Origin of the sequence: Psychrobacter sp. FDAARGOS_221, assembly GCF_002313155.2 — a bacterium.
GTDB lineage: Bacteria > Pseudomonadota > Gammaproteobacteria > Pseudomonadales > Moraxellaceae > Psychrobacter.
Genome location: NZ_NWFK02000001.1, coordinates 1,960,832 through 2,018,502 on the forward strand (window position 1 = coordinate 1,960,832; position 57,671 = coordinate 2,018,502).

Below are 57,671 nucleotides of genomic sequence, written 5' to 3' on the forward strand. Positions count from 1 at the left end.
ACAAGAAGAGTACTTTATTCTTAGGCCGCGGTGTGCAGTATCCTATCGCATTAGAGGGTGCATTAAAGCTTAAAGAAATCTCTTATATTCATGCTGAAGGCTATGCAGCCGGCGAGCTCAAGCATGGTCCATTGGCATTAGTTGATAAAGACATGCCGATTGTGGTGCTTGCGCCAAAAGACAGCATGCTTGATAAATTAAAAGCCAATATGCAAGAAGTGCATGCGCGCCACGGAGAGTTGTTTGTGTTTGCGAGTGATTCAAGCGAGCTTGTGAGCGATGACAGACTGCATGTGATTAATGTACCGGATGTTAATGAGCACTTAGCACCGATTGTTTATAGCATCCCAGTGCAGTTCCTGTCATATCACGTGGCAGTCATGCGTGGTACCGATGTCGATCAGCCACGTAACCTTGCTAAGAGTGTGACAGTAGAGTAATAGGCTGTTAAAAACGAGCTATCAGAAAGCCCCTGCTGAAATCCAGCAGGGGCTTTTTTAGTCTAACTGACGTTGCTCAAAGCAATCAATTCACTAGATTAAATCTTTAAGCAAAAAGTAAAAGCCAATGAGGGTTAATAATATCGCAAAGCATCTTTTTAATAGGGCTGGCGATAAGATATGAGCCACTTTTGCGCCGAGCTTGGCGGTAATGAAGCTCATGCTACTAATACCTAAAAATGCGTAAATATGAACAAAGCCAATAGTGTTAGGAACATCCAACTGTTGCTGCATACCAAATATCATAAAGCCCAATGCGCCAAATATAGCAATCGGTAAACCGCAAGCAGCAGAGGTGCCGACCGCCTTTTGCATCACCACACCATAGTGAGTTAGGTAAGGCACGGTTAAGCTACCGCCGCCGATACCAAAAATAGCAGACGCAATACCAATCACCCCGCCAGCAGCCAATTGCTTTGGTGTTGATGGTAAGACAACAGCCGCTGGATCAGTGTCGTTTAACGCAGTAGTACTGGTACTGGTCGCTTGCGCATTGGCAACAGGTGCTGACTTTTTGCTTTTACGAAACATACGAAAAGCGACCCACAGCAAGAATATACCAACGATCAGCTGCAGATGCTCGCCAGATATTTTGCCGGCGACTCCAGCACCAAAGAAGCAACCAAGCGCCATGCCCGGTGCTAAGTGTTTAAACACAGGCCATATTACCGAGCCTTTTTTATTGTGAGCCATTAACGAGCTAATAGAGGTCACAATAATGGTCGCCAATGACGTACCCAACGCCAAATGCATAATTGAATCAGCTGGATAACCCATTTGGGTAAAGACGATAAACAGTAGGGGTACGATGATGGTTCCGCCGCCCACGCCAAAAAGACCAGCAGCAAATCCTGCTAGTGCACCGATTATAAAAAATATGATTAGTTCCACGGGATAGTTGCTTCTCAGTTAATGGGGTTGTCAGTCTGGGCCAGTATAGTTGCTATTAGCCCACGTGATGATACGCTCGATTAAAGTAAATCAAACTTTGTATGTCCACGTTTGATGGCTGTAACGACTCAAGCGGTTTTGGTTTTGGTGTGCTGGGCGCATTTTCTTGTTTGATAGCGACCACTCGGCACATAAATACACTATGGGTGCCTACCGTTTGAGTACTTTCTATTTCACAATCAAAGCTAACCAACGCCTCTTCTAATATGGGCGATCCGGTTTCAAGCTTAGTCCAGCTGCCATGTTCGAAGCGCTGCTCTGAGTCTAGCGGAGAGGCAAAAGCATTGGATATATGCTCTTGATGTGCGCCCAGTACATTGACGCTCAATGTCTTATTCTCTACAAAGTTGGCATGCGAGCGCGTGGCCTGATTCATACACACCAGTAAAGTGGGCGGCGTGTCAGTCACACTGCACACAGCAGATGCGGTAAACCCATAACGACCAGCGGCACCTTCGGTGGTTACCACATTGACGGCTGTGGCCAGCAAAGACATTCCGTTTCTAAAGTCGGTTGCTTCAATCATGACATATATCCTAAATTTTAAATCTCTAAGTACTGCTATAGTTTAACTCATTGCCACAGTTTATAAATGCAATAAGCCCTAACTTATTAATGATAGGCTCTACCATAATAGGGTGTTAGGGCCTAATACTATAGTAGTTTGGTATGAGGTCAACTGTTATAGTCAGCAACGTCTAAATTGGATGCGGCATTGTGCCTGCTATTTTGCCAATGACAGCGCTTAATCCCTGACTGGCTGACTATAATTAGATTGGTTTAAAACAGCTCAAATTTAAGTATAAAACCATCCATACCAATATTAGAGTTAGGCGCTTAGCTCATCACGAATGATTTTGGATCCTGCGCTCAATGCTTGAAGCTTATTACGGGCAACCTCACGTGATAAAGGCGTCATGCCACAGTTGGTTGATGGATACAGCTTATCAGCATCAACAAATTGCAATGCTTTGCGCAGTACATCGGCCACTTGTTCAGGAGTTTCGATGGTATTGGTTGCCACATCAATAGCACCAACCATCACTTTTTTGCCGCGAATCAGTTCGATTAAATCCATTGGCACACGTGAGTTAATGCATTCAAGTGAGACAATATCAATTTGTGACTGTTGTAGCTTTGGGAACACCTCTTCGTATTGACGCCACTCTGAGCCCAACGTCTTTTTCCAATCGGTATTGGCTTTGATACCATAACCATAGCAAATATGTACCGCAGTTTCACAGGTCAATCCTTCGATGGCACGTTCTAAAGCCGCAATACCCCAGTCATTGACTTCGTCAAAGAACACATTAAACGCCGGTTCGTCAAACTGAATAATATCAACACCTGCGGCTTGTAGGTCTTTGGCCTCTTGATTTAATATTTTGGCAAATTCCCAAGCCAGTTTTTCACGGCTCTTATAATGGCCATCATAGAGGGTATCGACCATGGTCATCGGGCCGGGTAGTGCCCACTTGATAGGCTGATCGGTTTGCGAGCGCAAAAAGGTAGCATCATCAACGAATACTGGCTTTTGACGACTAACAGCGCCAACAACAGACGGGACACTGGCTTCGTAACGATCACGAATCTTAACGGTCTCACGCTTTTCAAAGTCGACGCCTTCTAAGTGTTCAATAAAGGTGGTCACAAAGTGCTGGCGGGTCTGTTCGCCATCGCTAACAATATCAATGCCAGCGTTAATTTGTTCTTGCAGCGACACACGTAGCGCATCTTGCTTGGCTTCAGTTAATTGCTCACCTTCAAGCTTCCAAGGTGACCAAAGTTTTTCTGGCTCTGCCAACCAACTCGGTTTCGGTAAGCTGCCTGCAGTCGATGTGGGTAATAATAAGCTCATGCTGATGCTCTTCTCTTATTGTTATGTGAATAATTAATGCTATGAATAATTTTCCTGTTTAGACGACTTTTTCTTAGGCGGCTCTTTTTTAAGCGACTTTCTTATTGGTCGTTTCAGTTTTATTGCCTTTATCAGTAGTCACAGTGACGGGCTCAATGGTCGCTGCCCAGTCGTTTAGGGTTTGCTGATATGGCTCAATAAAGGTCTGTTGCGTAAATTTACCTTGTTTCACTGCCAATTGACTGCGCTCTTCACGGTCATACACCACTTGAGTCAGCGAGTAATCTTGGTATTTCAAGCTTGGCTGATAGACTTCAGCAGCAGCTGAGTTGGCATTATAGATTTCAGGGCGATAAATCTTCTGGAAGGTCTCCATGGTACTGATGGCACTGATTAGCTCCAAGTCACTGTAGTCAGCCAATAGGTCGCCGGCGAAATAAAACGCCAACGGGGCAACACTGCCTTCAGGCATAAAGTAACGCACGGTTAAGCCCATTTTGTGGAAGTAATCATCAGTTAGTGAGTACTCATCCTGCTTGTACTCAACACCTAATATTGGATGGCGGTTGGCAGTACGGTAATAGGTCTTACTGGTTGACACACTCAAGCAAATCACCGGTTGCTTATTGAAATTAGCTTTATAAGCGTCAGAGTTTAATAAGTGCTGAAACAGCTTGCCATGCAACACACCGAAGCTTGCTGGCGGCGGCGTATTTGGATTTTTTTCAAAATGCTCCAATAGCACCACACTAAAGTCATAGTCACGGACATAAGATGAAAAGCTATTGCCGATGATACCGTCAAGACGCTCATTGGTTTTGTGGTCGACAATGGTGGTTTGTAGCATCTCAATGGCGGGGAAGGGGTCACCGTTGCCTTCAACATCTAAGTTGGCAGAAATAATGTCCACTTCGACCGAATAGCGGTCTGCCTTTGGGTTGTCCCAGTGCGCCAACGCATTAAAGCGGTTATTAATCATGGTTAACGCTCTGCGTAAGTTATCCTCACGGCTTTCACCACGGGCTAAATTGGCAAAGTTAGTGGTCAGACGTGTGCTGTCTGCTGGCTTATAATTTTCATCAAAACGAATCTTTGAAATAGAATAATTAAATGGCTTGCTCATGATAACCCTCTGCTTTAATAGTAAAAATCTGCTGTTCGATTTAATGTAAGTTTGAATTTAATAAATGGTCTGATTGAGTAGCGTGTTTGGTTTAACAGTCAGTGCACTGTTGGTATGCAGCAAATCATACCCAAAGCACGACATGAATAAAAACGATATAAACTTGAAAAAAGATGAATTTAATTCATGTAAAGGGTCGTGTAGAATATTAAGCAGTGTTTAAATGCTAATCAAAGACAAGGCGGCAGGGCGGTTATTGAATAATGAATTAAATCAAATAATTAATGGCAATAGCATGAAGGGCAACACTTTGAGAGAAAGGCTAAATTGCTAAAAATCGGCTATAGCAGAGGATAAAAGAGCGGAATACGGTAGGCAAAATAGTTAACAACAGATACGGTTATAACCACACCATTTTTACTGTAAATCTAATGCAAATGAGATGGGCTCATCTTGATATTAAAAAAAATCAGCATATATAAAGGTTATATATGCTGATAAGTAGAATTTTAAAACGATAGCTAACTGTTTGATTATTGCGCTTTTGGTACCGCTTGGAAGTGAGACACTTGATTGTCATTGGTAATTACTAACATAGGCACTTTATTGGTGCTTTGGCTTAGAGTGTATTTACCAACTACTGCTTTCATGGCGGCTGCGTCAAACTGAGCTTCTGGATCAGGACACGCCATCATGGTGCTCATCACATTGCCTAATGTTACGCTGTCATTTTCGATGCGATAGTTGGCAGACATGTTATTACAGGTATTCATAAAGCTAACCATATTATTGCCATCGGCTTGCATAAAGTTAAGGGTCAATGGCTTGGCAGGATCGATAAATAGGGCATTTACTTTTTCGCCACTGTTCATCTTGGCATCTACTAATTGCCAGTTATAAGCTTGAAGGACGGTGTTATCCATTGGATAAGTGGTAATTTTTGGGTGTGATACTGAGGTAGTTGTGGTGGTTTGACAACCTGCTGCAAGTGCCGCTACAGTAAGGGTTGCGGTTAACATTAATGGATTAAGAATTTTCATGACATCTCCTAATAAGGTAAAAAGGGAATTAAAAATATATTTTATAATATAGTATTATATCAGCCCGTATCGCTAAAATCGTACCAACTTTCTGATAATAGAAAGCTGAATGTGGGTACCAATAGCCTAATACCGGCATAGAAAGCTTAATATGGGATTATTTTTGTTGCTCAGTAGCGTATAATAGCGCCATATGTCTTTTAGTATATGACGATGGTCGAATAAGTCTATGGCCTAATTGACGTTAAAATATTGTCCAAATGTAAAAATTTAGGTTTAAAATACCGTCCATTTAAAAAACAGTCCCTTTAAAACCGGCCATTTTGAAATACGAACACGCTAAAATATCAACCAAATTTATAGTCTAAGTTTGTCAATGTTATGTTTGTCGGCGTTATAGCGATGACAAATATTTGTTTACTTTATTTTTTCATTCATCCCTTCAATTGAAATAGGAAATACTATGAGCTATCAACAGCAGTTACAACGCATCAAAAATGACATCGGCTTTATCGCAGCTTTAGACCAAAGTGGCGGCAGTACACCAAAAGCATTGCGCATGTATGGTGTAGAGGAAAGCGAGTATTCAAACGATGACGAAATGTTTGCCAAAGTTCATGAAATGCGCACGCGTATCATGACTTGCGACACATTTGATAGTGGCCGTGTACTAGGCGCTATTTTGTTTGAGGATACTATGGACCGTGAAGTGAACGGTAAGCCAACCGCTAACTATCTTTGGGAAGATAAAAACATCGTTCCATTCTTAAAAGTTGATAAAGGCTTAGCTGATCAGGTAGATGGCGTTCAGATGATGAAGCCTATGCCAGGTTTAGCGGCACTACTTGAGAAAGCGAAAAACTATCCAATCTTTGGTACTAAAATGCGCTCAGTCATTCATGAAGCGAGCCAAAGCGGTATCGAAGCTGTCGTACAACAGCAGTTCGATGTGGCTAAGCAGATTTTGTCAGAAGGCTTTATGCCAATCGTTGAGCCTGAAGTAAACATCGAAAGCAAAGACAAGCTTGAGTGCGAAGTACTACTAAAAGAAGAGCTTCTACGTAACTTGGACAGCTTAGATGACGATCATCAAGTGATGTTAAAGCTAACATTGCCTGAAGAACAAGGCTTCTACAAAGAAGTAATCGAGCATCCACGTGTGCTTAAAGTAGTTGCTCTATCAGGCGGTTACAGCCGTGAAGAGTCATGTGAGCGTCTAAAACAGAACCCAGGTATTATTGCTAGCTTCTCGCGCGCATTCACTGAAGGTCTGTCTAAGAGCCAAACTGATGAAGAGTTCTCAGCGACCATCGATGCGTCAATTGATAAAATCTACACAGCCTCTAAAGTATAAGCCAGTTATCTAGTTAGGTTTATATTAGCCTAACTAAATATCAGGTCTAACAAAAAAGCTTGAACCCCTAGGGATTCAAGCTTTTTTTATTGGTTACAATTAGGCTGGGCTAATTAAAACTTAGTTTCAAACACAATAGCCGCACCTTGGTCGTCATAGTTATCACGCCACTCACCACGGTAATTGGCCGAAATAGTGGTATTAGTGGTCGGCTTAAATGCCAAACCAATACCTGCAATACCAATGGCTTCTTTGCTCTTTTGACCTTGAGTCATAAACTTATTAGAGCCCACTTCAACGAAGCTTGCCGTAATGTCTGAGTAGCGATCGCCATTTTCAATCGCACCAGCCAGCTGACCAGTCACAGAGAAGGTCGGCGTTAACGCTTGATCAAAGCGAACACCAGCGGTCCAACGTACTGAGTCATAAGTGTTAGAATCAACCGCTAGGTTATATGCCCCGGCACCTGTCTCACGATAGCTGTCACTCTTAGCACGTGCATAGTTAACGCTCGCAAAAGGAGAGACATTGCGGTCAGCGCTGCCAATTCTATGCGCCACACCCAAGCCTGCTTGCAAGGTATCGACATCATAATCAGACTTAGCAACGGCTGAGGTAATGCTTGAGATATGACGCTCACCTTTGACATTAGACTGACCAGCACCGGCATGGAAGTTAACTGAAGTGGCATCACTTGCCGCATAGTTACCATAACCTAATACCTGCCAGTTTTTCGCTTTCAGTTCATGCTTTAGGGCATGACCGTCGGTATCAGCGTCACTTTCGATGTAAGAGACAGCTAGGCCAAGGTTCAAATCAGGGTTTACTGACGTATCCAAACCAACGATGGCACCGTAGTTTTCTGAATTATAACCAGTGACATAACCATCAGCATCGTGAGTCATATCACTACCAATAGCTTTGGCCCATAAGTTATGCTCAGGGGTAGTTTGGCTATGCTCTTCAATCGCACGACTGGTCGCATAGTTGGTATCTGTGATTAAGCGGTTAGCACCACCCATAAATAGCGGTTGTAGCTGTGCAGTAGCAGCAGCGACCTGTGCTTGGTCTAAACCATCCATATCTGAGATAAGCTGCTTCGCCAGTGGGTTCGCTGATGTTGTTGTATCTAACTGATCATCAATAGCCTGGTCTAAAACAGTTGCTAAGCCAAAAGCAGAATAATTATTTATAGAACTTACAGCATCATACACAATCGTGTAATCGCTACCTGGTTCTGGCGTTGGCTTAGGAGTTGGTTCTGGCGTTGGCTTAGGAGTTGGTTCTGGCGTTGGCTTAGGAGTTGGTTCTGGCGTTGGCTTAGGAGTTGGTTCTGGCGTTGGCTTAGGAGTTGGTTCTGGCGTAGGCACAGGAGTTGGCTCTGGCGTAGGCTCAGGGGTTGGCTCTGGCATAGGCTCAGGGGTTGGTTCTGGCATAGGCTCAGGGGTTGGCTCTGGCGTAGGCTCAGGGGTTGGCTCTGGCGTAGGCTCAGGGGTTGGCTCTGGCATAGGCTCAGGGGTTGGTTCTGGCATAGGCTCAGGGGTTGGCTCTGGCATAGGCTCAGGGGTTGGTTCTGGCGTAGGCTCAGGGGTTGGCTCTGGCATAGGCTCAGGGGTTGGTTCTGGCGTAGGCTCAGGGATTGGTTCTGGTGTCGGCTCAGGAGTTGGTTCTGGCGTAGGCACAGGAGTTGGCTCAGGTGTAGGCTCCGGAGTCGGCGCTACCATACGTAAATGAACTGCATTAGCATCGCTATAATCCGCTTCAAAATCTACCAGTAGATTATTATCCGTTACTGATGCAAACTCACCGTTTAGTTTGGTTGCTGAAACAACATTTTTATATTCAGAATTTGTGGTGACTTCCTCTAAATAGCTGTACGCAAAGACTTTAAGGTTACCTTTAGTAATATCAAGATTGCCATTTACTTGTATTTGACCATATTCATTACTATCTACATGGCCGTCTTCATTAACATCGAGTAGACCAATAACTAAGCTTTCACCTTCTGGTACAGAGTAGTTACCATTTAGCTTTAAAACGCCTCCTATTGAACCCCAGTCTCCTACCCATTGTTTGTTATCAGTAGTTAGTTCTAGGCTTCCTACACCAGTCTTGATAAACCCACCAATATCATAGTCATCTGTAAGATTAAGATCGAAGCTACCAGCATTGCCGGTAATAACTGCCTTGGGGTCTACTACAACTGAGATGGGCTTCGCAGCAGCATCACTGTATCGCGGTATCTCAGTGGCGATAAAAGCGCCTTTAGTACCAATATTAATTATATTTTTATTAGTGAAGTTATCGAATAGAAACTCTTTATCAGACTGTATATCTATTCCACCACCGTTGATATAGATTTCAGATTTAATTGAGTCAGGGTTACGTCCAAGATATTTTGTTTCTAACTCGCCAACGTCATTTACATGTAATACGCCCGAGCCTGTATTTCCAACTATCATCTTGGGAGTAACAAAAGTGCTATCTGATAATGTGAACTCACCTTTTGCCTCAGCACTATCAAGACCATACCCACCAATATAGGTAGCATAACGAGCTTGAGTCAAACCGCCATGGTAGGGCGTATTCTCAACAACTATATTGCCTTCACCCTGTTTGCCAACTATCAAGTTATCAGTTTCAATATATCTATGACCAGAGACGGTTATATTACCGACGCCTGATTTTTTGTTACCCAGTATCGTATCGTTTATAACGTATAGCCCATGATACGGACGCTGCTGATCAGGGTCTTCAATTTGAATCATTGAGAGACTACCATTGCTAGTATCTCCAATGATGACATTGTTTTGGGCACTAACACCACTGGTAGTATCGTCAAGAAGAATAACCTGACTATTATTATCAATAATCAAATCATTTGATGACATTAAACTCTCACCGTCACCTAGCTTAATAACTTCGCCTTGATTGATTACTAAATCATCAGGCGTTGTCGCCGCAACTGCCATAGTTGAAGCGACAACACTGAGCATAGCAATAGATAGAGTTGTTAAGTGTAAATGAGGCTTCTTAGTAGAGGTCGCTGACTTGCCTGAAGACTTGCCACGAGATTTAGCAATCTCGGACACACATTGATAAACGCCTAAAGCGCGATTGAAAACAACACGGTATACATGGTTCATAAGGTAGGACTCGAATAAATATCGTTAAAGTCATTAAACGGTTACAGTGTCAAATTCGTTAAGCCTACCTCGGTAGTCATTGTATTTGATTGCCACGTAACAGCCGTAAAGCACTTTAATCGTAGTTTAAATTAAAATGAAGTAAATAAAAAAAGTCTAACTCCATATAGAACTTAGTGGATTGATAAATAATACGTTAAAAAATTTATATTGAATAGAGTGTTAATTAGATTTATTTAATCCATAAACAAGCAGTTGTTGAATAGTTATCACTTTAAAACAGTAGCTAGTTTGCCATTAATAGTGGCTCAAGGCTTAAAGTTTTAGCAGGGTAGGCCATACTTATAAAAGAAGGTCAGACACTGATGAGTATCTGACCTCTGTATAATATGTTTGATGTTTAGTTTGACGTCATATCGATTGCTCGCAGACGCTATTAAACTTCTTTATACAACTGGCGACCTTCACTGTTATATTTCTCGCTCATCTGTTCCATGCCTTTTTGTACTTCCTCAAAGCTGGCTTCACCGACTTGACCAACAAGCTCAGTGTCTACCTCTTTGATTAGATGCACGTCATCAGATAGTTCGCCACTACTTGGCGTGACCTCGGCACCGGTAGGTAGGCCTGCTGCATACTCACGTACGTTTTGAGTGATTTTCATTGAGCAGAACTTAGGGCCACACATAGAGCAGAAGTGGGCAGACTTGTGTGCATCTTTAGGCAGCGTTTCATCATGATATTCACGAGCCGTATCAGGGTCTAACGCTAAGTTAAACTGATCGTCCCAGCGGAATTCAAAACGGGCTTTTGATAATGCATTGTCACGAGCCTGCGCACCAGGGTGGCCTTTGGCAAGGTCAGCAGCATGAGCCGCAATCTTGTAAGTGATGATGCCGTCTTTCACGTCTTTTTTGTTCGGTAAGCCCAAATGCTCTTTTGGCGTTACGTAGCACAGCATCGCCGTACCGTACCAACCAATCATCGCTGCACCAATAGCACTGGTAATATGGTCATAACCAGGGGCAATATCAGTGGTTAATGGGCCAAGCGTATAGAAAGGTGCTTCGTGGCACATCTCAAGTTGTAGGTCCATATTCTCTTTAATACGGTTCATTGCCACGTGACCTGGGCCTTCAATCATCACCTGCACGTCGTGCTTCCACGCCACTTGAGTCAGCTCGCCTAAAGTACGCAGTTCACCAAATTGCGCCTCATCATTGGCATCTTGCAGACAGCCTGGACGTAAGCCATCACCTAAACTAAAGGCCACGTCATACTGCTTCATGATTTCACAGATTTCTTCAAAATGGGTATATAAGAAGCTTTCTTTATGATGCGCTAGACACCACTGAGCCATGATAGAGCCGCCGCGAGAGACAATACCGGTTAGACGTTTGGCGGTTAATGGCACATAGCGTAATAGGACGCCAGCATGAATGGTGAAGTAGTCCACGCCTTGTTCGGCTTGCTCAATCAAGGTATCGCGGAAAATCTCCCAGGTTAAGTCTTCTGCCACGCCATCGACTTTCTCTAGTGCTTGATAGATAGGTACGGTACCGATTGGCACTGGCGAGTTACGGATAATCCATTCACGAGTTTCGTGAATATTCTTACCGGTTGATAGATCCATGATGGTATCGGCACCCCAACGTGTAGCCCATGTCATTTTCGACACTTCTTCATCAATGCTTGAGCCCAGTGCGGAGTTACCGATATTGGCGTTAATTTTCACCAGGAAATTACGACCGATAATCATCGGCTCAGATTCAGGGTGATTGATGTTATTTGGGATAATGGCACGGCCGGCCGCCACTTCATCACGTACGAACTCAGGGGTGATAATTTTTGGGGTATTGGCACCGAAACTTTCGCCGGCATGTTGACGCATATCGGTCAGTTCATGCTGCTTTTGAGTTTCACGAATGGCGATGTATTCCATTTCAGGCGTGATAATACCTTGGCGTGCATAATGCATTTGGGTGACATTCTTGCCTGCTTTGGCACGACGCGGTTTATCGATATGGGCGAAGCGAATGTTAGCAGTCTTAATGTCACGCGCACGCTCGTTACCGTAGTTGCTTGATAAGCCGTCTAGGATTTCGGTATCGCCACGCTCTTCAATCCACTTTTCACGCAGCTTGGGCAGACCTTTGGTTAAGTCGATATCAACATTAGGGTCGGTATACACGCCTGAGGTGTCATAGACATAAAAAGGTGGGTTCTTTTCACCATTTTCTAAACCAAAGCCGCCAGTTGGGGTATCGGTTAAGGTGATTTCACGCATTGGTACTTGAATGTCAGGACGTGAGCCTTCGATATATACTTTGCGTGAAGCGGGCAGGCTACGGGTTAAGTCGCGGGCTTCTTCGTCAAAGCGCTCATCTTTGGCGTTGCGGTGGGCAGGGGTTTTGATGCTATTTTCTGCATTACTCATGGAGATATCCTTATTTTTACCAATGGCATGTTGCCGTAGTGACTTTTAGGGTTAATAACTAAAAACGGAAAGTAAAATAAAGACTCAGGAGGTAGCGTTGAAGGGTCTAACTCAATCATCACAAAGCAATTTAATAGTTATTAAATTAAGGCCAAAGGCTTAGCTTTAGTAGCTGTCGGCCTTTGCTTATCTGATGTCACTGTTCGTTTACTGGTTGTTGGCCAGTGACGAGCGATGAGCAGTTGACGACAGACAGCCTTTTATTGTTTGTGATTAATAGGCTAATGTGTGACTTTCCTACGGCGGTATTAACCGCATCAGGTTCAACGGGTGATGTCTCAGCAAACGCTTTGTTAAATAATAGCAGTGACACTACTGGCTAACAGATGGTCTGCACCCCGAGTCTTAGTAATTTTTATTTTAAAAGCTTTGGTGGTTATGCTTTTAATAATATCGATATCTTATCAAACTTTGAGTTTAATAACAGTCTTGCTTTGCATTTAAATGTTTAATGCGCTGTTTTTATCTTGTTCATGTCATTTTTAATTTTGCATATAGCCAGCTTTAACGCATAAAAAACGCCAATGGAATCTCCATTGGCGTTTTTTTGAATCAGCTTGTCACTTAAGGCTTATTGCTTACGGTATTTACCATCGCCTTTGCTTAACACTTCAACCGTCACTTTACATAGGTTGCAGTTGATCATTTGGTTGGCTTTTTTCGATAAATCGATAACACGACCCGGTGTAAATGGTCCGCGGTCGTTAATTTTAACAACCACTGACTTTTTGTTATTCAAATTGGTTACTTTTACTTTAGAACCAAACGGCAGTGATTTGTGAGCCGCTGTCAAAGCGTACATGTTGTAAATCGCGCCAGAAGCCGTTCTTTTACCATGAAACCCTGGACCGTACCAAGAGGCCATACCTGCATTGGCAGGTACCGTCAACATAAGGGCTGACAGAAGTGTAAATGGCATAAAAAGTTTTTTCATAGGGGATACCTGTAATTTAATAAATGGTTGGGACAGGGAGCTCCATAAGATTTCGTGGTTGCTGGCTGGTGTTAGGTGTTAACCGTTAACACAGCTAATGTGGTTGAACACAGCTAAGCTGCTTGCCGCAAAATCAAATGGTCTGTACCAAATCATCGAAGCGGTAGTCTACAGGCGCTAAGTTTAGAGTATCTTTCTAATAGGTAAGCGAAATGTAAAGAATACTTAATCTGCAAATAGATTGTATCTGCCAATAACGGTCGCTTGAGTCATCTGTAAAGTTAGTTAATAAACGACTTACTAAAGTTACTTATTTCTTACAAAAAAAGTTTATTTCATCAAACTGTCATATTTAAACGTCAAAATGGCGACATTCCAATAGAGGGGTAGGTCATCCAACGATGTCTAGGCATAAGCCTGATGTTGAGCCTACATCCTCTCTTTTATATAGATAATTAAAGTTAATAACTCTTTAGGAGAGACCATGCGTTATTCATTACTAGCTGTTGCAGTTGCCGCCATACTGGGTTTGACTGCCTGTGATAATAAGACAGATGATACCGCCGCAACTGAAGGCACAACAGAAGATACAGCAGTAACGACCACAGCTGGCGAATCAGCAGCGGGTAACTCAGAACAGTACACCAATATTGATGGTGTAGAAATGAACATCAGTGGTGCTGGCGCATCATTCCCAGCTCCTATTTACCAAAAATGGTCAGCTGACTTCCAAGGCGCAACCAAGGGTCAAGTTAACTATAACTCTATCGGTTCTTCTGGCGGCGTAAAGCAGATCAAAGCAAACACAGTTGACTTTGGTGCATCAGATAAGCCACTTAAGCCTGAAGAGCTACAAGAAGCTGGTCTTATCCAGTTCCCAACCGTTATCGGCGGCGTTGTACCTATCGTTAACATCGAAGGTATCAAGCCAGGTCAATTGGTATTAAGCGGTGAAGTATTGGCTGATATCTACCTAGGTAAAATTACCAAGTGGAATGACCCAGCAATCACCGCATTAAACGAAGGCGTTGAGCTTCCTGATGCCAACATCACTACCGTTCACCGTTCAGACGGTTCTGGTACCACGTTTAACTTCACTTATTATCTAAATGAAGTATCAAGCGACTGGGCTAACATCGGCGTTGACAAAAGTGTTGAATGGCCAACTGACCAAACCGGTACAGGTATTGGCGGTAAAGGTAACGAAGGCGTTGCTGGTATGGTAACTCAAGCACCTAACTCAATCGGTTATGTTGAATATGCTTACGCTAAGCAAAACAACATGTCGCATACGTCTATGATCAACGCTGCGGGCAACCGTGTTGAGCCATCTGCTGAATCATTCGCAGCTTCTGGTAACGTTGACTGGTCAAGCGCTGAAGGCTTCTACAAAGTTATCGCTAACTCAGACACTGCTGAAGCATGGCCAATCGCTGCAGCAACTTTCATCTTAGTGCACAAGCAGCCTAAGAACCCTGAGAAAGTAGCTGGCGTATTAAACTTCTTTAACTGGGCATACAACGAAGGTGATCAAGCAGCATTAGACCTTGACTATGTTCCATTCCCAGACGAAGCGGTTGCTTTATTCAAAGAAGAGTGGAAGCAAGTGGTTGGTTCTGACGGTCAACCAGTATATACCCCTAAATAATAGTCATTAACTTGTCACTGTTAATGAACGTTAAAACAAATGGCAAGTAAATGACATCTCATTTACTTGCTTTTTACTACTTAAATTTCGATTTATAAATTTTAAGAAAGTTAAATTTTAAATTATGTTGGGGTTACCATGTCTGACTTACACGCTCAGCTAGCAAAGCAGCGAAGAAATGACGTCTTATTTGTTAATTTGACCAAGTTCTTTGCCTTATTAGTTCTGGTTTCTTTAGGCGGAATCATGCTGTCGCTAATCATCGGAGCATGGCCAAGCATTAAAGAATTTGGTTTTGGTTTTTATACCAGTTCAAATTGGAGTACCGTCAATGATGAATACGGTGCTTTAGCCCCGATTTACGGCACCATTGTGACGTCTGTTATCGCTATTTTAATTGCAGTGCCGGTGAGTTTCGGTATTGCCATTTTCTTGACCGAGCTTTGTCCTAAGGCATTGCGTCGTCCATTGGGTATGGCGATTGAATTATTGGCCGGTATTCCTTCTATTATTTATGGCATGTGGGGCTTTTTCGTACTGGCGCCATTATTTGCTAAATATGTTCAACCTTTCATCATTGATACCTTTGGACCTATTCCTGTTATCGGTAGCTTTTTTGGCGGACCGCCACTGGGTATTGGTGTTTTCACAGCCTCATTAATTCTAGCCATCATGATTATTCCCTTTATTGCCGCAACCATGCGCGATGTGTTCTCAGTGGTTCCAGAGCTGTTAAAAGAATCCGCTTATGGCGCAGGGGCAACCACTTGGGAAGTGATGTACAAAATTATCCTACCTTATACCAAAGCAGGTGTTGTTGGCGGCATTATCCTTGGTTTAGGCCGTGCATTGGGTGAAACCATGGCGGTGACCTTCTTAGTCGGTAATACTTATAACATCAACTCTAACTTATTCGGCTCAGGGGTAACCATTACCTCATCGATCGCCAATGAGTTTGCTGAAGCGTCTAGTGAAATGCATGTCGCTACGTTGTTACATTTAGGCTTAATTCTATTTGTTATTACCTTTGTGGTTTTATCAATCTCTAAGATTATGTTGTCACGCATTGATAAAAAAGCAGGTAACTAGTTTTAGCGCACTTAGCCGTTAACTTAAGCAGAATAAAAGCAGCTGCATATAACTAGCAGACAAATAGATATTCAGGATATTTGGCAGGAAACATTATGACAATCAATTCAAGTGCAACACCCGTAGCAAGCACCAGTAACTCAGTAAGATTTGAGCAGCGCATGAATAAGTCGTTGTACTCAAAGCGCAAGTTTTACAACGTGCTGGGCCTTATCTTTGCCGTTTTAGCCATGGGTTTTGGTTTAGTGTGGTTGGGTTGGATTTTATTTGATCTACTGCGTAAAGGGATGGAAGCCATGCTAACCATGCCTATCTTTACCGTAGATACGCCGCCGCCAAATACCATGGGTGGTTTACGAAATGCGATTGTGGGTTCAATTATGATTGCCGGTACCGGTCTATTTATCGGTGCGCCAATTGGTTTGATGGCAGGTGTGTATCTGGCTGAGTTCTCACAAGGCTCATGGTTGGGTAAAGCAACACGTTTCCTTAACGATATCTTGCTGTCTGCACCGTCGATTGTTATTGGTCTGTTCGTGTTCACATTGATGGTTAATAACCGCAGCTTCTCAGGTTGGGCAGGCGCTATTGCACTGGCACTGATTATTATTCCTGTTGTGGTGCGTAGTACCGAAACCATGTTGAATCTAGTGCCTAACCAATTACGCGAAGCATCTTATGCACTAGGCGCGCCGAAGTGGAAAGTAGTGACGTCAGTGACCATGAGCGCGGCCAAATCTGGTTTGATTACCGGTGTTCTTCTAGGCTTTGCCCGTATCACAGGTGAGACTGCACCATTACTATTCACGGCACTAAATAACCGATTCTTTAGCTGGGACATGGGCAGTGCCATGGCCAACTTACCAATGACCATTTATCAGTTTGCTGCTGCGCCAGATGATACTCAAAATATGATTGCATGGGGCGGTGCACTGTTAATTACCTTCTCTGTATTAGGTCTTAACATCATTGCACGTATTGTTGGACGCGAGAAAAAATAACGCCAGTCCATCAGGTAATACAGATTGTATTCACACCACAATCAGTCATTTATTAATCATATTTAAGTCATTAAACACATTTAGTTCTTCAAGTTATAAAGGGTACTGACATGAGCGATACACTAGTGAAAAAAGTTCAAACACCAAGAGCGGAAGCAAATACCAATATGCTAGAGCAACCGATGCAAACAGGCACTCAGCAACAGCAGCCTGATACGGCAAGCTTTACCAAACAAACCATCTCTGATCTGCCGGACAACATGCCAGCAGCGAAGCTACAAATTCGCAATCTAGATTTCTTCTATGGTGATTTTAAAGCCCTAAAAGACATTAATATTGATATCCCTGAGAATAAAGTGACTGCATTTATCGGTCCATCCGGTTGTGGTAAGTCGACTTTATTACGTACCTTTAACCGTATGTATGACCTATATCCAGGCATGCATGCTGAAGGTAAAATTATCCTAGACGGCAAGAACATCTTAGATAAAGATGTCGATGTAAACTTGCTACGTGCTCGCGTTGGTATGGTCTTCCAAAAGCCAACCCCGTTCCCAATGTCTATCTATGACAACGTGGCATTTGGTGTGCGCCTGTACGAAAAGCTAAGCAAAGCCGATCTTGATGAGCGTGTTGAATGGGCGCTTAAAAAGTCAGCGTTATGGCCAGAAGTAAAAGACAAGCTAAAAGCATCAGGCCTGTCATTATCAGGTGGTCAGCAGCAGCGTCTATGTATCGCTCGCGGCGTGGCAACCAAGCCTGAAGTTCTATTACTAGATGAGCCAACTTCTGCACTTGACCCTATTTCAACCGGTGCGATTGAAGACCTTATCGAAGATTTAAAACACGATTACACCATCGCCATTGTGACCCACAACATGCAACAGGCGGCTCGTGTTTCTGACTATACCTGCTACATGTATCTTGGCGATATGGTTGAGATGGGTGAAACTAATCAGGTATTCACTAACCCTGCACAAAAAGCCACTGAAGACTATATCACTGGTCGCTACGGCTAGACTGTTTGATGTTATGACGTGCTAAGTGGTTAGCATCATCGAATAGACAATCGTAAGTTGTGTCGCTTAGTGCTGACTTAGTGCTAAGCGACAGCGAGTCAATAAAAAAAGAATCAACATAATAATAACCAGACCAACCTGAACTTGCTTTTGCAGGGAATAAAACAATTTAGGATTTTGTGATGCCAACAACTGAAAAGCATATTTCAAAAAGTTTTGATGAAGACTTACAACAGAGTAAGGATCTTTTTTTGACCATGGGCCGAATGGCAGCGGAGCAGGTCACTCTTGCGACACATGCCTTGGTTGATGGTAATGTCGAAAGAGCAACACAAGTTATCGAAGATGACGAACAGATCAATCAGATGGAAATTAAAATTGATGAAAAAGTCATCTTGTTGGTTGCCAAGCGTCAGCCAGCGGCCAATGATTTACGTCTGGTCATCGCCTTAAGTAAGGGTGTGGTTGATCTAGAGCGTGTTGGTGATGAGGCCAGCAAAATTGCGCGTATGGCGTGTCGATTGCATAAAGAGGGCGCTTCACCACGCGGTTATTCAGAAGTTCAGAACCTATCAAATCAAGTTAGAGTAATGTTGCTTGATGCTTTGGATGCCTTTAATCGCATGGATCCAGAGCAGGCGTTCGGCGTATTGCAAAGTGATGAGACCGTCAATGAAGAGTATCAATCGGCGAGTCGCTCACTGATGACTTATGTGATGGAAGACAGCCGTCATGTGTCTAAGGTGATTAATATCTTATGGGTATTGCGTGCTTTAGAAAGGGTTGGCGATCATGCGCGTAACATCGCTGAGCTGGTGATTTATTGCACCAGTGGTAAGGACGTGCGTCACACTGACTTTGTTACCGTAGAGCAAGCAGTGCAAGAAGCGTCTAATAATATTGCTATGCGCAATGGTAATTTATAACGGATAATTTATAACCAAGTCGTTAATGACTGATATAAAAATAATGACTAATATAAAAAAGGAGTGGCCCAATAGGTCGCTCCTTTTTTATTGGTGGTTTGGTTTTGAATTTTATATCAAATGAGTATTTGAAAAGTGTTAAGGTAAATCAGGTGTTTTAAATGATAAAAATAGAAGATTTAATGTAGAGTACGACCTATCGTTATATTAAGGTGCAATACGATTGATTTCTAATAAGAAAATAGCCGATACGCTGACAGCAACTACCGTTCTACGTTGGCTGTTAGGTGCGGTGATAAGCCTGTTGTGCACTATCACTCACGCCAATATGGCGTCACCTGAGACCTACGGAACACACGCTGAAACTGCATTTTTTAGCCAAGATATTGATGTCGTAGCAGAAGATATTGAAATTGTTATTAAAGATAACTTCAATACCGCTGACTACCATATCCGTTATAGTGTTTATAGCGATAAAGACCGTGCTTCTATTCCTCTGGTATTTGATGTGGTGGATGAGGTAGATGACTTTTCTGTCATGCTAGACAATACGGATGTGGCGGTTAGGTCTGTAAAGCGTGTTTCAGAGCTTGGCTCATTGAGTTCGAGGTATGATAGCCAGTCGCGCGCATACTATAACCGTGGCAATGATGATATTGATCAAATCAGCTTTGGCGCAGAGGCAAAGTACTTTGTCATTGAACTTAGCCCAGGACCACACGAGATTACGGTTAATTATAGTGCTCGCCCTAATGAGAATAGAATTGATTGGACGAAACGTTATGAGTATACCTATTCATTAGCACCCGCCAAACTATGGAAGAGTTTTCAAGATTTAACGGTGCGGCTTAGCCTTGATGCTTCGATAGATCCAAAATATGTCAGTACGAATTTAAATCCAGATGCGGTGGTCAGCCAACAGATGCAGTGGCATTTTGACAGCTTACCGCAAGACACGATTAGCATCGACTATCAGCAGCAGCCAACTGGGTTAGCCGCTTTTTTAATCAAGATAGATCCAAGGTTATGGCTATTACTGTTGTTGGCTATCTTTGGATTCATTCATTGCTATCTCATCTATCAACACTACGAAAAGTCAGGCGCTACTACGGTTATAGCTGGCCAAGCTAAAAGCAGACAAACAGCTAACATAAGACGATTGGTATGGGGCGGTATTTTACTGGTACCCCTGATGGCATTAATACCCTTAGTGTGGCTTCCTGATTTAATAGATGGCTTGATAGGCGAGCAGGCCAGTCGCTATCATGGCTACCCATTTCTCATTCCTATTTTCGCTTATCCGCCAGTATTGGTCCTGTATTTAGGGGTAGTGCTGTTGTTCAATTGGTATTTAAAACATAAAAGTTTCAAACATAAAAAAAGGAGCGGTCATTAAGACCACTCCCTTTTGTTATTAACTTAATTTAATTGGTTAAACAGCCGTTACTTGCTGTCAGACTCAGGCGTATATCCTGATGGACGCTCGTAGTCCTCATTGTCTAAGAACTTCTCGCGCTGTTCACTTAAGAACTTTTTAGCCTCAGGGTCAATCACGCTTAAGTGATTTTCGTTAATCAGCATGGTTTGTAATTCTAGCCACTCATCCCATGCTTTTTTAGATACTGTGTTTTGCAGCTCTTCGCCCTTTGGATTAGGAAAAGGCGGTTTTGGCATTTTTGGTAACTCTTGCTTATATTTGCGGCAAAACACCATATTGGCTTTCGGATCAAAAGTAGCTGTCATTATCTTATCCTATCTGTCAAAGGTTTATTGAGTATCGATATTGTATTTTGCTATGCGTTGACGACCACGGGCCACGGCTTGTGTCACTTGATTTGGTGCAGTACCGCCTAAGTGATCACGCGCCGCAAGTGATCCTTCTAAAGTCAGATAATCGAACACATCATCACCAATGGCGTCACTGAACTGCTGCAACTGCTCAAGCTGTAGCTCACTTAAGTCGACACCTTCATTTATTGCCAATGCAACCGCGTTACCGACCACTTCATGAGCGTCACGGAAGGCAACACCACGGCGTACCAAGTAATCTGCCAAGTCTGTGGCAGTTGCATAGCCCTTCATTGTCGCTGCACGCATATTTTTTTTGTTAGGTATTATATTAGGCAACATGTCGACAAATGCAAGTAGCGAGCCGGTCAAGGTGTCAACGCAATCGAATAAAGGCTCTTTGTCTTCTTGGTTGTCTTTGTTATAGGCCAGCGGTTGGTTTTTCATTAAGGTTAATAATGTGGTTAATTGACCGAACACACGGGCCGCTTTACCACGGACTAACTCGGGTACATCTGGGTTTTTCTTCTGAGGCATGATTGATGAGCCAGTACAGAAGCGATCTGGAATCTGCACAAAACCAAACTGCGCTGACATCCATAAGATAATCTCTTCACTCATGCGTGATAAATGCATCATCAAAATAGAAGCAGCAGCGGTAAACTCAATGGCGAAGTCACGATCTGACACCGCATCTAGCGAGTTTTCGCAGATACCTTCGAAGTCTAATAGTTCAGCGGTAATAGTACGGTCAATTGGGAACGTAGTGCCCGCAAGCGCTGCACTACCAAGAGGCATCTGATTGATACGGCGACGCGCATCAATTAAGCGCTCAGTATCACGATTTAACATCTCAAACCATGCCATCACATGATGACCGAAGCTCACAGGTTGTGCAGTTTGTAGATGCGTAAAGCCAGGCATAATAGTATCGGTGTGCTGTTCTGCTAGGTTCAATAGACCCGCTTGTAGCTTGACTAATAGCGCCACAATATTATCGACCTCTTCACGTAACCAAAGACGGATGTCGGTGGCCACTTGGTCGTTACGGCTACGACCAGTGTGTAGCTTTTTACCCACAGTACCGATTAGATCGGTTAAGCGAGATTCGACGTTCATATGCACGTCTTCTAATGCGATCGACCAGTTAAATTCACCGGCGTCAATCTCTTGTTGTACTTGATGCAGACCATCAATAATGGTGTCTACTTCATCTTGAGTCAAAATGCCACATTTGCCAAGCATAGTCGCATGAGCGATAGAGCCTTGAATGTCATGTCTGGCAAAGCGTTGGTCAAAGCCTACCGATGCAGTAAAGGCAGCAACAAAGCTGTCAGTCGCTTCGCTAAAGCGGCCGCCCCACATTTGTTGGCCTTGGCCACTTGTTTTGGCTGGGGTAGAGATAGTGTCGTTCGATGAATTATTTGTGGTGTTTGCAGTCATATCAGTCCAAATCCAGTAAAAAGCACAGAGTTTCCAGTATAGCAAAGGTTAAGCCACCCATGCTAGCACGTGTGCCAATTGCTAAGCGCTGTCATTGTTGGCTTTCGTTGATTACTTAATGGTGATTGTTTAATGATGATTGCTCAATGAAGCAAAGTCAGGCGCAGAGTAAGCATATCGGCTATGGTCAAGCTGACAAACAGTTTGGTATTACTTTGATGTCAATGGCTTGCCTTATAGTCAGTAGTCAGTACAATAAACGCATTCATTCAATATTATCAACACAACTCACTATTAACAGCAACCATTATCAACACATAAGAGTATTATGAGTAAATCAGCGCACAGCACATCATTAAAAGCATTAAATATTGCCACTCGCAAAAGCCCACTAGCCATGTGGCAAGCCGAGCACATTCAGGCACGCTTACAGTCTTTATATCCTGACTTAGAAGTGAACCTGGTGACTATGGTGACCAAGGGCGACAAAATCTTGGACACACCACTGGCTAAGATTGGCGGCAAAGGCTTGTTTGTCAAAGAGCTTGAGCAAGCGCTATATGATGGCCGTGCCGACATTGCCGTGCATTCGTTAAAAGATGTACCGATGCAGCTACCAGAAGGGTTGATACTGGGTGCCTATTGCAAGCGCGAAACTCCGACCGATGCGTTTGTTTCAAATACTTACTCGAGCCTTGATGAGTTGCCACAAGGCGCTGTAGTCGGTACCGCAAGCCTACGCCGTCAATGTCAGATTAAGGCGTATCGTCCTGATCTACAGATTAAGTCGTTGCGCGGTAATGTGCAGACTCGCTTGAGCAAACTAGATGCCGGTGAATATGATGCGATTATTCTGGCTACCAGTGGTCTGATGCGTGTAGAGCTAAGCGACCGTATTCGTGAAGAGATTGATATTGATATCAGTTTACCTGCGGTGGGTCAGGGCGCATTGGCTATTGAGTGTCGTGATGGTGATGAGGCAGTATTGAGCCTGCTTAAACCATTAAATGATGGTCAAGCCCGTATCCGCTTGATTGCTGAGCGTGCCTTGAATCGTCGCTTAGAAGGTGGCTGTCAGGTGCCGATTGCTGCATTTGCGGTGATTGAAAAGCAGTCAGAAAACAGCCATGACAAGAGCCTATGGTTGCGTGGACGTGTAGGTACAGAAGATGGTCAGACATTATTAAAAGCGGACAAGCGCATTGCTTTATCAGGCAATCAAGCCGAGCGTGAAGCGCAAGCTGAACAGTTGGGTATTGATGTCGCCGATCAGTTATTGTCACTGGGCGCCGATGGCATCTTAGCGGATATTTATAATAATAAAGATGGTGAATAAGCATTTATAGATACACTCTGTTTAATTAAATGAGTCATCATCTGTCACCCAAAAGCCTCTAACTCAAAAGCTGCTGCTATGATTTTTGTGAATACCCGTCCTACCAGTCGTGCCACACCGTTAACGCAAGCCATGCAAGCTAAAGGGCTGACGGTGTTATCCATGCCACTGCTTGAGCTGGTAACGATAGATATTAGTGAGCGTGAGCAGCAGTATCAGCAGGCTTTTTGTCAGCAGCCCGATAAATATCAAGCATTGGTGGTGGTCAGTCCTACCGCAGCACGTCAGGGGTTGGCTGCCTGTCCGAAAGGCTTTATTCCCAGTCCTAATTGTGCGGTGATTGCGGTGGGTCATGCCACCGCAGAGGTCTTGCGACAAGCAGGCTGGCAGGTTCAATGCCCCGATGAATATAGCAATGAGGGTATGATGCGTATGCCCGAAATCTCACGCTTGCAGCAAGGCAATCATCTTCTGGTATGGCGCGGGCGTGGTGGGCGACGTGTGCTGGTTAACTTCTTGCAAGACAATGGGGTGAATGTCGATGCCATTGCTTGGTATCAGCGTCAGTGTCCTGCACAAGCAGCGGAGCTGTTTTCACAGATGCAGCAACAGCTTAAGCAGCTGGCATCAAGCGCTAAACCGGTCGTGTTGATAAGTAGTGGTGAGGCCTTTAGCAATTGGCGACAGTTGATGGCTGATAGCACTCAGTATGAGTTAGAAGATTTTGATTATTTGGCATTTGGTAAGCGTTTGACTCAGATAATCACTGATTTGCAGCTACCTTGTGTGCGCCTTGAGCATTTAGACAATGATGAGGTGTGGCGAGGGGTGCAAGCGGTTAATAATAAGTCCGACTAGCCAATAACATACTAAGCCAACAACATGCTAACCGGCAATAAAGTAGTTATTAATAAAATAGGCATCAATAAAATAGCCATTAATAAAACAGTGACTTATAAAATCAACACGATTAACACGTAATGCATCAATACCTATTAATACGCATTAATGTAATGACAATAAACCATCAGGATCAGTAATAATGAGCAGCAGCCAGAACACCATGAATACCGCTAACGACTTTGATACCCCAGAAGCACTACAGCACTTTCCCAGTATCTACGTGCAGCCCGTCATTTGGAATGATATGGATGCGTTTAATCACGTTAATAACGTGGTGTATTATCGTTACGCTGAGTCTGCTCGTATCAACTATTTGTTTAATATCAATGCCTTTTCTGATGAGGTGACTACAGTGCTGGCCCAATCTAGCTGTACCTATTTAAGACCGGTTACCTTCCCAGATACATTATTAATCGGCGTGCGTACCAAAAAGCTAGGCAATAGCAGTATTGTGATGGAATATTGCTACTATAGTACTGCTCAACAGGCGGTGGTGGCGACCGGTGACTCAGCCTTGGTTCGCTTGAACCAAGATGCCACTGCCAAAGTGACTTGGAGTGAGACTGAACGTAACGATATCCTAGCGTTTGAACAAAGCGTTGGGCATACGCCAGAGTCTTAATATTGTCATTATTTAATCTATTATTTGGCAGTCGTAACCGTGCCTCGGGTGCTTCTAAACCGCAGACACCTGAGCTGCCACATCTGGACAGTAGCCTATATCCGTTGACGCTGACGTCTCTGGCAAATCTAAAACCATCGCAACCCAGCACTCAAAGCAACGCTCAAAATGAAGTTAATCATCACAGCTTTGATTCTGCCTATCAGCTGCTGTTGACGCTATGTCCATTATTACAGTCATCATCACACAGTGAGTTCGACAATCAACTAGACAATGAGCTCATGCTCAGCATGACGCAAGACTTTAGTCAGCAGCTACAGCACAACAGTGTGTATCAAGACTGGATTAACTTCACGGTGTTTGGCAGTTACGTGCAGCGCAGCTTCAGTGCTTTTTACCGTCAAAGTGAAGACGTATTCAACGCTGACATGCCTGACATATTACGCCATGAGTTAATGCGCCATACTCAGCGACTTCCGGCTGAGCAAGTATTGTTGTGTGCAGGTCAGATTCCAAGCAGTGTTCGCCAAGAACAGCTGTTGCTAACCACTCTAAACCCTTTGCACGCAATGGCTAGTGCCTGTGATTTGGCAGACTTTTATCCGGCATCGGCTGGTTTTGATGTATCAAAAAAGTCACAAACATTTGCGTCACACTCATTGAAGCAGAGTGGGTCATTAAACAAATCGACAGCCACTTCTGACATCATATTAAATGTGATTGCCACTACTTCAGATAAGGTCAAAGCCTTTGCCATTAAGCATAATAAGCGCACACGAGAGCGATTACGTCATGAGGTGATGATTTTAGATTTTGCTTATCTGATACTGGTGAAGGAAGAGCGGGTAGCGCCCAAACAAGAGCAGGCTGGCACTGAAGTCGATAACCAAAGTGTTGATAGTCGATTAGCAGATAAAGCCCAAGCAGATACCCAGTCAGAAAAAGGTGTTCTGATTAGACATTATAAGATTGGATAGTCACTCGAGAGGGAGTCGCCCCAGCTAATGATTGATTTAGCTGGGGTTTGTTTTAGTTAACGGCTTTTGTAGCGATGTTTAGTCGCTAGTATTTAATTAAACTGAACTGATTATAAGCTAATGTCAGAGATTAAATCAGCTATTTAGTACCGAAGATTTTATCGCCAGCATCACCAAGACCAGGGATGATATAGCCGTCTTTATTTAAGTGGCTGTCTAGCGCTGCGGTATAAATCTTAACGTCAGGGTGGGCTTCGTTAACCGCACGTACGCCTTCTGGTGCAGCGACTAATACCAAGGCTTTAATGCTACAGCAGCCTTTTTGCTTCAGCATATCAATGGTTGCGACCATCGAGCCGCCAGTTGCTAGCATCGGGTCAATAATCAGTGCTGGGCGTCTATCTACGTCGGCCACTAATTTCTCAAAAAACGGCACTGGTTGTAGCGTTTCTTCATCACGCTGTAAGCCAACCATTGAGATTTTTGCGGTTGGAATCAGATCAAGTACGCCATCTAGCATACCCAGACCGGCACGTAAGATAGGCACGACAGTGATGGTTTTACCCACGATTTGTTCCCCTTTAATCTCACTGCCATCCCAACCTTCCATCGCAAACTCTTCAATTTCAAAGTCACGACACGCTTCATACGCCATTAATCGTGCAAGCTCACTGGTTAAGGTGCGAAATTTATAGGTGCTGCACTTTTCGCGCATTAAGCTTAATTTGTGACGCACCAATGGGTGAGTGATGATTTCTATATTTAAATTAGTCATAAAACCTCGTTGCCGCCTTTAGTAGGTGGTGATTTGATAGCCCTAGTTTATTAATATGAACCTGTATAAATTCACGTCTTTTGAAATGTATTAATCAACAGACTTTTGAACATTCATTTCAGAACAGTCATTTGAGAATGATAATTAACCTAATCCCAGTTATGAAAACAGCTGCCATATAAGCGCACGGCTGTCCTATTTAACACTTAGGATTGTTACCAAACAATTATACCAATAAAACAAATGCAACAAATAAACTTCCTAGTTTAGCTATGCTAGATAATGTTGCCTATTAACTTTCATGACTTACGTTAGCTTTCATGATTAACGACACACATTGGCTATATTACGTATTAACTATATCGCGTTAGCTATATATAAATAGAAGGACAGTAATCACTCACATGAATACAGCAGATCAGGTATTTCTAGAAGGGGTTAGACCCGACAGTATAGAAGAAGACAGCCAAGCAGGGCAGGGCGATAGTGAGCGCCATGTCGAGGATCACCCTTTCCCGCCTGTATTGCCTACTGATGCTGACATTATGATGATGGGTACTTTTCCGCCCACTGAAGATAAGTGGGGCATGCCATTTCACTACCCTAACTTCTACAATGACATGTGGAGGATTTATGGCGCTGTCTTTTTTGATGATCCTGACCATTTTCGAGATGGCGATGAAAAAGGCTTCGACCCTGAGCGTATCAAAGCCTTTTTAAAAGAGCGTCGCATTGCATCATGCCCTACAGTCAGAAAGGCAATCCGCGAACAAGGTAATGCTTCAGATAAGCACTTAACCATTGTCGAACCTGTCGCCTTGAATGACGTATTAGCGCAGCTACCGAAGGTGCACACCATCTTCACTACCGGCGGTAAGGCGACCGAAATTCTGATGACCTTACTTGCAGAGAACCAGGGCAAGGCTATTGCGAAGTCTAAATGGCCCAAAACCAACCAGCGTATTGACTATCTATATAATGATAGGCAACTTAGCTTATATAGACTGCCGTCAACCTCTAGAGCATATCCTTTATCGTTTACTAAAAAGGCAGCGGCCTATCGTGAGTTCTTCCAATCAGTCGGTAAGCTATAGAGTATTGCAGTTAATATGATACATAACTATCTATTTGAACAATGACTATGTCATTAATTAGCAGCTAACTAGTTAAGCTAATCCCAATGAATCCCCGAATTAACCCAATAAACCCCACCAAACCGACTAAATCTATCTAAAAAGAGATAAATATAAAAAAGGGGGTTGACGGCAATTTAAAACAGTATATAATACGCCCCTGTTCAGACAAAAGGGCGAAAGCTTAGCGCTAAAAACTGAGTAAAAACAGTTATTTAGATAAAGTTGAGTTAGAGCTGGTTTCGGATATGTTGCAAGCGTATTAAAAGCAACAAATATCAAATAAAACGAAACAAAGTCTTGACAAGAAAAATAAAGCGTCTATAATACGCACCTTATCGGGACAACGGAAGCGACCTTTGGGTTGGTCTGGTGTTTTGGTGAAATGATAAAGATTTAGATTTTAAAATATTTAAATCTTACCGAATAAAAAAGCTTGACAGATATTAAAATGATGATATACTGGATGGCTCGCAAGTAACACTAACCATCTTAAATTAAGAATGAGTTTTTGATTACATGCACAACTTACCTTGGACGACAAGATAAGTCAACTATTTAAAAGCTAAAATCAAAGAACAACTTGTGTGGATTTTTGCTAATACAGAATGCGATAAGAAATTATCATTCATTATTAGTAGAAAAACTCGAAGTTAATTCATTATATGAAACATACGGAAAGCAAATTTGCTAGTAACGAATGAGCCAAGTTTAGAAGCTTCTTTAAAGAGCTTCATAGCAAGATTAAACTGAAGAGTTTGATCATGGCTCAGATTGAACGCTGGCGGCAGGCTTAACACATGCAAGTCGAGCGGAAACGATGGGAGCTTGCTCCCAGGCGTCGAGCGGCGGACGGGTGAGTAATACTTAGGAATCTGCCCAGTAGTGGGGGATAGCTCGGGGAAACTCGAATTAATACCGCATACACCCTACGGGGAAAAGGGGGCGCTTGCGCTCTCGCTATTGGATGAGCCTAAGTCGGATTAGCTAGTTGGTGGGGTAAAGGCCTACCAAGGCGACGATCTGTAGCTGGTCTGAGAGGATGATCAGCCACACCGGGACTGAGACACGGCCCGGACTCCTACGGGAGGCAGCAGTGGGGAATATTGGACAATGGGGGAAACCCTGATCCAGCCATGCCGCGTGTGTGAAGAAGGCCTTTTGGTTGTAAAGCACTTTAAGCAGTGAAGAAGACCTAACGGTTAATACCCGTTAGCGATGACATTAGCTGCAGAATAAGCACCGGCTAACTCTGTGCCAGCAGCCGCGGTAATACAGAGGGTGCAAGCGTTAATCGGAATTACTGGGCGTAAAGCGAGCGTAGGTGGTTTGATAAGTCAGATGTGAAATCCCCGGGCTTAACCTGGGAACTGCATCTGATACTGTCAGGCTAGAGTAGGTGAGAGGGAGGTAGAATTTCAGGTGTAGCGGTGAAATGCGTAGAGATCTGAAGGAATACCGATGGCGAAGGCAGCCTCCTGGCATCATACTGACACTGAGGTTCGAAAGCGTGGGTAGCAAACAGGATTAGATACCCTGGTAGTCCACGCCGTAAACGATGTCTACTAGTCGTTGGGGGACTTGATCCCTTAGTGACGCAGCTAACGCAATAAGTAGACCGCCTGGGGAGTACGGCCGCAAGGTTAAAACTCAAATGAATTGACGGGGGCCCGCACAAGCGGTGGAGCATGTGGTTTAATTCGATGCAACGCGAAGAACCTTACCTGGTCTTGACATATCTAGAATCCTGCAGAGATGCGGGAGTGCCTTCGGGAATTAGAATACAGGTGCTGCATGGCTGTCGTCAGCTCGTGTCGTGAGATGTTGGGTTAAGTCCCGCAACGAGCGCAACCCTTTTCCTTAGTTACCAGCGGTTTGGCCGGGGACTCTAAGGATACTGCCAGTGACAAACTGGAGGAAGGCGGGGACGACGTCAAGTCATCATGGCCCTTACGACCAGGGCTACACACGTGCTACAATGGTAGGTACAGAGGGCAGCTACACAGCGATGTGATGCGAATCTCAAAAAGCCTATCGTAGTCCGGATTGGAGTCTGCAACTCGACTCCATGAAGTCGGAATCGCTAGTAATCGCGGATCAGAATGCCGCGGTGAATACGTTCCCGGGCCTTGTACACACCGCCCGTCACACCATGGGAGTTGATTGCACCAGAAGTGGGTAGCCTAACTTTTAGAGGGCGCTCACCACGGTGTGGTCGATGACTGGGGTGAAGTCGTAACAAGGTAGCCGTAGGGGAACCTGCGGCTGGATCACCTCCTTAACAAAAGCATTCGGTTAGCAAGAATTCACAACAAGTTGTTCTTTGATTTAGCAAGCTCTGAAGGGTCTGTAGCTCAGCTGGTTAGAGCACCGTGTTGATAACGCGGGGGTCATAAGTTCAAGTCTTATCAGACCCACCATTATCCTATACGGGGCCATAGCTCAGTTGGTAGAGCGCCTGCCTTGCACGCAGGAGGTCAGGAGTTCGACTCTCCTTGGCTCCACCATAATAGGTGCAGATAATCAGAGTGGATAAAGTAGAATTAAGTGATTATTTAGTTGTTAAATAATAAATTACTTACTTCTGTTTTATACAGAGAATATATGACGATCTGATGAAGACGTTATTACTATTTAAAAACATAGATATGAGTTGTAATACGGTTAAACGATGAATCATTCACTGAGCCATTGTTTAACCAGTAACCAACCTTTTAATGACATCAGTTGTTATCCCAAGGGGTTGGTTACAAAGTAAAGAGAACTGAATCAAGCGTAAATTATCAAGGTGATATCGTTATAATTGCTGAACATAAGACCCTTTGGGGTTGTATGGTCAAGTAATTAAGCGCACATGGTGGATGCCTTGGCAGTCAGAGGCGATGAAAGACGTGACAGCCTGCGATAAGCTTCGGGGAGGCGGCAATATCCTGTGATCCGGAGATTTCTGAATGGGGAAACCCACCCAGTGTAAGCTGGGTATCCTAATTTATTAGGAAGCGAACGAGGGGAAGTGAAACATCTCAGTACCCTTAGGAAAAGACATCAAATGAGATTCCCCTAGTAGCGGCGAGCGAACGGGGAGGAGCCGACGGATTTATATGTAGAAGAACAGTGTGGGAAAACTGGCCATAGTGGGTGATAGCCCCGTATTCGAAACATATAATGAAGCATATTAAGTAGTGCGGAACACGAGAAATTCTGTATGAAGATGGGGGGACCATCCTCCAAGGCTAAATACTCCTGACTGACCGATAGTGAACCAGTACCGTGAGGGAAAGGCGAAAAGAACCCCTGTGAGGGGAGTGAAATAGAACCTGAAACCGTGTGCGTACAAGCAGTGGGAGCACTCTTGCAGTGTGACCGCGTACCTTTTGTATAATGGGTCAGCGACTTATATTCTGTAGCAAGGTTAACCATTAGGGGAGCCGTAGGGAAACCGAGTCTTAATAGGGCGTTTAGTTGCAGGGTATAGACCCGAAACCGAGTGATCTATCCATGAGCAGGTTGAAAGTGCCGTAACAGGCACCGGAGGACCGAACCCACTGTCGTTGAAAAGCCAGGGGATGACTTGTGGATAGGGGTGAAAGGCTAATCAAACTCGGTGATAGCTGGTTCTCCCCGAAAGCTATTTAGGTAGCGCCTCGGACGAACACCATTGGGGGTAGAGCACTGTTTCGGCTAGGGGGTCATACCGACTTACCAAACCGATGCAAACTCCGAATACCGATGAGTGATATCCGGGAGACACACGGCGGGTGCTAACGTCCGTCGTGGAGAGGGAAACAACCCAGACCGCCAGCTAAGGCCCCAAATTCCTAGTTAAGTGGGAAACGAAGTGGGAAGGCATAGACAGCTAGGAGGTTGGCTTAGAAGCAGCCATCCTTTAAAGAAAGCGTAATAGCTCACTAGTCGAGTCGGCCCGCGCGGAAGATGTAACGGGGCTCAAACTAGGAGCCGAAGCTGCGGATTTGAACATGTTTCAAGTGGTAGGGGAGCGTTGTGTAAGCCTGTGAAGGTGTATCGTAAGGTATGCTGGAGGTATCACAAGAGCGAATGCTGACGTGAGTAACGATAATGCGAGTGAAAAGCTCGCACGCCGGAAGATCAAGGGTTCCAGTCCAACGTTAATCGGGGCTGGGTGAGTCGACCCCTAAGGCGAGGCCGAAAGGCGTAGTCGATGGGAAATCGGTTAATATTCCGATACTTGTTTATGATGTGATGGAGGGACGGAGAAGGTTATGCCAGCCTGGCGATGGTTGTCCAGGTGGAAGGATGTAGGTAGACGGCTTAGGTAAATCCGGGCTGTTAATACTGAGATCTGATAGCAAGCTAGTTTACTAGCGAAGTGGCAAATACCATGCTTCCAGGAAAAGCTTCTAAACTATAGTCATAAACGAATCGTACCCTAAACCGACACAGGTGATCAGGTAGAGAATACCAAGGCGCTTGAGAGAACTCTGCTGAAGGAACTAGGCAAAATGGTACCGTAACTTCGGGAGAAGGTACGCTGTCGATGGTGAAGGACTTGCTCCGTAAGCTATTGACAGTCGCAGATACCAGGCTGCTGCAACTGTTTATTAAAAACACAGCACTCTGCAAACACGAAAGTGGACGTATAGGGTGTGATGCCTGCCCGGTGCTGGAAGGTTAATTGATGGGCTTAGCGTATGCGAAGGTCTTGATCGAAGCCCCAGTAAACGGCGGCCGTAACTATAACGGTCCTAAGGTAGCGAAATTCCTTGTCGGGTAAGTTCCGACCTGCACGAATGGCATAATGATGGCAGCGCTGTCTCCAGCAGAGACTCAGTGAAATCGAAATCGCAGTGAAGATGCTGTGTACCCGCGGCTAGACGGAAAGACCCCGTGAACCTTTACTACAGCTTTACATTGAACTTTGACCTGACTTGTGCAGGATAGGTGGGAGGCTTTGAAGCAGATACGCCAGTATTTGTGGAGCCAACCTTGAAATACCACCCTGGTCATGTTGGGGTTCTAACTCAGGTATAACAATACCGAGGACAATGTATGGTGGGTAGTTTGACTGGGGCGGTCTCCTCCTAAAGAGTAACGGAGGAGTACGAAGGTGCGCTCAGAACGGTCGGAAATCGTTCAAAGAGTATAAAGGCAAAAGCGCGCTTAACTGCGAGACCCACAAGTCGAGCAGGTACGAAAGTAGGTCTTAGTGATCCGGTGGTTCTGTATGGAAGGGCCATCGCTCAACGGATAAAAGGTACTCTGGGGATAACAGGCTGATACCGCCCAAGAGTTCATATCGACGGCGGTGTTTGGCACCTCGATGTCGGCTCATCTCATCCTAGGGCTGAAGCAGGTCCTAAGGGTATGGCTGTTCGCCATTTAAAGAGGTACGCGAGCTGGGTTTAGAACGTCGTGAGACAGTTCGGTCCCTATCTACCGTGGGCGTTGGAAATTTGAGAGGATCTGCTCCTAGTACGAGAGGACCAGAGTGGACGAACCGCTGGTGTTCGGGTTGTCATGCCAATGGCATTGCCCGGTAGCTACGTTCGGATTGGATAACCGCTGAAAGCATCTAAGCGGGAAGCCAACCTCAAGATTAGATTTCCCTTAAGAGCCGTTCAAGACTAGGACGTTGATAGGCAGGGTGTGGAAGCGCAGTGATGCGTGTAGCTAACCTGTACTAATTGCTCGTTTGGCTTGACCATACAACACCCAAGTGGTTTTAGTATGTCGCCAATTATTTCGATATCATCCTGATGATTACTTGATTCAGGTTCTTGATATACTAGTCAATACAAAGTTAAGTAAATAACTTAACCAACTCATATCTATACCCCCTTTGCTGACGACAATAGCACGATGGAACCACCTGATCCCTTCCCGAACTCAGAAGTGAAACATCGTAGCGCCAATGGTAGTGTGGTTCGCCCATGTGAGAGTAGGTCATCGTCAGCTCCCTATACCTAAAAGCCCCCGCTCAATCCGAGCGGGGGCTTTTTCTTTGTGCGTATTTTGACTTTAGTTTGTGATATGGTATTAGCATAAATCTTTGATTAGGAAAACACTAACATGTCTCGGAAGTGCCCTAAGCCTAGTGTGATAAAAGCATTATTTGCTCACTCTGGTAATCAATGTGCATTTGAAGGGTGTAATCAACAGTTAATAAATCATAAAAATCAATTTATTGGTCAAATCTGCCATATAGAAGCAGCAAGTCCAGGTGGTGAAAGATATAATCCTGAAAGTAATGATGAAGAACGGAGAGGTTATGATAACTTGATCCTATTTTGTTACCCTCATCATATAGAGACGAATGATACAGTAGAGTTTACAGTTGAAAAATTAAAGCAAATAAAACAAAATCATGCACGTGCTTTTAAAGATAACCATTTCAATTTAAGTGAAAAGCAATTGACTTCTATTACTAATGAAATAAGTAAATACTGGGAAGAAGTTGAATTTATTAATAAGTTTGAACATATCTACCCTGATTTAGCTATGGAAGTTTCTGGAGACCGCCAGTTTCTTGATATAACTGCTAACTTAAGAGAGTTGATTGGGAAAGTTGAGAATATTTTAAGTTGTCTAGGTGAAAGCGATGTAAGATTAGAACAAGATTTTAAGGATTTATTAAGAAAGCAAGATATTGATATTGGTATATTTGATGAAGTTGATTATTATGAGAACCCTTTTATAAATCGTAATTGGGAGTCCCATAATTTATCTGTTCCAAATCTAATGCAAAAAATTAAGATTGATTTATTATCAGTTGAAATTAAGTTTCTTGAAGAGTATTTAAAAAATAATAGTGATGATCAAGATATAAAAGAATATTTTTATAAGCTATAAGCTAAAAGCTAAATTGAAAGATTATGCAAAATCATCAGTATATGCTGACTAAAAATGTATCACTTACAAACGAAAGAGATTCACACAACCAAGAACAATACGGACTCAAGGTTTAGCCGAGCGAAGAGCTCTTATTGAAATAGATCCATAATATCCTCGTTATTTTCAAATTCAAGCGTAAGTTGCTCTTTTTGGCGCTTACGCATTCGCTCAATTCTTTGTTTACGTCCAGCAATCAGTCTTAGTACTTCACGCCTCTCTTCATTGCTCATCCTAAGCCATAACTGGCGCTCTTGACGGCTACGCAAACAGCCAAAGCAATATCCTTTTTTATTGCTTTGACAGACGCCGACACAAGGGCTTTCTATTTCAAATAGCTCTATTTGATCAAACATATTTTCTTTACCAGTATTGACTTGCTACTTTGATACGCACAAAGATATCAGAATAAGCTTATATTATTTAATCAATTTTAGCATGATTACCTTATCAGGTTGTTTGATGCATTATAGTCTGGTTGATTATTTAATAAATTAATTAATTAATAGCTAAAGTGAATAGAGGATGCAATGAAAATTATCTATGTACATGGATTGGACAGTTCTGCTAATTCTGTGAAGGGCGTGCTGCTTGAGCGCTATTGCCAACAGCACCATCCTGAAATTGAAGTGATACGTCCCGATTTGAATCAGTCACCTGATGAAGTGTTTTCTTATTTATGTGACTTAGTGCAGCAAGCTAAAGCCTTAGATGATAAGGTAATGTTAATGGGAAGCTCGTTGGGCGGCTATTTTTCTAGTATTGTTAGCAGTCAGACAGGCTGTCCTGCGTACTTATTAAATCCAAGCACTCAGCCACATATTAGCTTACAGCGCTTTATCGATGACTTACCAGAGACTGATGCAGAACAATTGGCAGATAAGGTGATTTATCGTACTTCCGGTGGCTGGGAGATAAAGTTGCAACACTTACATTGGTTCGATTCACACCAATTAACTTCAATTAATCAGCCTCATCAAGTAGCGGCGCTGATTAAAGAGGGTGATGAACTGCTTGATCCGAGCATTGCCACTGCCTTTTATCGCCAGCAAGGTTTCGAGGTGACTCTACAGCCTGGCGGTGATCATCGTATGACCGACTTTGAACAGCAGTTGCCATTAATTATGAAGCAGGTACAGACATTATTTAATTAGCAGCGATTAGAGCTCTTTAGGTACTAAAGGTCACAATATTACTGAAAGTAAACGATAAGGTGCGCTTTATTTAGCCTGTGACAGCGTTATTTGAATGCTATGCGCCAAATAGTGTCGTGAAAGCGTAGACAGACCACAATTGTTCGGCCAATTTTAGTTATAATAGTCATCACTATTAATGAATATTATAAAACGCTATTGCAATCAATATTCAAAGCGCAACAAGCAGATAAGCAAATAGGTTAACTTGTACGTTGAGCCAATCTAATGCTGTCACGGTTGAATATTTGATTGACTATAAATAAAGCAAAGGATGTTACTGTGAGTAAATATACAGCCCAATCACTCGAAGTTCTAGAAGGGCTAGAGCCAGTTCGTCGCCGCCCAGGTATGTATACGGATACTACTCGGCCAAATCACCTTGCTCAAGAAGTCATCGATAACTCGGTTGATGAGGCATTGGCCGGCCATGCAAAAGTTATTAAAGTACAGCTGCATGATGACGGCTCATTATCAGTTGAAGATGATGGGCGTGGGATGCCGACCGATATCCATCCTGAGTTTAAGCAGACTGGAATTGAAATTATTTTGACCCGCTTACACGCAGGCGGCAAGTTTAATACCAGTAACTATCAGGTATCTGGTGGTTTGCACGGTGTGGGTATTTCAGTGGTTAACGCGCTATCAAAGCGTGTAGAGGTAACGGTTTGGCGTGATGGTACGCAGTATGATATCGCCTTTGAAAATGGTGCACCGGTTACCAAGCTGACAGAATCAGTAAGCTCTAATAAACGCAAAAAAGGCACGAAGGTTCGTTTTTGGGTCGATGAGTCATTTTTTGACAGTCCTAACTTTAGCGTTAAGCAGTTAAAGCACAACCTAAAAGCCAAAGCAGTATTGGCAGCGGGTTTAACCATTGAGTTCGTGGATGATATTCACAATGACAAAGTGGTATGGCAGTTCGCGGATGGTGTGGTTGAGTATCTTAATGAACAGCTTGATGGGTTAGAGACATTACCACCAGAGCCGTTTTATTTTACCTATGATGCTAAAGAAGGTGAGCGCGCCGGTGTTACTTTTGCCTTATCTTGGCTACCTGAGGGCGGTAATCCGATTCAGGAAAGCTACGTTAACCTGATTCCAACCGCGCAAGGTGGCACCCATGTGAATGGGTTGCGCACAGGTATTTTAGAGGCGTTACGTGAGTTTTGTGAAATTCACAGTTTATTACCGCGTAATGTGAAGCTGACTGGTGAAGATGTGTGGGATGGAATTAACTATATTCTGTCGTTAAAGTTCTCAGAGCCACAGTTTTCTGGTCAGACTAAAGAACGTCTGTCTAGCCGTGAAGCCGCTGCTGCAGTGCAGGCACAAGCGAAAGATGCGTTTAGCCTGTGGTTAAACCAACATGCAGAAATGGGTACTCAGATTGCAGAGTTGGCCATTTCAAAAGCAGGTAAACGCTTAAAATCTGCTAAGAAAGTAGCGCGTAAGAAGATTACCCAAGGTCCAGCCTTGCCGGGTAAACTGGCTGACTGTCGTGGTGGTGTCAGAGATGGTGCTGAATTATTCTTGGTAGAGGGTGACTCAGCAGGTGGTAGTGCCAAGCAGGCCAGAGACCGTCATTTCCAAGCCATTTTGCCGCTGCGTGGTAAGATTTTGAATACTTGGGAGGTTTCTCCTGATACGGTTTTATCCAGCCGTGAGATTCATGATATTGCGATTGCCATTGGTGTGGATCCGGCTTCTGATGATTTATCAGAGCTACGTTACGATAAAATCTGTATTTTGGCCGATGCTGATTCGGATGGACTGCACATTGCGACCTTGATTTGTGCGCTGTTTGTGAAGCATTTCCCAGCGCTGGTTGATGCCGGTCACTTATTTGTGGCGATGCCGCCTCTGTATCGTATTGATATTGGTAAAGAGGTTCATTACGCGCTTGATGAGAGTGAGCTTGAGCATATCTTAAGTAATGTACCAGGTAATAAGAAGCCACAGATTACTCGATTTAAAGGTCTTGGTGAAATGAGCGCCGAGCAGCTGCGTGAAACGACGATGAACCCTGATACGCGTAGATTGGTACAGCTGGATATGGATGACATGCAGTTAACCAATCGCATCATGGATATGTTGCTTGCTAAGAAACGCGCCTCTGACCGCAAGACGTGGTTAGAGAGCAAAGGCGATTTGGCTGAGATTATGGTTTAAGGTTTAAACCAATCAACCCAGTGGCATTATACCCGTTACATTGAACCGGTAATATTGGTATAGAGCGCAACCAAGTTTGGTTTAAAAAGTATTAAACACGAGACAAAATTAAAGATTAGTACTAAATGTAGGGACACAAGGATATGTTAAATAAACACATCGTTGATAATGAAGCTGCTAATAGTAGGCAGCCGTTAAACTATAAGCGTCTGGGTAAGCAGGTGCCAAAGCGCGGCGGCAGAGTAACGCCGCGACTTGCGCGTGCGTTTTTGAAGCTACTGGGTTGGAAGGTGACTGGTAATATACCTGATGTACCTAAGGCGGTATTGCTGGCGTTACCACATACGTCTAACTTAGATGGCTTGTATGCCATTCCTGTAGTGCTAGGCTTGGACTTAGACATTAAGATTATGGGTAAGGATAGTCTGTTTAAATATCCTGTATTATCAAACTTTTTGAAGTGGGCAGGTGTTGTACCCATTAACCGCAGTAAAAAAGGGTCGGTATTACAGGCCAGTATTGAGCAAATGAAGGCCAGTGATTCACTGTATTTGGGCTTGGCACCTGAAGGAACGCGTGGATTTACCAAGCAATGGAAGACAGGCTTTTATTACATTGCAGATAGTGCCGATGTGCCTATTATCCCAGTGGCGATGGATTATAAGACCAAAGAAGTGCAGTTTTTGGATCCTGTATGTACCACAGGTAATTATGAAGAAGATTTGACCAAGATTGTGGCCCAGTACAAAGGTGTGGTTCCAAAATATCCAAGCAAGATGTCGCAGGTACTACAGGATATCAATAAGTAGCTAGTTATTTTGAGCTTAGTTTAAGCCTGCGCTGTTTGTATGGCTAGTATCAATGCGGTATTAAAAATCAAAAAAAGGCGTCCGATTGGGCGCCTTTTTTGTATGGTTAATTTCAATTGAGAGCTACTTCAAAAACTTGACCGTACCCTGCGTACCGGTACTCATCGCATCATTGGCCAGCGCATTCTTTTCCTGAATCTCTTCAGGGTCAGGGCGACGTTCAGTATGGCCACATTGAGTACACTCAATATACTCGTCTTCTTCAGGCTCAAACAGGCGCACCTGTACGACGGCATCCATTGTTTGACACTTTGGACAGGTGACGCCAGCTAAGAACTGACGTCTAGGTCGTTTGGATTGATAACGCATATTAGGCCACCTCATCTGAGTCTACAAAGCCGCCATGACGTAGCAGCGCATCGATACTGGCTTCACGGCCTCTAAAGGCTTCAAAGTTAGTTTTGGCAGGTAAGCTACCTCCAACAGCTAAGATGTTATTACGGAAGTCTTGACCGGTTTGAGCGTTAAATACGCCTTCTTCTTCAAAGCGGCTAAAGGCGTCAGCTGATAACAACTCTGCCCATTTGTACGAGTAATATCCTGCTGCATAACCACCAGCGAAGATATGACTAAAGCCGTTGGCGAAGCGGTTATATTCTGGAGTTTGCATCACTGCCACATCATGACGAACTTGATCTAACGTCGCTAAAATACCAGCATAATCAGGTGCTGGTGAGTCGGCATGAATCAACAAGTCAAACAAAGCAAACTCAATCTGACGTAAGGTTTGCATGCCGCTTTGGAAGTTCTTGGCTGCTAGAAGGGCATCAAGCTGTGACTGTGGTAGTGGCTCACCGCTGTCAACATGGGCACTGATTAAGTTAATGCCTTTTGAGTCCCATGCCCAGTTTTCTAAGAACTGGCTAGGTAGCTCAACCGCATCCCACTCGACACCGTTAACGCCTGCCACGTCACTGACACTGACTTTGGTTAATAAGTGGTGCAGACCATGGCCGAACTCATGGAATAAGGTCAGTACTTCGTTGTGCGTCAATAAGCTTGGCTTGCCATTGGTAGCAGGGGTAAAGTTGCCAACCATAAAGCATACCGGCAGCTGGCGATAGGCTTCAGCGCTACTGCCGGCATACTCATAACGGGCTTGGAATCCACTCATCCATGCACCGCCACGTTTGCCTTGACGGGCGTATAGATCAAAGTAGAAACCGCCGATCAGCTGTTCTTCACCATCAGCGTTGCTATCAAATAGCTGATAAAAATGCACATCTTCATGCCACAAATCAGCCTGCTCTGTTGCTTCTACCGCACGCACACCAAACAGTTGCTGCACGATATCAAACAATCCGTCAATCACTTTAGGTAGTGGGAAGTAAGGACGAATTTCTTCCTGTGATAGCTTGAATTTGTCTTGTTTTACTTTTTCAGCTAAGTAAGCCGTATCCCAAGGTTTGATCTCATCAATACCTTGATTAGTCGCTTCTGCTTCTAATTGTGCCAAATCACGTTTGGCAGCTGGTGTCGCTTTGTCAGCCAAATTACGTAGGAAGCTTTCTACTTGCTCAGCGCTGTCTGCCATTTTGCGTGATAAAGACACTTCGGCATAGTTGTTAAAGCCAAGTAGATGCGCTTTTTGGTTACGCAAGTCCAAAATATTGGCCATGATGTCGCTGTTATCGAGCGAGTCACCTTGGCTATTTTTGTGACTATCAAGCTCTGACGCCCGTGTGACATAAGCTTTGTATAGGGTTTCGCGTAGCTTACGGTCATCGGCATGAGTCATTACCGCCAGATAAACGGGGATATCCAATGTCGCTACATAATACGGGGTCGGTAGCGCATCGACCTCTGTCTGGGTTTGTTGCTCGCTGGCTACCAGTTTGGCTTTATGCTGCTCACCTGCGGCTTGTAGCATCGCCAGTCCACTGTCGGTGATACCGGCCAGTTGTTCATCGTTTAATGGCAGCGCAAACGCTTGAGTGGCATCTAGGATATTGTCAGAGAATTTGGCCGACAAGGTCGATAGCTGACTTTGAATATCAGCATAAGTCGCTTGCTTGTCCGCAGGCAATGCGACGCCAGAAAGCTCAAAGCTTTGAATAGCAAGTTCGATGGCGCGTTTGCGAGCATTGTCTAAGCTATTAAAAAAGTCACTGTCGTTTTTGATAGTTTGATAGCGGCTATATAGTGCTTTGTTTTGACCGACACGAGTGCCAAACGCAGACAGTAAAGGCAGGATGTCGTGATGCACTTGACGGATGTCTTCATTGCTCATCACGCTATTTAGGTGTGATAGTACGCCCCAGCTACGGTCTAAATCCAAGCCGATGTGGTCAAATTCGATAATATCATTAAGCGCTGGCTGTGCTTCAGTAGGCACATCTTGTTGATCTAAGTTGTCTAGATACGCATTGCCTTTATCCAGTGCTTGAGTCACTTGCTGCTTCAGCTGTTCTGGTGTGACCTTTGAGAAGTCGACCAGATGTAAGTTGGGATCTAGCGTGGTATTGGTTTGGGTATTTTGCATAGTAAAGTCCGTTATGTTGATAGGTTTTGATTGCTGTTGATTGTTTTTATTGTTGTGAGTGTCGTGTGTTGTTGGCGCTTGTTGTTACCGATATTCAAGTTAACCATTTAGGTTATTAGGTTAACGTTTTATTTTAACGTTATTGACGCCATGTTTTTGATATTGAGTCTAAAGGCAGACATTACAAGGTAGGTGCTTAACAGAACACCTTACATTTTAACCAATATTAATAGTATTTACATAATGCAACAAGGCAGTGTCAAGACTGGGCATGGTTTTACAAAGCCCTTATGGTATTTAACCTAAGGTATTGATAATCTTAAATAAGAAATTTGATAAGCTGATCTAATAAATAGCTGATAGATAGATGAAGCACCAAATAAATAAGAAATTAAAGGATAAGTAAGAAATTAAATAAGAAATAAGGACAGCAAACAGCAATAGCTTCAAAAGAAAGTTAGTTTGTATTTAATTAACCCAATAAATAAAAGGATGTTTTTATGAAATCAGTATTAAAACAACTTCGTGATAAAGTGGCTCAACCAGCGGTCAGTATCTTTGTTACCACTCACCGCATGCACCCAGACAATGAGCAAGATCCAATTGCGTTAAAAAACCAATTAAAAGTGGCAGAAGATCGTATTGCCAATGAATACGACAAAGCCACAGCCACTACCATTCTAGAAAAAATTCATGCCGAAACAGACGCCTTAAATCACAACTATAACTTAGATACGCTGGCTATCTTCGCCAGTGCAGATGAAGTGCAAGTGCTACGCTTGCCGTTTGATGTCGAAGAGCGTGTGATTATTGATCAGCGTTTTGCTACTCGTGATCTTATTCGCGATATGGCCAGTGCGGTACACTACTATGTGGTGGTGCTTGGCCGTGATCAGGCGCGCTTGATTGAAGCGGCCAACAATCGTGTGATTAAAGAGTTTGATCAAGATGATGCGGCGCAGAAAAACATGACCGGCATCCCGTTCCCTATTGAGAACAATAGCTTGTATAAGACCAGTGATGGCAGTACGGACCGCTCAGCCAATAACGAAAACAGCTATCTAAGAGAATACTTCAACCGTGTTGATAAGAGTGTTCAAGAGCTGTGGGGCGAGCACAAAATGCCGCTAGTCATCGTAGGTGATGCGCGTAATATTAGCTATTACCAAGAAGTATGTGACCGCCCAGAGAATATCATTGGCAGCGTATCGAATGTCACAGAGCTTGAAGAGGGCAGTGCCCAACATATCGTCGATGGTGTGCAACAAGCAGTAGAAGAGTATCGTACCTCATTGCATGAAGCGGCGCTTGGTGAGATTGATAAAGCACGTGGTGCTGAGATGTTGCGTACCGATTTGCAAGACGTATATAAAGCGGCTTACCAAGGTGCTGGCGAGACCTTGTATGTGCGTAAAGGCTACATTCAGCCCGCTAAGATTGATGAAAAAGCACAGACGCTTCAGTTGGCAGATGATCCTACCGCAGAGGGTGTCACTGATGATGCAGTCGGTGCCATTATCGAGCATGTGATGCATAATGGTGGCGAAGTGGTGTTTATGCCGCAACAAATCATGGGTGATGACTTACCGATTGCCCTAGTGACTCGCTATTAAGTTAAGTGTGCTTAGTTTGAGCACATTTTAACCAATCGGTACTTTTTAATAGCGGTTTAAGTAACGGTTTCAATAGTGGCATTAGCGGTTTCCATAATATTGGAAATCGCTGGCAGGGAGCACTGATCATTTTTGGTCAGTGCTTTTTTATGTCTAATCGATTGTTTTAAAGCTTAATCACCGCAAGATAGTGCAAGACAATAAAAGACAAGCGCATGAAAAACTGTTGAGAAGTATGCTATAAATGGTTATCTTGTGCGTTATCTCCTATCAATAACAGTATGCTAATTAATGAGACGAAAAATATAATGAGTCGAAACAACAGCATTATCGTTACCAGTTATAACATCCATAAAGGCATGTCGCCATTAAATAGACAGGTTGTGACCCAAAAGATTGGTGAGGCGTTAAGACAGGCCAATCCAGATATCTTGTGTTTACAAGAGGTTCAAGGTCAGAACCTAAAACGCATGGTGAAGTACAATGAATACCCCAACCAGTCGCAGCATGAGTGGTTTGGTGAGTATTTAAACCTCGACCACAGCTATGGCAAAAACTCTGAATATGACAACGGCCATCATGGTAATGCGGTGCTAAGTCGTCATCCTTTAGACCCTAAGCACAATGTCAATATTACGGTGAATAAGCTTGAGCAGCGTGGTGTGCTACACTGTGAGGTACATCCTGAAGGCTGGGATAAGCCGGTGATTATCTTATGCGCTCATCTCAACTTACTAGAGAATGATCGACAAAAGCAGTATAACGCCATTGCCAAATACGTAAACGACAGTGAGCTGATCGATGAAGACACGCCACTGATCTTGGCAGGTGACTTTAACGATTGGAAAAAGAACTCGTGTCAGAAGCTTGCCAGTGAGTTGAACATGACTGAAGCCTTTATGGCTCAGTACAATAAGCTATTGCCGACTTTCCCCGCTAAGCTGCCAGTGCTTAGCCTAGATCGTATTTATGTTCGCAACCTCAAGGTTGAGCGTGCTTGGGTACATAAGGGCAAGCCTTGGTCGCAATTATCCGACCATTTGCCAATCAGCGCTGAGCTGTCACAACTCGATTAAATTATTTTTACTTTGAACGTTTTTACTCTAAATATAGTATTAATTATAAAAAAGAGCGGTCCTAATTAGGACCGCTCTTTTATGTGTTTAACTTTTAGTCAGTGAGTAGCCGTTTAGCTGTTAGGCTTACTCTTGGCTTTAGTATTTGGCTTGCTGCCATTATTATTGCTATTGCCATTAGATGAGCCTTTGTTACGGCTATTACGGCGGCGTGACGGCTTTTTATCACCTGAGGCCTGTTTAGCGTTATTATGCTTGCCTTTGGCGTTAGTGTTACCACCTTTGCTTTGGTTCATCGCGCTGGCTTTTAGCTTAGCAACTAACTCAAAGTCGATCTGTAGCAAGTCCATATTGACCGCAGCAACCTTGATGCGTACCAAGTCGCCAAGGCCATATAAAGCGCCCTTATCACCAATCAACTGTTGTTGCTTCTCGTCATAGACGAAGTAGTCTTTACCAACGTTTGAGATATGCACCAGACCATCAATAAACAGATCGGTTAAGTTGATGAATAAGCCAAAGCTGGTGACAGTGGTAATCACACCATCAAACTCTTCGCCTACATGATCTTTCATGTAATGACACTTCAACCAGCTTTCTACGAAGCGTGATGCTTTCTCGGCACGGCGCTCAGTATCAGAAGTTTGTTGGCCTGCTTCTTCTAATGTGAAGTCCATCTCTGGCTGTTTTTTGCCAGTGACTTTAGATTTAATGGCACGATGCAGCATCAAGTCAGGGTAGCGACGAATCGGTGAGGTAAAGTGCGAATACTCATCGTACGCCAAGCCAAAGTGACCGATATTATCGGGTGAGTAATTGGCTTGCATCATAGAGCGCAGTAGCATGCTGTGAATGCTTACCGCATCTGGACGCTCTTTGGTCGCTTCGATAAAGCGCTTATAGTCTGCTTGAGTTGGGCTTTCTTCAGGGAAGCTGATACCAAAGTTTTTCGCATATTCATGAACCATACGTGACTTCTCAGAGTCAGGCTTGTCATGGTTGCGATACAACACTGGCAGCTCTTCTTTTAACGCAAAGTTAGCGGCGCAAGTATTGGCCAATAACATCAACTCTTCAATCAGCTTATGCGAATCACCACGGGTGCGTGGCACGATGGCTTCAATACCACCTTCTTCATTAAACTTAATGTAGGTTTCTGGGGTCTCAAATTCCATCGCATTACGCTCTTCGCGCTTTTTCACCAGTACTTTGTACAGCTGATGCATGGTGTCGACAGATTTCTTGACGTCTTTATTACCAGTTAATGACTCAGGTACTTTATCGGTGTTGCCATCGAAGTAATCATTAACTTGGTTGTAGGTTAAGCGGGCTTGCGAGTGCATCACTGATGGATAGAACTCATAGCCTGTGATGTTGCCGGCACGAGACAGTTTGATGTCTGCTACCATACATAAGCGATCAACGCCTGGGTTTAATGAGCACAGACCGTTTGATAACACTTCTGGCAACATAGGTACCACATGGTGTGGGAAGTAAACCGATGTACCACGCTCAAAGGCTTCGTGATCTAGCGCAGAGTTTGGCGTGACATAATGACTGACATCAGCAATCGCAACCACCACGCGGTAGTTACCACCTGAACGTTTTTCAGCATAAACCGCGTCATCAAAGTCACGTGAGTCTTCGCCATCAATAGTAACCATTGGTAGGTCACGAATATCAGTGCGCCCTTTGATGTCTTTTTCAGTCGGCTCTTTGTAGCTGTCGGCTTGTTTTAGGACGGCAGCGCCAAATTCGCTTGGGATGTCGTAGTTAAGCAAGGTAGTTTCAATAATCACTTCGCGATCATTGTCATCGTCCATAACTTCAACGATTTTACCGGTTGCAAACTCATGCTGAGTTGGCCAGTCGATAATATCGACCTTAACCGGATAGCCAGGCTTAGCTTCTAGCGCCTTAACATTCTTTTCTGCCACAGTAATGGGCTGATGATTGTTCGGGCTAGATAGACTAACCATGTAGCCTTCATCGTCTTTTTCTAACGTACCGATAAACTGGGTTTGTTGGCGCTCAGTGACTTCAATGATGCGACCTTCTGTACGACCACGGTTGTCAGTGGTGGTGCCGATGGCATTAACGGTGTCGCCGTTAAATACCCAGCGCATTTGCTTTTCATGCAAGAATAAATCAGGCATGTCGTTTAGCACAACGAAGCCAAAGCCTTTGGCGTGTGCAGAAACGGTGCCATTGACCACATCTTGCTTGGTGACAGCACGATATTTGTAAGGACGGCCGTCACGATGGACTTGACCATCACGAGCCATGGCTTTTAAGCGATTGCCCAAGGCTTCAAACTGGTCATCACTATCAATATCAAAAGAAGAGGCCAGTTGTTTGTGAGTCAGCTCACCTTTGTCAGCCAGCGTTTGCAATATTAGCAGACGGCTTGGGATAGGGTTATCGTAATTTTGAGCTTCTAATTGTGCGTTTGGATCGTTCCAGGTCATATAATACCGTATGAGTTGTTTTATCTTAATAGTGGGGTTATGTCGTATTTAGCCGGTTCAATATTGTTTAGTCGGCTAGGTTACCGTGACTGTTTTTTCATGACTGTTGCTTTCATGATTAGTTATGCTGTCGTGACTGATTATACTGTTATCACGTGATTTATAGTTTTATCACATAACGAATAATGTTGTCTTACGTGAGCGTTTATATTTTTAACACGTCACTTATTCAGTTTTTATCTTATGTTTTAATCAATTGATTATTTAGTCAGTTACCTTTCTAGCTATATTAACATAAAAAAAGGCGAAAGAAGTATGGACTATAGTCACAGTGGTGGTTTAGCGATAGTTATTGTAAAAATAAACCGTGAGTAAATAATACAACCGAATTATAAATAGAGCATGACAATGATTGTGTCTTTCTGTGGCATTAATGAATTGTGATGTTTAGAGTTTATCTATTTGTTGACAGGCATTAAAGTAAATAAGGTGGTAATAAAGCTGAGCGAATGACATTTTTGCTATAAAACAGAGTGTATATATAATCGACACGCCTAAAACGACTAAAGCCCTAACGCAAATGGCTAGGGCTTTAGTGTACTACTTAATAGTGTCTTGCATGGTTAGTAAACCAATCTCAGCCAAGACTATTGTTCGTTGCTTTTTTCTTCTAAATAGCGACCGATCTCATCTTTTAAAGATAGTTTACGACGCTTCATTTCTTCGATTTCGTCTTCACGGCTAACAGACTTAACCACGTCATTTTCTAACTTATCGATTTCGGTATCTAATTCGTTGTGCTCATTGAACATTTTTTGGAAATGTAAGTCAGTGTTTTTAAGCTCAGTGATTAGATCGCGGTACTCATGGAACATAGTATTATCCTTATTTAGGCAGGGTTAAATAAATCAAAATAGAATAAGGGCTTAAGACTCTAAACTTATCTGCTACAAAGCAGGCATCAAAAGCCGAAGACATGTCATGATAAATGTATATGCTTAACGCACTATTATTGTTGACTTGTTAATTAAATTGTACCCAAAAACGTCGCAGAACGCTATGCCTAATAACCACTATTTTAGTGGTATTTGGTAAGTCTTATTTTAGTAGCTTTGATTTAAAATATAAAACAGATAACAACAGGTGATTTGTTTTATAAATCGCAGTATTCAGGTTTCTAAAGTTGTTATTTGGCAGCGAAGTCCCGATAATAGAGTTATAACAATAAAGGATTAGTGGCTAATGAAGGGTATCAACTCAAGCGTATCAGCGCGGCAATATGAGTAACTGATAATTGGCCAATATAAATGCAGCGCAACCCGTTTGTTCAAATCGTTTTAAAAAGTTTTTTCAAACAGTTTTCTACAAAAAGTAATTAAAATTAACGACAGACGTTATAGAGGAATTTTATCATGTTAGACCAAAGTTTATTAGATGCCGTAAAAAGCTATAGTGAAAAAATGACTCGCCCAATTAGCTTTGTACTGGGTAGCGGTGAGCATGAGAAAAGAGCAGAATTGGTTAAATTCTTAAGCCAAATTGCTGGTACAACTGACAAAATCAAGTTTGATGAGAACAACACTGACGACAGCCTGCCAAGCCCAATCAGCTTCAAGATTACCACTGAAGGCGATGACGTTAACAGTGAAACCGGTATCGTATTTAGTGGTATTCCAGGCGGTCATGAGTTTACATCACTTATCTTAGCCATCTTACAAGCCGGCGGTCACACACTGAAGCTTGATGACAGCATTCAAAAGATGGTGAAGCGTATTGGTCATCCATTACAGTTCCAAACTTACGTGTCGTTGTCATGCCACAACTGTCCAGAAGTGGTGCAGGCGCTTAACCAGTTTGCACTATTAAATGATGGCATTAGTAACGAAATGATTGACGGCGGCTTGTTCCAAGAGCAGGTAGAAGCCAACAACATTCAGGGTGTACCAGCGGTATTCCTAAACGGTAAGCCATTCTTAAACGGTAAAGTAGACACGGCGCGTATTATTGACAAGCTACAAGAGCAGTATCCTGACTTGTTGAATGCAGCAAGCGAAGAGGATGCTGAGCAGCTGGAACGTCAAGATGTGACTGTTATCGGTGGTGGTCCAGCAGGCGTTGCAGCAGCAATTTATACTGCACGTAAAGGCTTAAAAGTGACCTTGGTTGCTGACCGTATCGGTGGTCAGGTGAAAGACACGCAAAGCATTGAAAACTTAATCTCTGTGCCATTGACCACAGGTACTGAGCTGTCGGCTAACTTTGAAAAGCACTTGAATGAGTACGACATTAATATCAAAGAGCACGTCAGTGTTAAACAGTTGGATGAAACCGCAGATGAAAACTACACCATCGAGCTAAATACGGGTGAGCAGTTTGAAACGCGCAGTGTCATCTTAGCGACCGGTGCTCAGTGGCGTAAGCTAAACGTACCAGGTGAAGAAGAATATGTCGGTAGCGGTGTGGCATATTGTGCGCACTGTGACGGTCCATTCTTTAAAGGTAAAAAGATTGCTGTCGTTGGCGGTGGTAACTCAGGTGTTGAAGCCGCAATTGACTTGGCCGGTATCGTTGAACACGTTACCGTGGTTGAGTTTGCCGATGACTTAAAAGCTGACCAAGTACTGATTAATAAAGCCAAGTCGAAAGACAATATCGACTTTATTACCTCAGCGGCGACCAAAGAGATTAAAGCCACTGACGGTAAAGTAAGCTCAATACTGTATGAAGACCGCGAAACAGGCGAGACAAAAGAGCTTGATTTATCAGCGGTATTCGTACAAATCGGCTTGGTACCAAACTCAGAGTTTGTTAAAGGCTTTGTGGATGTAAACCGCTTTGGCGAGATTGAAATTGATGAAGCGTGTAAGACAGACCGTAAAGGTATCTTCGCTGCCGGTGACGTGACCACTGTGCCATTTAAGCAAATCAATATTGCCATGGGCGAGGGTTCAAAAGCGGCGCTATCAGCGTTTGAATACCTCATGATGCAGTAAGCTTTATTGTTTTATGACTCTATCGCTAGATAGCTGATAGATTAAAAGACCACTCTACTAAGTAGGGTGGTCTTTTTTTGTAAGCCTTCGTTTTTGACTATTTTATTTGAGAATATAGTTACAAGTTACCATCAAATTTTAACATCGGTCAGTTTAGTTTCATGACGCTAAGTTTTCACTATTCCTAATTTAGTATACTTTTTTTTGTATTTTGCTTTAAAATGTTAGCCCTAAACTTTTCTGCACCTGCTAAAAAACGTTAATGCACGCCGTATTTTATGGTTTAAAGCGTTAATTGTTATATTGCTTGGGTGTGTAACCTTCACTCACCTGTGATCTTCGTATTTTGCTACCCAACAGGCGGATATGACAGGGTTTACTTTAAAGGGAACAGAATAACGATGGAGCTAATTCAAGCATTTTTTACCAAAGTGGGTGACTTAACATGGGGATGGTCACTAGTCCCTATGCTTATCATTTTTGGTTTGTTATTTACAATAGTGGGAAATTTCGCACAGATTAGATATTTTAAGCGTATGTTCTCAGTCTTTCGTAGTGACGAAGCTGGCGAAGGTGGTATTACCGCCCGACAAGCATTGCTGGTATCGATTGGTGGGCGTGTCGGTGGTGGTAACATCGCTGGTGTAGCAGTCGCTATTTCACTAGGCGGTCCTGGTGCGGTATTTTGGATGTGGGTGGTAGCGCTTATTGGTATGATGACCAGTATTGTTGAGTGTAGTTTATCGCAACTATATAAGCGCAAAGACCATGAAGGTAACTTCCGTGGCGGTCCAGCAACTTATATCTTGCATGGTTTAGGTAAAGAGTATAAATGGCTAGCAGTTATTTATGCAGTGTCATTATTACTGTCATTCTCAATCGGTTTCGTGGCATTCCAGGGTAATACTGTTGCAGGCTCTGCGCTAGAAAGCTTTGGTATTGAGCGCTGGATATCAGGGCTTGTTTTAGTGATTGCTGGTGGGTTTATCGTTTTTGGTGGTATTAAACGTATCGCAAAAGCAGCAGATATAGTTATTCCAGTTATGGCGCTTATTTATCTGATAATGGCAGTGGTTATTATCATGCTCAATATCACTGAATTGCCAGCGCTAATAGTAACAATCGTCAAAAATGCTTTTGGCATTGAGTCTGTTGTTGGTGGGGGTATTGGTGTTGCCATTGAGCAAGGTATGAAACGTGGTTTATTCTCAAATGAGGCCGGTTTAGGGTCAGCACCAAACGTTGCGGCAACCGCTTATGCGACCCATCCAGTGAGCCAAGGTATTTCGCAATCTTTATCCGTATTTATTGACACTATTGTCGTGTGTAGTGCGACTGCGTTTATGATTCTATTGAGCGGTGTCTACCAGCCTGGTGTTGAAGTGGATGGTATTGTACTGGCTCAACAAGCATTAACCAGTGAGTTGGGGAATTGGTCTCAATATATCTTAACCATTTCTTTGTTATTATTTGCATTAAGCTCGATTATGTATAACTACTATATGGGCGAGAATGCGATTAACTTCTTGGTAAAAAATAACATCAAAACGGCGACTTTTGTTTTACGTGTGGTGGTGGTTGCTATTTTATTTGTCGGTGCGGTTGCGCCAACAGCAACAGAAGTATTCTTCTTTGCAGATCCACTAATGGGTGTATTGGCATTGGCCAACTTATTGGCACTGATTATGCTATTCCCACGTGCCAAACGTTTACTTGATGACTTCGCTCGTCAGTTAAAAGCGGGCGTAAAAGTTCCATTATTTGATGCGCAAGACTATGAAAAATTAGATTTGGATCTATCTGCTTGGGGTAAAGAGGCAGTATTAGAAGCCAAAGAGCTTAAGCAAAAACCTTAACTCGGGTTAATTGCTAACGTCTCACTTTTTACAATAGAGCCATCCTAGCTGTCATAACACGAGCTAAGATGGCTTTTTTGTTTTCAGTAGCCACTGCAAAATTTTCATTAGGTTGATTACTTTAGAATGCGGTATGGTTCATCAATGAATATATTGCTTTTTATCGATAAAGTAAAACAACCTGTAACATGAAACAGGTTAGGTGATAGGTGACATAAAATGAATGATATCGTTAATAATTTACTGACTCAGCTTCAGCAGCAGCCTGATAATGACCAACTGCTGGCATCTCTCGCGCTCTACTATATGCAACACCCAGCAGAGGGTGACAAAGACCTTGAGTATTTAAAAAAAGCATATCAAGCAAATCCCTCTATCGAAAACACTCACAATCTCGCCTTTTGGTCTTTTTTTGAATATGGCGCTGATGATAGTCTGAAGTTACAACAACAGGTTCTACAACTGGCCCCACACTCTTATTATCCCTATGCGGCTTATGCTCAGATGCTGATATCTAATGAGGTAACTTTTGAAGATATTCAGCCTATTTATCATTATCAGGCTGAGGATTATCAAGCGATTATAGCTGTCTCACACACTGCTTTAGAGAAGTTAGAGAGGCTCAATCAGTCTCAGTCTCAAGCAGATGGTAGTGAATTTATTTTTTATAACAACATCGCTTATGCATATGCAAAATTAGGTAACTATTTGCAAGCTTTTACTTACTTCGATAAAAGTGAAAATCACATCAAAGCATTAATAAATACCGGCAATAGCCAATATGTTGAACCGGTACTCAATGAGCATTTGTATTCGGTGTTATTAAATAAAATCCGTTTGCATATCCTAATGGGCGACAAGCAGCAGGCACTGAATTTACTAAAAGATGCCCAGGATAATGACGAGTCGTGTGCTTTAGATATGGCCAGTTTATACGCGCAGATAGGAGAGTATGATCGGGCAAGTGATTTGGTTCAAACAGAGGAGGTGCATGAGTCTTGGGGCTGGATTTGGTATGCGATTTATAACAGTGACAAACAGAAGTGGCGAGAAAGGATAGGTATCAATATTGAAGAGCAGCAAGCGGACTTATTAGAGTATCAGAATGATATGAAAGCGCTTGATGAACATCCGAATAGTCATGATTATAATGCGAAATTGATGGAGTGCCAACAAGATATTGAATATCGTCAAGTAGAGCTAGAGATGTTACAGTCCTTATTGGCAAACGACAGACAGCCCAAGCCACAAGACAACATTCTTAATGACTTGCGTGCTATGTATATTGGCTGTTTGTTGTTCGGTTGCCAATGTCATAATAACTTATTAAAGGATGCGTGAGTTACTGTTTGTCACGTAATACCAAGTGCAATGACAGGCGGCAGTGATATCAAAATGACGACCATGATCGCTACTAAAGGCACTAGCAATATTTGGTTAAATAGTCCGACTAAGAAAACTTGCCCATCCAAATTTTGGACGGGCGCAGTTGAATGAGCGGTAATACTAATTTTAATCTGCTAAAACACCTTCTACAGACAGAATCTCTCCTGTTTCATCCTCCGGCAACATAGTGGTTTCTTGTAGTGCATCCTCATGCCACTGCTTTAAATGTGGATGACTTAATATGATCTCGCAATACTGATAAGTAGTTGTTTTAAGCTGGATATTTGAAGCATTGGCATAGGATTTTAGTCGAAATACCACGGGCGCATACCAAGCATCAGCAATAGAGAAGTCGCCAAATAGATAGTTATTTGCACTGTTTTTATGAGCATCACTGTTTAAACACGTCTCAAAAATAGCTTCGATACGTTGTAAGTCTTTTAGACAGGCGGGTGTGGGTGTAATCCTTGCTGTTGCTCGAATATTTACAGCCATCACCTGACGCAACCCCATAAAGCCTGAGTGCATTTCAGTCACGATGCTCTGACAAAACGCCCGTTGCTCTTGGATAGACGACGTATCCGACTGGATTAAGCTAACTTCAGACTTCGCTCTCCCTGACCAGATATCTAAATCGGTTAAATAATCATTGGCATATAAAGCAATCGCTAAGCTATCGGTGATATTGATACTAGACTGAGTATCACCTTGATAGTCTACGAGTATAGGCACTTTGCCTGATGCAGAGTATTTGTCCAAGATGGGTTTAGAGGAGGGCTGAAATAGCTCAATTTTTTGTTCTTTAAAATAAATATTGAAAGCTTTTAACAGTAACCAAGCACGTAACGACCATGAAGAATAGTTTTTATTACCAATAATAAGAAGCGGGTGCGTCATTGATTTTCCTTTGCCGTATGAATTTATATTTGCTAAATCGGACCGTTAGTATGCTAGGTCTAGTCTGTATTTTCGAGCGCAAAAATCTGATACTACCTATAAGAAAACCCTTAATGTCACTGCGCAACAATAAGATAGAGTGTGCTAATGTAAGCGTGATGAACGAATTAAGCTAACTAATAGATTGCTAGTAAGGATAAACGTTGGAAATTGATGCATTACGCTGCTTTATCGCCGTAGTAGAAACAGGCAGTTATTCTCAGGCTGCTAAGCAAGTACACCGGAGCCAAAGTGCGGTTAGCCAAAAGATGGGTAAGCTCGCTGAACAAACTGGTAAAGTATTGTTTACGCCGGTAGGCCGATCGCTTGAGTTGACCGAAGAAGGTAAGTTTTTACTCAGTTATGCACGGCATATTATTACCTTGCATGATGATGCAATGCGGCAGATGAGCATGAGTAAACAGATCATTAGACCACTACGTTTGGGCTGCCCAGATGATTATGCAGGTAATGTTTTACCTAAAGTTATTGATCTAATACGTCGCTGTGTGCCTAATTTACCCATTCATGTGACCTGTAATAATTCAACGAATTTGCAGCAGATGCTTGCCAATGGCGATATTGATACTGCCATTGTGTCTCGATCTTCGACTAGGGAGGCTGGGCAATATCTAGAGAAAAGTGAAGGTGTTTGGGCTTTTAATGGAGATATCGAGGGGCTGCGGTCACTTTATAAAGTTACGAGAGGCGTACCTTTAGTGCTATTTGAGCAAAGCTGCGCATTTCACCATGCCGCTGTGCAAGGCTTAAGTCAGCTAAATATAAACAGTCATATTGTGTGTAGTACCAATAGCGTGGGCGCGATTAAAGGTTTAGTGATGGCAGGGCAAGGGGTTACCGTGGTAGCAGACAGTAGTTTGGGAGAGATGACAGTGCTGAATAATGAAAATAATCCACTGCCATTTAAGTTGTCCAAGTTACCCAGTGTGATTATTGAGATGGTCATAGCTGCAAACGCCCATCCAAATTTTGGACGGGCGCAGTTGAATGAGATATGCTCGAAGTATTAGTTAATTAAGCAGACTTCTTACTGTGTTACTTTTTAGCAGGTGGTACAAACCCATCTGCTTCAAAGCCCACTTTTACATGAGTACTGTCACAAAATGGCTTATGTGCTGAATGACCACAGCGGCACAGATGCACCTCAGTATCACGAGTAATAGTACGACCTGTACCGGTTACTACTTCGACATTACCGTAAATGAAGTTTGGACCATTTTTCATAGGTTCAATACGCAGCTCACCGCCACTGGCATCTTTGACTTCTGGCAATTTGATTTCAACGGATGCCGGTTCGCCAGTTGCTTCAAAGTTAATGTCTTTATGACTGCCATCGCAAAACGGCTTTTGCTTAGAGTGACCGCAGCGGCATAACACCATGCGTGTGCCATTATCCTCGCCTTGCACACTGTGCTTGGCATGGATATAAGACGGCCCATTTTCAGTGACGCGAATGGTATTCACTTTGGGTGCGGTTTCCATCGGTGTGCCATCAGGATGATACACTTGAATCGCGCCAGAAGGGCAGTTATGAGCGATTTCTAACAGCTCATCTGGAGAGGCATTTTCGGGATGAATCCATTCACCGTCGACATTGGGCACAAACACATCTGGGCGACCTAACACACAGTTGCGTGAGTGAATGCAGCGATTGCTATCAAAAGTAACCGTTGCATCGTCAGTTTTGACCACTTCTATATTGTTATTAGTATTGTCCATTGGAGCTCCTATTGGCTTGCCAAGGTCAGATGCCTTGGCTGGCTAGATAGTAGAGTTAAAGATGACTGAGCTCTATCGCTTTGTCTATCCATGAGTTAGCTTGAGTTAGGACCTAGGTTGTTATTGATACAGGTTTTGTAAAAAGTCTAAGTAGCGATTCCATGAGCGCTGGTCGGCAGTGGCATCATATTGATCACCATCAAACTCTGTAAAGGCATGTTTTGCACCGCTATACAGGGTCATTTCATGTGGAATATTTGCCGCCTCTAGCTCTTTATTTAATTCAATAAACTGATCGACTGGCACTACATGGTCGGCTGAGCCGTGGAATAATAAAATCTGACCTTTGGTATTGCTGTAGTCTTGATGCGCTGGTGTTTTTAAGCCACCATGAAACGGCACAAACGCTTTTTGAGGAAAGCCTGAACGCGCCAACTCAAGAGCAACTTCACCACCAAAACAATAACCCATGGTCACACCATCTTGGACGTTATTGCCTTCAGCTTGAGCAGTATTTAACGCGCCTTGTAGCAGCTGACGCATCTTGTTTCGGTTATTAGCCAAATCCATCGTCAACTTCATTTTCTCATCTTCGGTTTGCGGGTGTACGCCTTTACCAAACATATCTGCTGCAAACACGTTATAGCCTTGCTCTGCCAACATATCAGCACGTTTGCGCTCATAATCAGTCACCCCATCCCAATCATGAATCATTAAGATGAACGGTGCGTTAGGCTTATCGGCTTTGGCGTAATATCCCTCATAAGCCTGATTATCGACGTTATAAGTGATATTTTTAGTGGTAATCGCTGAAGCCGCTTGGCTAGCGCCCAAAGTTAATAACCCGATTGAGGCACCAACCAGTAGTGATTTGTATTGTGTTTTAAGGGCTTTTATAGACCAGTCTTTGATTAACAATGATATCATATTTCCTTAATTTTCTTGTTTTATACAGTATCAACAAAAGGGGTGACGATTAGGCTTAGACACACGTCGGCTGCAAGGGACTAGTCGTCTAATTTATCCATCTTTTTGGCGGCTTCATATAAACCGTTTGAGCGGTTACCGGTACGGCAGAACATTAAGATAGGCTGCTCAGCTTGATTAAAGTAGTCGGCAAACTCTTCAACATGCTGGATGTTTAGCTCATTACCGGCAAATGAGATTTCTTTATAAGCCAAGCCAGCTTTTTTGGCAGCAGCTTCAATGTCAGCGCTGGTTGGCTGATCAGGTGCTTCGCCATCTGGACGGTTATTGATAATGGTTTTAAAGCCTTGGTCCGCGATTTCTTGAACTTGTTCTGGTGTGATTTGACCGGCAAAGCTTACTTGATGTGACATAAAAGCTCCTATTGGAATGTTAATTTTAAAGGGGTGAATGTTGTGTTTTAAATATTTTTTAGCTGTTTAATATTAATATCATTATTAATAATAAATTATAGTAGCCCTTGCATCAAAGCACTTTGGTAAAGTAACTTAGCGCGCGCCCCTGAGCCGCAAAACAGCATAATAGGCTTAGGTAATTGCTGATAGTGCTGGGCAAATAAGATCACAGTCTCAGCGCTTAGTCGCTCCTCATCATAAGGAATATAGGCGTACGCTAAGTTGGCCTGCTGGGCCGCGATGCTCAGCGTCTCACTTGTCGGCTGGTCAATGGTTTCATTATCAGGCCGGATATTAATCAGTGAGCGATAGCCAAAGTCAGCCAGTTTTTGGCATTGATAGGGATAGACTTGCTTATAAATCGTTAATGTATCACTCATAAGTATGAAAAATGGCCTTATTTTATGTCGTAAATTTATGTGGTAAAAAAGTAAAAACAGCAATGGCTAAAGCGATTGATGAGTGGCTGCTGACAACCGCTGACAATAGTGTGACTTGTGATGGGGTGCGACTGTTATTACGAGCACCACGCACTATTAGACAAATTCAGTGGTCTGTATCTTAGGATACTGGTC

General features: G+C 43.3%; 46 protein-coding genes, 2 tRNA genes, 3 rRNA genes and 1 riboswitch (2 of these 52 running past the window's edge). Of the genes, 29 read left to right on the top strand and 22 right to left on the bottom strand.

Annotated elements, in window-relative coordinates; genetic code table 11:
* Positions 1-440, top strand: the final stretch of a protein-coding gene (glmS, locus tag A6J60_RS08225) for a glutamine--fructose-6-phosphate transaminase (isomerizing) (RefSeq protein ID WP_096065559.1). 1,408 nt of this gene lie to the left of the window's left edge; 440 of the gene's 1,848 nt are visible here — the last part of the coding sequence; the start codon falls outside the window, past its left edge; its stop codon occupies positions 438-440.
* 93 nt (positions 441-533) lie between these two features.
* Here glmS and A6J60_RS08230 read toward each other — a convergent pair whose 3' ends face one another.
* The 5 genes from A6J60_RS08230 to A6J60_RS08250 form a co-directional block, all read right to left on the bottom strand.
* Positions 534-1,391, bottom strand: a complete 858-nt coding sequence (locus tag A6J60_RS08230; RefSeq protein WP_096065560.1) for a sulfite exporter TauE/SafE family protein — start codon at positions 1,389-1,391, stop codon at positions 534-536.
* A gap of 55 nt (positions 1,392-1,446) precedes the next feature.
* Positions 1,447-1,977: a flavin reductase gene (locus A6J60_RS08235; RefSeq protein ID WP_096065561.1), complete on the bottom strand. Its 531-nt coding sequence runs from the start codon at positions 1,975-1,977 to the stop codon at positions 1,447-1,449.
* A gap of 303 nt (positions 1,978-2,280) precedes the next feature.
* Positions 2,281-3,309, bottom strand: coding sequence for a methionine synthase (locus A6J60_RS08240; protein ID WP_096065562.1), 1,029 nt, complete (start codon positions 3,307-3,309; stop codon positions 2,281-2,283).
* Positions 3,310-3,397: 88 nt separating this feature from the next.
* Entirely contained in the window at positions 3,398-4,432 is a 1,035-nt protein-coding gene (locus A6J60_RS08245) for a DUF1852 domain-containing protein (protein ID WP_096065563.1), read from the bottom strand.
* 533 nt (positions 4,433-4,965) lie between these two features.
* On the bottom strand, positions 4,966-5,472 hold the full coding sequence (locus A6J60_RS08250; RefSeq protein WP_096065564.1) for an META domain-containing protein: 507 nt from the start codon (positions 5,470-5,472) through the stop codon (positions 4,966-4,968).
* Between the two features lie 463 nt (positions 5,473-5,935).
* Between A6J60_RS08250 and A6J60_RS08255 the strand changes: the two genes are divergently transcribed.
* Positions 5,936-6,826: a fructose bisphosphate aldolase gene (locus A6J60_RS08255; protein WP_096065565.1), complete on the top strand. Its 891-nt coding sequence runs from the start codon at positions 5,936-5,938 to the stop codon at positions 6,824-6,826.
* 113 nt (positions 6,827-6,939) lie between these two features.
* On the opposite strand, the gene A6J60_RS08260 is transcribed toward A6J60_RS08255, so the two are convergent.
* The 3 genes from A6J60_RS08260 to A6J60_RS08270 form a co-directional block, all read right to left on the bottom strand.
* Positions 6,940-9,972, bottom strand: a complete 3,033-nt coding sequence (locus A6J60_RS08260) for an autotransporter domain-containing protein (protein WP_096065566.1) — start codon at positions 9,970-9,972, stop codon at positions 6,940-6,942.
* A 436-nt stretch (positions 9,973-10,408) separates the two neighbouring features.
* A complete protein-coding gene (gene thiC / locus A6J60_RS08265; protein WP_096065567.1) occupies positions 10,409-12,409 on the bottom strand; it encodes a phosphomethylpyrimidine synthase ThiC in 2,001 nt (666 codons plus the stop codon).
* A gap of 277 nt (positions 12,410-12,686) precedes the next feature.
* A riboswitch (TPP riboswitch) is annotated at positions 12,687-12,820 on the bottom strand.
* 220 nt (positions 12,821-13,040) lie between these two features.
* The gene (locus A6J60_RS08270; RefSeq protein WP_096065568.1) at positions 13,041-13,403 is read right to left on the bottom strand and encodes a septal ring lytic transglycosylase RlpA family protein; all 363 of its coding nucleotides are present in this window, start codon (positions 13,401-13,403) and stop codon (positions 13,041-13,043) included.
* A gap of 484 nt (positions 13,404-13,887) precedes the next feature.
* On the opposite strand from A6J60_RS08270, the gene pstS reads away from it, so the two are divergent.
* From pstS to A6J60_RS08300, 6 genes are all read left to right on the top strand, one after another.
* Entirely contained in the window at positions 13,888-15,051 is a 1,164-nt protein-coding gene (gene pstS, locus A6J60_RS08275; RefSeq protein ID WP_096065569.1) for a phosphate ABC transporter substrate-binding protein PstS, read from the top strand.
* Between the two features lie 138 nt (positions 15,052-15,189).
* A complete protein-coding gene (gene pstC, locus A6J60_RS08280) occupies positions 15,190-16,140 on the top strand; it encodes a phosphate ABC transporter permease subunit PstC (RefSeq protein ID WP_096065570.1) in 951 nt (316 codons plus the stop codon).
* 95 nt (positions 16,141-16,235) lie between these two features.
* Positions 16,236-17,141, top strand: coding sequence for a phosphate ABC transporter permease PstA (gene pstA / locus A6J60_RS08285; protein ID WP_096065571.1), 906 nt, complete (start codon positions 16,236-16,238; stop codon positions 17,139-17,141).
* Between the two features lie 110 nt (positions 17,142-17,251).
* Positions 17,252-18,160, top strand: a complete 909-nt coding sequence (gene pstB / locus A6J60_RS08290) for a phosphate ABC transporter ATP-binding protein PstB (RefSeq protein ID WP_096065572.1) — start codon at positions 17,252-17,254, stop codon at positions 18,158-18,160.
* Between the two features lie 182 nt (positions 18,161-18,342).
* Positions 18,343-19,086 (top strand): phosphate signaling complex protein PhoU, encoded by a 744-nt coding sequence (gene phoU / locus A6J60_RS08295; RefSeq protein ID WP_096065573.1) that lies wholly within the window; start codon positions 18,343-18,345, stop codon positions 19,084-19,086.
* A 223-nt stretch (positions 19,087-19,309) separates the two neighbouring features.
* Positions 19,310-20,482 carry a hypothetical protein gene (locus A6J60_RS08300; RefSeq protein WP_096065574.1) on the top strand — a complete coding sequence of 391 codons (1,173 nt, stop codon included), beginning with the start codon at positions 19,310-19,312 and terminating at the stop codon, positions 20,480-20,482.
* A gap of 47 nt (positions 20,483-20,529) precedes the next feature.
* Here A6J60_RS08300 and A6J60_RS08305 read toward each other — a convergent pair whose 3' ends face one another.
* Positions 20,530-20,829: an oxidative damage protection protein gene (locus tag A6J60_RS08305; protein ID WP_096065575.1), complete on the bottom strand. Its 300-nt coding sequence runs from the start codon at positions 20,827-20,829 to the stop codon at positions 20,530-20,532.
* A 24-nt stretch (positions 20,830-20,853) separates the two neighbouring features.
* Complete coding sequence (gene argH, locus A6J60_RS08310) at positions 20,854-22,317, bottom strand: argininosuccinate lyase (protein ID WP_096065576.1); 1,464 nt, start codon at positions 22,315-22,317, stop codon at positions 20,854-20,856.
* 328 nt (positions 22,318-22,645) lie between these two features.
* Between argH and hemC the strand changes: the two genes are divergently transcribed.
* From hemC to A6J60_RS08330, 4 genes are all read left to right on the top strand, one after another.
* Positions 22,646-23,653: a hydroxymethylbilane synthase gene (hemC, locus tag A6J60_RS08315; RefSeq protein WP_096065578.1), complete on the top strand. Its 1,008-nt coding sequence runs from the start codon at positions 22,646-22,648 to the stop codon at positions 23,651-23,653.
* 78 nt (positions 23,654-23,731) lie between these two features.
* Complete coding sequence (locus A6J60_RS08320; RefSeq protein WP_096065579.1) at positions 23,732-24,511, top strand: uroporphyrinogen-III synthase; 780 nt, start codon at positions 23,732-23,734, stop codon at positions 24,509-24,511.
* Between the two features lie 184 nt (positions 24,512-24,695).
* Complete coding sequence (locus tag A6J60_RS08325) at positions 24,696-25,178, top strand: acyl-CoA thioesterase (RefSeq protein ID WP_096065580.1); 483 nt, start codon at positions 24,696-24,698, stop codon at positions 25,176-25,178.
* A gap of 2 nt (positions 25,179-25,180) precedes the next feature.
* Positions 25,181-26,155, top strand: coding sequence for a hypothetical protein (locus A6J60_RS08330; RefSeq protein ID WP_096065581.1), 975 nt, complete (start codon positions 25,181-25,183; stop codon positions 26,153-26,155).
* Between the two features lie 139 nt (positions 26,156-26,294).
* Here A6J60_RS08330 and upp read toward each other — a convergent pair whose 3' ends face one another.
* A complete protein-coding gene (upp, locus tag A6J60_RS08335; RefSeq protein ID WP_096065582.1) occupies positions 26,295-26,930 on the bottom strand; it encodes a uracil phosphoribosyltransferase in 636 nt (211 codons plus the stop codon).
* 404 nt (positions 26,931-27,334) lie between these two features.
* Between upp and A6J60_RS08340 the strand changes: the two genes are divergently transcribed.
* The 7 genes from A6J60_RS08340 to A6J60_RS08370 all read left to right on the top strand — a co-directional run bounded on the left by A6J60_RS08340 (position 27,335) and on the right by A6J60_RS08370 (position 34,891).
* A complete protein-coding gene (locus A6J60_RS08340) occupies positions 27,335-28,024 on the top strand; it encodes a DNA glycosylase (RefSeq protein WP_227526100.1) in 690 nt (229 codons plus the stop codon).
* 785 nt (positions 28,025-28,809) lie between these two features.
* Positions 28,810-30,344 (top strand): 16S ribosomal RNA (locus A6J60_RS08345).
* Between the two features lie 62 nt (positions 30,345-30,406).
* Positions 30,407-30,483, top strand: a tRNA-Ile gene (locus A6J60_RS08350).
* An 11-nt stretch (positions 30,484-30,494) separates the two neighbouring features.
* Positions 30,495-30,570, top strand: a tRNA-Ala gene (locus tag A6J60_RS08355).
* A gap of 327 nt (positions 30,571-30,897) precedes the next feature.
* Positions 30,898-33,747 (top strand): 23S ribosomal RNA (locus A6J60_RS08360).
* Between the two features lie 136 nt (positions 33,748-33,883).
* Positions 33,884-33,997 (top strand): 5S ribosomal RNA (gene rrf / locus A6J60_RS08365).
* The 16S, 23S and 5S rRNA genes sit together here with 2 tRNA genes alongside, the layout of an rRNA operon.
* Before the next feature lie 114 nt (positions 33,998-34,111).
* Positions 34,112-34,891, top strand: coding sequence for a hypothetical protein (locus A6J60_RS08370; protein ID WP_096065583.1), 780 nt, complete (start codon positions 34,112-34,114; stop codon positions 34,889-34,891).
* A 131-nt stretch (positions 34,892-35,022) separates the two neighbouring features.
* Here A6J60_RS08370 and A6J60_RS08375 read toward each other — a convergent pair whose 3' ends face one another.
* Complete coding sequence (locus A6J60_RS08375) at positions 35,023-35,286, bottom strand: DUF1289 domain-containing protein (RefSeq protein WP_096065584.1); 264 nt, start codon at positions 35,284-35,286, stop codon at positions 35,023-35,025.
* Positions 35,287-35,460: 174 nt separating this feature from the next.
* Here A6J60_RS08375 and A6J60_RS08380 point away from each other — a divergent pair, with 174 nt between their 5' ends.
* The 3 genes from A6J60_RS08380 to A6J60_RS08390 all read left to right on the top strand — a co-directional run bounded on the left by A6J60_RS08380 (position 35,461) and on the right by A6J60_RS08390 (position 39,104).
* On the top strand, positions 35,461-36,084 hold the full coding sequence (locus A6J60_RS08380; protein ID WP_096065585.1) for a YqiA/YcfP family alpha/beta fold hydrolase: 624 nt from the start codon (positions 35,461-35,463) through the stop codon (positions 36,082-36,084).
* Between the two features lie 321 nt (positions 36,085-36,405).
* Positions 36,406-38,295, top strand: coding sequence for a DNA topoisomerase IV subunit B (parE, locus tag A6J60_RS08385; RefSeq protein WP_096065586.1), 1,890 nt, complete (start codon positions 36,406-36,408; stop codon positions 38,293-38,295).
* A gap of 143 nt (positions 38,296-38,438) precedes the next feature.
* On the top strand, positions 38,439-39,104 hold the full coding sequence (locus A6J60_RS08390; RefSeq protein ID WP_096065587.1) for a lysophospholipid acyltransferase family protein: 666 nt from the start codon (positions 38,439-38,441) through the stop codon (positions 39,102-39,104).
* A gap of 123 nt (positions 39,105-39,227) precedes the next feature.
* Here the strand turns inward: A6J60_RS08390 and A6J60_RS08395 are convergent, their stop codons facing one another.
* Both A6J60_RS08395 and A6J60_RS08400 read right to left on the bottom strand, forming a co-directional pair.
* Positions 39,228-39,473 carry a YheV family putative metal-binding protein gene (locus A6J60_RS08395; RefSeq protein ID WP_096065588.1) on the bottom strand — a complete coding sequence of 82 codons (246 nt, stop codon included), beginning with the start codon at positions 39,471-39,473 and terminating at the stop codon, positions 39,228-39,230.
* A 1-nt stretch (position 39,474) separates the two neighbouring features.
* Positions 39,475-41,646 carry a M3 family metallopeptidase gene (locus A6J60_RS08400; protein WP_096065589.1) on the bottom strand — a complete coding sequence of 724 codons (2,172 nt, stop codon included), beginning with the start codon at positions 41,644-41,646 and terminating at the stop codon, positions 39,475-39,477.
* Between the two features lie 500 nt (positions 41,647-42,146).
* Here A6J60_RS08400 and A6J60_RS08405 point away from each other — a divergent pair, with 500 nt between their 5' ends.
* Both A6J60_RS08405 and A6J60_RS08410 read left to right on the top strand, forming a co-directional pair.
* Positions 42,147-43,259: a hypothetical protein gene (locus tag A6J60_RS08405; protein WP_096065590.1), complete on the top strand. Its 1,113-nt coding sequence runs from the start codon at positions 42,147-42,149 to the stop codon at positions 43,257-43,259.
* A 308-nt stretch (positions 43,260-43,567) separates the two neighbouring features.
* A complete protein-coding gene (locus tag A6J60_RS08410) occupies positions 43,568-44,335 on the top strand; it encodes an endonuclease/exonuclease/phosphatase family protein (RefSeq protein ID WP_096065591.1) in 768 nt (255 codons plus the stop codon).
* Between the two features lie 113 nt (positions 44,336-44,448).
* Here A6J60_RS08410 and rnr read toward each other — a convergent pair whose 3' ends face one another.
* Both rnr and A6J60_RS08420 read right to left on the bottom strand, forming a co-directional pair.
* Positions 44,449-46,803: a ribonuclease R gene (gene rnr / locus A6J60_RS08415; protein ID WP_096065592.1), complete on the bottom strand. Its 2,355-nt coding sequence runs from the start codon at positions 46,801-46,803 to the stop codon at positions 44,449-44,451.
* A gap of 647 nt (positions 46,804-47,450) precedes the next feature.
* Entirely contained in the window at positions 47,451-47,678 is a 228-nt protein-coding gene (locus A6J60_RS08420) for a YdcH family protein (RefSeq protein ID WP_096065593.1), read from the bottom strand.
* Positions 47,679-48,215: 537 nt separating this feature from the next.
* On the opposite strand from A6J60_RS08420, the gene ahpF reads away from it, so the two are divergent.
* From ahpF to A6J60_RS08435, 3 genes are all read left to right on the top strand, one after another.
* Entirely contained in the window at positions 48,216-49,796 is a 1,581-nt protein-coding gene (gene ahpF / locus A6J60_RS08425; protein ID WP_096065594.1) for an alkyl hydroperoxide reductase subunit F, read from the top strand.
* Positions 49,797-50,197: 401 nt separating this feature from the next.
* A complete protein-coding gene (locus tag A6J60_RS08430) occupies positions 50,198-51,652 on the top strand; it encodes an alanine/glycine:cation symporter family protein (protein ID WP_096065595.1) in 1,455 nt (484 codons plus the stop codon).
* A gap of 219 nt (positions 51,653-51,871) precedes the next feature.
* On the top strand, positions 51,872-52,993 hold the full coding sequence (locus A6J60_RS08435; RefSeq protein WP_096065596.1) for a hypothetical protein: 1,122 nt from the start codon (positions 51,872-51,874) through the stop codon (positions 52,991-52,993).
* A 171-nt stretch (positions 52,994-53,164) separates the two neighbouring features.
* Here A6J60_RS08435 and A6J60_RS08440 read toward each other — a convergent pair whose 3' ends face one another.
* Positions 53,165-53,935, bottom strand: coding sequence for a glutathione S-transferase family protein (locus tag A6J60_RS08440; RefSeq protein WP_096065597.1), 771 nt, complete (start codon positions 53,933-53,935; stop codon positions 53,165-53,167).
* Positions 53,936-54,138: 203 nt separating this feature from the next.
* Between A6J60_RS08440 and A6J60_RS08445 the strand changes: the two genes are divergently transcribed.
* A complete protein-coding gene (locus tag A6J60_RS08445; RefSeq protein WP_096065598.1) occupies positions 54,139-55,005 on the top strand; it encodes a LysR family transcriptional regulator in 867 nt (288 codons plus the stop codon).
* A 25-nt stretch (positions 55,006-55,030) separates the two neighbouring features.
* On the opposite strand, the gene A6J60_RS08450 is transcribed toward A6J60_RS08445, so the two are convergent.
* The 4 genes from A6J60_RS08450 to A6J60_RS08465 form a co-directional block, all read right to left on the bottom strand.
* Positions 55,031-55,714: a CDGSH iron-sulfur domain-containing protein gene (locus A6J60_RS08450; RefSeq protein WP_096065599.1), complete on the bottom strand. Its 684-nt coding sequence runs from the start codon at positions 55,712-55,714 to the stop codon at positions 55,031-55,033.
* A 120-nt stretch (positions 55,715-55,834) separates the two neighbouring features.
* A complete protein-coding gene (locus tag A6J60_RS08455) occupies positions 55,835-56,641 on the bottom strand; it encodes a dienelactone hydrolase family protein (protein WP_096065600.1) in 807 nt (268 codons plus the stop codon).
* 80 nt (positions 56,642-56,721) lie between these two features.
* Entirely contained in the window at positions 56,722-57,054 is a 333-nt protein-coding gene (locus A6J60_RS08460) for a TIGR01244 family sulfur transferase (RefSeq protein ID WP_096065601.1), read from the bottom strand.
* 95 nt (positions 57,055-57,149) lie between these two features.
* Positions 57,150-57,476: a beta-lactamase hydrolase domain-containing protein gene (locus A6J60_RS08465; protein WP_096065602.1), complete on the bottom strand. Its 327-nt coding sequence runs from the start codon at positions 57,474-57,476 to the stop codon at positions 57,150-57,152.
* Between the two features lie 11 nt (positions 57,477-57,487).
* Here A6J60_RS08465 and A6J60_RS13385 point away from each other — a divergent pair, with 11 nt between their 5' ends.
* Positions 57,488-57,661, top strand: a complete 174-nt coding sequence (locus tag A6J60_RS13385) for a hypothetical protein (protein WP_193778042.1) — start codon at positions 57,488-57,490, stop codon at positions 57,659-57,661.
* On the opposite strand, the gene A6J60_RS08470 is transcribed toward A6J60_RS13385, so the two are convergent.
* On the bottom strand, positions 57,633-57,671 hold the 3' portion of the coding sequence (locus A6J60_RS08470; RefSeq protein ID WP_096066530.1) for a SulP family inorganic anion transporter. 1,719 nt of this gene lie beyond the right edge of the window; the window shows 39 of its 1,758 coding nt (coding positions 1,720-1,758); the start codon falls outside the window, past its right edge; its stop codon occupies positions 57,633-57,635. The genes A6J60_RS13385 and A6J60_RS08470 overlap by 29 nt on opposite strands.

What these genes read in the sequence shown, in the direction of transcription:
- A6J60_RS08235 (WP_096065561.1), bottom strand. Translation starts at nt 1,977, where the DNA reads ATGATTGAAGCAACCGACTTTAGAAACGGAATGTCTTTGCTGGCCACA.
- A6J60_RS08240 (WP_096065562.1), bottom strand. Translation starts at nt 3,309, where the DNA reads ATGAGCTTATTATTACCCACATCGACTGCAGGCAGCTTACCGAAACCG.
- A6J60_RS08245 (WP_096065563.1), bottom strand. Translation starts at nt 4,432, where the DNA reads ATGAGCAAGCCATTTAATTATTCTATTTCAAAGATTCGTTTTGATGAA.
- A6J60_RS08250 (WP_096065564.1), bottom strand. Translation starts at nt 5,472, where the DNA reads ATGAAAATTCTTAATCCATTAATGTTAACCGCAACCCTTACTGTAGCG.
- A6J60_RS08255 (WP_096065565.1), top strand. Translation starts at nt 5,936, where the DNA reads ATGAGCTATCAACAGCAGTTACAACGCATCAAAAATGACATCGGCTTT.
- A6J60_RS08260 (WP_096065566.1), bottom strand. Translation starts at nt 9,972, where the DNA reads ATGAACCATGTATACCGTGTTGTTTTCAATCGCGCTTTAGGCGTTTAT.
- thiC (WP_096065567.1), bottom strand. Translation starts at nt 12,409, where the DNA reads ATGAGTAATGCAGAAAATAGCATCAAAACCCCTGCCCACCGCAACGCC.
- A6J60_RS08270 (WP_096065568.1), bottom strand. Translation starts at nt 13,403, where the DNA reads ATGAAAAAACTTTTTATGCCATTTACACTTCTGTCAGCCCTTATGTTG.
- pstS (WP_096065569.1), top strand. Translation starts at nt 13,888, where the DNA reads ATGCGTTATTCATTACTAGCTGTTGCAGTTGCCGCCATACTGGGTTTG.
- pstC (WP_096065570.1), top strand. Translation starts at nt 15,190, where the DNA reads ATGTCTGACTTACACGCTCAGCTAGCAAAGCAGCGAAGAAATGACGTC.
- pstA (WP_096065571.1), top strand. Translation starts at nt 16,236, where the DNA reads ATGACAATCAATTCAAGTGCAACACCCGTAGCAAGCACCAGTAACTCA.
- pstB (WP_096065572.1), top strand. Translation starts at nt 17,252, where the DNA reads ATGAGCGATACACTAGTGAAAAAAGTTCAAACACCAAGAGCGGAAGCA.
- phoU (WP_096065573.1), top strand. Translation starts at nt 18,343, where the DNA reads ATGCCAACAACTGAAAAGCATATTTCAAAAAGTTTTGATGAAGACTTA.
- A6J60_RS08305 (WP_096065575.1), bottom strand. Translation starts at nt 20,829, where the DNA reads ATGACAGCTACTTTTGATCCGAAAGCCAATATGGTGTTTTGCCGCAAA.
- argH (WP_096065576.1), bottom strand. Translation starts at nt 22,317, where the DNA reads ATGACTGCAAACACCACAAATAATTCATCGAACGACACTATCTCTACC.
- hemC (WP_096065578.1), top strand. Translation starts at nt 22,646, where the DNA reads ATGAGTAAATCAGCGCACAGCACATCATTAAAAGCATTAAATATTGCC.
- A6J60_RS08320 (WP_096065579.1), top strand. Translation starts at nt 23,732, where the DNA reads ATGATTTTTGTGAATACCCGTCCTACCAGTCGTGCCACACCGTTAACG.
- A6J60_RS08325 (WP_096065580.1), top strand. Translation starts at nt 24,696, where the DNA reads ATGAGCAGCAGCCAGAACACCATGAATACCGCTAACGACTTTGATACC.
- upp (WP_096065582.1), bottom strand. Translation starts at nt 26,930, where the DNA reads ATGACTAATTTAAATATAGAAATCATCACTCACCCATTGGTGCGTCAC.
- A6J60_RS08340 (WP_227526100.1), top strand. Translation starts at nt 27,335, where the DNA reads ATGAATACAGCAGATCAGGTATTTCTAGAAGGGGTTAGACCCGACAGT.
- A6J60_RS08370 (WP_096065583.1), top strand. Translation starts at nt 34,112, where the DNA reads ATGTCTCGGAAGTGCCCTAAGCCTAGTGTGATAAAAGCATTATTTGCT.
- A6J60_RS08375 (WP_096065584.1), bottom strand. Translation starts at nt 35,286, where the DNA reads ATGTTTGATCAAATAGAGCTATTTGAAATAGAAAGCCCTTGTGTCGGC.
- A6J60_RS08380 (WP_096065585.1), top strand. Translation starts at nt 35,461, where the DNA reads ATGAAAATTATCTATGTACATGGATTGGACAGTTCTGCTAATTCTGTG.
- A6J60_RS08390 (WP_096065587.1), top strand. Translation starts at nt 38,439, where the DNA reads ATGTTAAATAAACACATCGTTGATAATGAAGCTGCTAATAGTAGGCAG.
- A6J60_RS08395 (WP_096065588.1), bottom strand. Translation starts at nt 39,473, where the DNA reads ATGCGTTATCAATCCAAACGACCTAGACGTCAGTTCTTAGCTGGCGTC.
- A6J60_RS08400 (WP_096065589.1), bottom strand. Translation starts at nt 41,646, where the DNA reads ATGCAAAATACCCAAACCAATACCACGCTAGATCCCAACTTACATCTG.
- A6J60_RS08405 (WP_096065590.1), top strand. Translation starts at nt 42,147, where the DNA reads ATGAAATCAGTATTAAAACAACTTCGTGATAAAGTGGCTCAACCAGCG.
- A6J60_RS08410 (WP_096065591.1), top strand. Translation starts at nt 43,568, where the DNA reads ATGAGTCGAAACAACAGCATTATCGTTACCAGTTATAACATCCATAAA.
- rnr (WP_096065592.1), bottom strand. Translation starts at nt 46,803, where the DNA reads ATGACCTGGAACGATCCAAACGCACAATTAGAAGCTCAAAATTACGAT.
- A6J60_RS08420 (WP_096065593.1), bottom strand. Translation starts at nt 47,678, where the DNA reads ATGTTCCATGAGTACCGCGATCTAATCACTGAGCTTAAAAACACTGAC.
- ahpF (WP_096065594.1), top strand. Translation starts at nt 48,216, where the DNA reads ATGTTAGACCAAAGTTTATTAGATGCCGTAAAAAGCTATAGTGAAAAA.
- A6J60_RS08430 (WP_096065595.1), top strand. Translation starts at nt 50,198, where the DNA reads ATGGAGCTAATTCAAGCATTTTTTACCAAAGTGGGTGACTTAACATGG.
- A6J60_RS08435 (WP_096065596.1), top strand. Translation starts at nt 51,872, where the DNA reads ATGAATGATATCGTTAATAATTTACTGACTCAGCTTCAGCAGCAGCCT.
- A6J60_RS08440 (WP_096065597.1), bottom strand. Translation starts at nt 53,935, where the DNA reads ATGACGCACCCGCTTCTTATTATTGGTAATAAAAACTATTCTTCATGG.
- A6J60_RS08450 (WP_096065599.1), bottom strand. Translation starts at nt 55,714, where the DNA reads ATGGACAATACTAATAACAATATAGAAGTGGTCAAAACTGACGATGCA.
- A6J60_RS08455 (WP_096065600.1), bottom strand. Translation starts at nt 56,641, where the DNA reads ATGATATCATTGTTAATCAAAGACTGGTCTATAAAAGCCCTTAAAACA.
- A6J60_RS08460 (WP_096065601.1), bottom strand. Translation starts at nt 57,054, where the DNA reads ATGTCACATCAAGTAAGCTTTGCCGGTCAAATCACACCAGAACAAGTT.
- A6J60_RS08465 (WP_096065602.1), bottom strand. Translation starts at nt 57,476, where the DNA reads ATGAGTGATACATTAACGATTTATAAGCAAGTCTATCCCTATCAATGC.
- A6J60_RS13385 (WP_193778042.1), top strand. Translation starts at nt 57,488, where the DNA reads ATGGCCTTATTTTATGTCGTAAATTTATGTGGTAAAAAAGTAAAAACA.